Consider the following 57,671-nt stretch of genomic DNA (forward strand, 5'->3'; position numbering starts at 1 on the left):
AACGCGCGCGCTCGGGGTCGAGCCGGTCGAGCGACGCCGCGATCCGGCGCACGGTCTCGGTGTCCCCCGCCGCGGTCGCGGGCGCCTTCGCGCGGATGCCCAGCGTGTCGAGGATTCCCATCGCGACCTCCGGGGTCAGTACCCGCGCCCCGCGTCGACGACCGACAGCAGCGGCTCCCCGGCAACATACCGCCGCAGGTTCTCGCGCGCGATGCGCCACTGGGTTTCCCGGCCGAGGTCGGATTGCGCGGCGACGTGCGGGGTGACGATCACGTTGGGAAGCCGCCAGAGCGGATGGTCCTTCGGGAGCGGCTCGGGCTCGGTAACGTCGAGCCCCGCGCCCGCGAGCTTCCCCTCGCGCAAGGCCGCGACGAGGGCGTCGGTCGCGACGCTTTTCCCCCGCCCCACGTTCACGAAGGTCGCGCCGTGCTTCACCGCGGCGAAGAACTTCGCGTCGAAGAGGTTCGTCGTCGCCGGGGTCAGCGGCAACGCGTTCACGACGACGTCGGCCTCCGCTGCGAGCTTGAGCAGCTCGTCGGGGAGGCCGACGTAGCTCACGAAATCGGGGCCCGTCTTCCCGCTCGCACGGGTGGCCACGACGCGCATGCCCAGCGCGTGCGCGCGGCGCGCGACCTCGGTGCCGATGCCGCCGAGCCCGGCGACGAGCATCGTCTTACCCTTGAGGACGCGCAGCCCCGGCGCGGCGTCGGGGTCCCACGCCCCCGCCGGCTGCCGGGAGAGGTAGGCGGGGAAGCCCCGGTTCAGCGCGAGCGCCATGCCGATCACGTGCTCCGCGATCACGGGCCCCATCACGCGCTGCATGTTCGTGATCACGAGCTTGCGCTCGCGGACCTCGGGGATCGACACGCAATGCTCGACCCCCGCGGACATCACCTGGATCCACTTCAGGTCCTTCGCCGCCGCGACGACCGCGGGGGTGCAGAAACCCAGAACGACCTCGGCGCCCGGGGCGGCGGCCGCCGCCTCCTCCGCGCTCGACGCGCCGACGACCTCGACCCCGGGAAGGGCCTCGCGCAGGAACGCCAGCCGCGCCGGGTCGGAACCCGGCGCGACGACCTTCTTCGGGACGCGCCAGCCGGGGAGATCGCGCGAGGCGACGGGCGACACCTCGAGGCCGAGCTCGGCGACGAGGGCGTCGCTCGCGCGTGGAGCGGCGGCCACGGACGACATCATGAAGGCGAGCAGGAAAGTCCTTGTGCGCATGAAGGGAGAATGCCACGATCGGCCGAAACCTCCGTGATCGTTTTCCTCTTCCCTACGCGAACCCGGAGAGTCGCCCATGCTGGCCCCCGTCCCGCTCCTCGTGGTAGTCGTTGCTCTCGGCGCCCCGCCGGTCGCGGTCCTCCACGAGGACCCGCAGGGGAAGAACCGCCAGGGGTTCGTGACGTTCCTGGACCCCGACACGGCGGCCGCCCTCGGCACCGTGCCGGTCGGTCGGACCCCCGACCGGGCGGAGTTCGACTCCGAGACGGGACGGCTGTTCGTCCTCAACCAGGGGAAGTGGCCCGCGCTGGCCGGCTTGCCGACCGGAGACGCGGCCTCGCTCGCGGTCGTCGACGTCGCCGGTCGCGGGAGTCTCGCGAACCTGCCGCTCCCCGCCTACCCCAACGCGCTCGTCGTCGCGCCCGGAGAAGGGCGGCTGTTCGTCGCCTCGGCAGGGAAGAAGAACACTCAGGCGGTCGTGACCGTGATCGACCGCCGGACCTTGCAGCAGACGGGCCGGATCCCTCTCGGCCCGCCGATGTACGTGATCGGCCTCCCCGAGCGCCAGAGCGCGCTGCTCTCGCCGTCCGGTCGGACGGTGTTCGTCCTCCGAAGCGCTCCCACACTTAACGACGTCGCGAAGAAGTCCCGGAACGTCCCCTCCCGGCTCGTGACCCTGGACGCCGTCTCCGGCGCGCTCCGCAATCAACGCGAGCTCTCACCTCGCGCCGCCCAGATGCGGCTCTCCAAGGATCGAACCGCGCTCTACGTCCTTTGCCTCGGTCACGACGACGACGACAAGGCGCGAAAAGCCGGCGCCTACGGGACGCTGTACGTGCTCGATCCGGAGACCGGGACCACCCTTCGGGAGATCGACGCCGGATTCGACCCACCGTCGCTGGAACAGCACGAGGCGACGGGACGGGTGTTCCTCCTCGTGCGGGCGCCGAAGGAGGGTTCCCCGCACGTCGTCGTCCTGGAAGGCGCGAACGTCGTCGCGAAACTCGAGACGCCCCCGCCCGCGCGTGTCCTCCCGGTTCCCGGATCGAGCGACTTCCTCGTGCTCGGGGGAGGCGAACTGCTCAAGGTGGACGGCGGGTTCGGCTCCATCCACGGGCGCGCGGCGTTGGGGTTCGACGGCGCCGACGTGGTCAGCTCGCCCGACGGTTCCACCGCTTGGGTATCGGCGCGGAGGGGCTCGACCTTCACCGCGGTCGCGCTGGCGTCGATGGAGCACCGGGTGTCTCTTGCGTCCGGACGCACCGGCGTGAAGGCGGGCCAGAGTCTGGCCATTGCGGCGACCGCGCGTCTGGAATTCGGTGCTCTGAGATTCGCGCCCGTGGGAGTTCTCTACGAGGTTGAGCACATGGGAGACGCGATCTACGTTCCCCGCGCCTCGGAACCCTCGCTCGCGATCTCCCCCGACGGAGCGCACCTGTTCGTCCACAACCGACGCACCGAAGACGTGACGGTGGTGGACACCGCGAAGTTGGAGATCCTCGACATCGACGGCGTCGGCGACGGCGTCACGACGACGCTGGTTCCGATGGCCGATGGCGCGGCGACCCTCGCGGTCTGGGCTCGCGGGACCGCGGTCGTCCGGGTGGACGCGGAGCGCAACGTGGCTGTCGAGCGCGTCGGGAGTTCCCTGGGCAAGCTGACCGGTCGCCCGGCGTTCCGAGGAGATGCGCTGTGGATCCCCCGGGAGGACGGCGTGGAGGTGGTCTCGACCGCCACGGGCGCGCTCAAGGCGCTGGTGCCGATGACGACTCCCCGGGCGGTGATCTTCCCTTGAGCGACTCGAGGTAGGCGTCGATCTTCTCCACGTACTCGAGCGTCTCGCGATGGCGCCAGCCCCGGACGGCGGGGGCGACCTGCTCGATGCTCCGCCACGTGCACGGATCCAGGCTTTTCTCGCGCGCGGTCTGCTGCGCGCGCAGGAGCGTTCCCCGCCCCGCGTTGTAGCTGCCGAACATGAAGCTGCGGCGGTCCTCGAGGGTCGCCGGGTCGTCCCACAACCGCCAGAGCTTCCGGTCGTAGCAGATCCCCGCGGCGATGTTCCATTCGGGGTGGTCGATCGCCTGGAACTCGGGGTTCTTCGACTGGACCTCCCGGAACGTCGCCGGCATCAGCTGCATCAGGCCGCGTGCGCCGACCCGGCTCGTCGCGTCGGGGGAGAGGTTGCTCTCCGCGATCGCCTGCGCCTTGAAGACGCGCCAGTCGTAGGCGACGCCGAAGTAGCGCTTCGAGTACTTCCGGAAGAGCGGGTCGTAGCGGTCGTCCTTCCGGCCGGGGCCGTGTTGCGCCGCCGCGGGGAGCACCGACGCCGCGAGCAGCGCGACGGCAAGGAGCGCCCGGGTCAATTGAGCGCGCCGCCGATGATGATCGCGATCGCGATGAAGATCGACGCGATGAAGATCGCGACGGCGACGTTTCCCTTCCTGAGCTCCTCGGGGAAGTGGAGTTCGGGGCTGAGCCGGTCGATCGCGCGGTACGAGAGGTACATCAGCACGACGCCCAGCGCGGCGTAGAGGAAGTTCAACCCGACGATCGACCATTCCATGGGGGAGAGGGTAACCGCGGCGGGTGGGGCGACTCAAGCGGAGGTTCGCCCCCGGGCCCACGACGGGCCCGGGGGTCCCGGCGTACTAGGAGGTCAGCAGCAGCTCGGAAGCGAGCCGCTTCCAGCCGTCGGGAGACACCTCGCGAGCGATTCCGAGAACGGGAACGCCGCCGTCCTGAAGCACCGTCCCCAGCTCGGGGGACGCGGCCCGCAGGAGCCGGTCGGCGGCCTCGTCGGTCCAGGTGCGGGCGAGCGCGGCGGTGAGGAGGTTGTTCACCGCCGTGTCGCCCCTGGGGACCCGGACCTTCATGAGCCAGCCGCGCCCGTAGGGATCGTCGGCGACGAGGCCGGGATTCCCGAGCGCGTCCGGATTGACGTCGAGCACGCGGCCCGTGACCGGCGAGAGCATGCCGAGCAGCGAGCCGTCGATCTCCATCGCCCAGGCCTTCGAGCCGGCCTCGACCGCCTGCCCGGCGACGGGGAGCTTCAGCGCGTCGGGCCGGCCGAGCAGCTTGCCGGCGAAATCGTCGAGACCCACCGCGAAGACGCCGTCCCCCTCGGGGCGGGCCCACGCGTGACCGCGATGGAAGAGGCGGTCCTCGGGAATGTCGAACCAGCGCGCGCGGGCCGTGTCGGCGACGCCCGCGCCTGCGGCGTGGGCCTCGGCCTCGGCCTCGGCGGGACGCCCGCGCTGGAGCAGCATCCAGAACGGGATGAAGAGCAGCAGGTACCCGATGACGAGCAGGTACTCGAGTCCCTTGGTCGCAAGGAATTCCATGGCTACCTCCGCTCCGCCTGCATCATCGCGGGAACCGCCCCCGGGACGACCGGGACCGTCGCCGGCTGCGTCGCATGGGCCCGCGCCCACGCCGGCTCGCCGCCGAGGACGGGCATCCGCCGCACGACCCAGCGGAACACCCACAGCTCGGCGCTCAGGACCGCGGCCGAGACGACGAACTCCTGCCAGCTCGGCACGTAGTGGACCGGTGCGTACCACTTGAACGCGATCACCGAGAGGTTGAGCCGGTTGAGCAGGACGCCGAGGAGCGTCAGGACCGCGGCGACCTTGATGAACCCCATCCTGTTCCGGGTGCTCCCCAGCATGAACAGGACCATCGGGACGGCCGTCAGGCCGAGGATCTCGACGAGCCACCAGGCGGCCCAGCCGCCCTCGAAGTGGTTCCACTTCGCCTCGTGCACGAACTGCACCACCTGCAGGAACAGGTAGACGAACATCGCGCCTCCGGCGAGGCGCGCGAGCCCGATCACGATCCGGTGATGCGAGCGCTTGACGTCGTCGCCGGTGCGGTCCGCGAACACCTTCGCCGAGATCCCTCCCTCGAAGATCACCATCGCCATGCCCGCGAAGATGCTCGACACGAAGAACAGCACGGGAATGAACTCGCTGTACCAGAGGGGGTGGACCTTCGGCTTCGCCATCAGATACAGCGCACCGAGGGCGGACTGATGCAGCGTCGAGAGCGTGATGCCGAAGACCACGGTCCCCACCGTCAGCGCGGTGAGGACCTTGTGCAGCTTGCGGAAGCCGCCCCACTCGGCGATCGCCGGCGAGAACTCGATCAGCTCGGCGCCCATGTACAGCATGAAGTGCCAGGCGACGAGGAAGAGCACCGAGGTCAGGCCGAACGAGTTGCCGATGATGGGGTTGACGACGTTCCACGGGCGCCCGAGGTCCAGGAGCAGCGCGCTCGCGTAGAACACGTACGCGAGGAAGCCGTTCAGGACCGTCACGCGGACGATCGCGTGGTACTTCTCCATCCGCAGGATGTAGACCAGGAAACACAGGACGTAGGCGCCGCCCGCGAAGGCCACGCCGGCCATCACGTCGAAGCCGATCCACAGCCCCCACGCGAAGTCCTGGTTCAGGTTGGTGACGGAACCGAGGCCGTACACGAAGCGCCACGCGAGGATCACGGCGGCCACGAGCATCAGCCCGACGGTGATCACGTTGAAGGGCGTGACGAGCGGACCCGACGGCCGGAACTGGCGGAGCACGAACGGCCAGAACCGTTCGCCCGGCCTGCGGTGATAGGCATCGCTGACGGCGGCGTTCATGTCAGGCCTCCGAGTGCGGAGCGTCCTGCGCTTCCGCGGAACGTCCCGTGGCCTGGCGCAGGCCCATCAGGAACGCGGGGAACGCGGTGAGGATGAGCGGCACCGCGGTGAGGAAATCGCGCGTGGTCTCGGGGTACGAGGTGGTGTCGAGGTCCGTCCGGAAACCGACCTCGGCGAAGTCGACCGGGGAGATGTAGAGAACCGCGGTCCCGCCGGCCTCGTGCTCTCCGTAGATGTGCGAGACGTATTGGCCGGGGTTCTGGTAGATCCGCTGCCGTGCGATCTCGAGGAGCTCGCCGCGCTTGCCGAAGGTGAGCGCTTCGTTGGGGCAGTTCTCCACGCACGCGGGGAGGCCGTTCGCCTTCGCGCGCTCCCAGCACATCTGGCACTTCTGGATCTTCGGGTTCCAGCTGTTGTATTCGAACTTGGGCGCGTCGAACGGGCACGACACCATGCAGAAGCGGCAACCCATGCACTTGTCCGCCCGCCAGACCACCGGCCCTTCCTGCGTCTTGAAGAGGGCCTTGGTCAGGCACCCCGCGGCGCACGCGGGCTCGATGCAGTGCATGCACTGCGACTTGGCGTACACCTCGCCCTTCGAGGTGTCGTGACGGTTGACGACCGTCCACTGCGTGTCGTTGGTGGCGCGGGGCGGCGCTCCCGGCTTGTCGTCGGCCTCGGAGGGCGCCGGAAGGCCGTTGGCCGAAGCACAGGCGACCTCGCACGTCCGGCACCCGACGCAGCGCGTCAGGTCCACCAGAACGCCGTAGGCGTCGTCCGCGCTCCGGCTGGCCGTGGCGGCGGCCTCCGCGTCCCGGGGTGCGGCACCGACCAGCGTGGTCCCGGCCGCCGCACCCACCACCTTGAAGAAGAATCGACGATCCACGACATCACCTCCTAGAAGAGAGCCTTGTGGATCCGCGACCAGGCGGCGTCGTCGATGTGACGGTGCAGCTCGTGGACGATGAGGCCTCCGTCCGGGAGCGCCGGGACGGCGGACGCGGGCTGCAGGGCCTCGAACAGGCGATCGACCTCGCCGCGGAACCACGTCTTCGCACGACCCCCGCGAAGCAGGGAGCGCATCTCGCTGCGGCCGGCGGGAGCCTCCAGGCGCACGACCCACCCGGCGTCGAACGGCGCGCCGTTCACGAGACCGGGGGAGCCGGCCAGGGCGTCGTTGGTGCTCTCGACGGTGCCGGAAACCGGGGAACGGAGCGTGATGCTGCGGCCTCCGCGGCGCAGCGTGAAGAGCGGCTCGCCGCGACGGACCTCGCGGCCCTTCGGGGGAAGGGCGACCTCCTCGATGGGGCCGAGCACGCTCTGCACGAGATCGTCGGCGCCCACGGTCACGCCACCGTCGTCGCGACGCGCCCAGGCGTGGCCGGGGTGGAGCGCGACGTCGGAGGCGAGCCGAAGCCCGCTGAAGCGGAGCTCGTCGCCCTCCACGTCGCCGAACCAGGCGCGCACCTTCGGGCTCACGGCGTACGCCACGATCCCCGCGGGGAGCGCCAGCAGGAGGATCCCGAGGACGACGAAGCGCGCGGTGAACGCGGCGACCGCCAGGATCGGCAGGGCGATCACCACGAGGAGCATGTACGACGTCATCGTGAAGGCGTCCTTGAAGCGGGTTCTCGCGTGTTCCATGGCTGACCTCCTCGGGACCTTTTCGCGTCGGCCCCGGGCCGCTCCTATTGCACGGCCCGGACCACCGCGACGCGGGCGCGAAAGGGGCGCGGGCGACGTGTTTCGACGGAGCGCGATGAAGCGCTCGACGCCGCCGACGTTGAGTTCCTCGACGCGACCGTTGAAGGATTCATCACGCACCCCGCCTCAGCGCACGAGCTCTTGCAGGAGCCGCAGGTACGCGGCCGGGCCGAGGAGGCGGCGCACGTCGGTGATGCGCTCGCCGCCGTCCGCGAGCGTGGGACCGACGTCGTCCGGGTCGGCGAGCAGCTCGAGCGCGATCCGCCGGCGGAAGTGACGGAGATCGAGCGCGGCCTGCTCGCGCGCCGTCTCCGAACGCAGGAGCCCCCCCGCGTCCTCCGGACGCTCCGCCGCGAGCTCGACGAGCCACCCGCGCCCGTAGGGCTCGCGCGACGCCAGCGCGGGATCGTCTGCGAGCACCGGGTTCCCCCGGCGCACGCGCCCGGCGATCGGCGCGGCGAGCGCGAGGGCGCCCGCGTCGACGTCGAGCGTTCCCAGCGTCTCCCCCGCCGCGACGAGCCGGTCGTCGGCGTCGCAGCGGAACCCCGCCGTCCGCCCCACCAAAAGCGCCGCGAGGGCGTCGATGCCGAAACGGAACCGCGTGGATGCCTCTCCCCCCGCGGGACGCAGCCACGTGTGGCCGGGGGCGAAGGCGAGGTCGTCGGGAAACTCGACCGCGCCCGCCCCTTCGTGCTGCTCCGGCTCCCGCCCCGCGCCGCTGAGGGCGAGGTCGAGCGGGCAGCGCTCGCAGTCGAAGGCGCGATCGCACAGCTTGTAGGTGACGAGTCCGGCGCTCATCCAGATGCAAGGGGCCGGAGCAGCCAGGGCCGGAGCGCGCGACATCGTTCGCCCTCCCGGGTCGACGCGTCGTGCTGCAAGGCCGGGACCACGGCCGGGATCGTTGCGGCAGGCGGCTTTCCGGGTATTCGGGCCGCGGCGGGCCGTTGAGATCCTCCACACCACCGTCGAATCTCGCAGCGCCCCGGCCATTGTGGTACCGTCGGGTTCCTGTCCGCGCCGGCCCCCGGGGTCGTGGTCATGCGCCACATCGCCGGAGTTCGATCCCTCAGCGTAAGGCTCCTCCTCGCGCTGCTCGGAACCGTCGGCGTCGCCCTCACCGCCTACGCCGTGATCAGCTTCCGGTCCGCGGAGGCCGGGTTCAACTCGTTCGTGCTCGCCGAGGGGCAGCACACGAGCGCGTTGATCCGGCGCGCCACGCAGGACGCGATGCTTCTCAACCGCAAGAGCGAGGTGCAAAGCGCGCTCGAGCGCCTCGCGCGGGGCTCGACGATCACCGCCGTCCGGATCTTCGGCCCCGACGGCCGGATCGCGATGTCCTCGAGCCGCGAGGAGGTCGGCAGGCGGGTCGCCCGCACGGAAGCGCCGTGCTCGCTGTGCCACGCCTCCGGGGTGCGCCCCCCCGAGAGGACCTCGAACGGGCCGGGACTGCGCCACCTCTCCGTGATCCCGAACGACGCCTCGTGCGTCGCCGCCTCCTGCCACCGGAACGTCGCCGACCAGCCCATCGTCGGCGTGCTCGACGTGGAGATGTCGTCGGGGCCGCTCGAGTCGACCCTCCGGGCGGCGCGGCGCCGGACCATCTGGACGATGGCGAGCCTGATCCTCGTGACCGGCGCGATCTCCGCGGTGTTCATCCACCGGGTCGTGCACCGGCCGGTGCTCCGGCTCCAGGAAGGAACGCGGCGGATCGCGCGCGGCGATCTCGACACGCGCATCGAGGTGTCCGGCAGGCACGAGCTCGCCGAGCTCGCGGCGGCGTTCAACACGATGGCGGAGGATCTGCAGGTCGCGCGGGAGGAGTCGGTGCACTGGTCGCGCCGCCTCGAAGAGAAGGTCGTCGAGAAGACCGAGGAGCTGCAGCGCACGCAGCGACAGGTCCTCCACATGGAGAAGATGGCCTCGCTCGGCAAGCTCGCGGCGACCGTCGCGCACGAGCTGAACAACCCGCTCAGCAGCATCCTCACCTTCGCGAGGCTCGTCGAGCGGGAGCTCCCCTCGCACCCGATCGCGCCCGAGCCCAGGCAGGAGATGTCGGAGTGGCTGCGCCTGATCCAGGACGAATGCGCGCGGTGCGGGAACATCGTGCGCGACCTGCTGCTCTTCTCGCGCCGGAGCGGGACGGAGCGGGCGCCGTTCGACGTCCACCAGGTCGCCGAACGCAGCCTCGCGCTGACCCGCCACCACCTCGAGATGCGCCGCATCGAGCTCCGCCGCGAGCTCGAGGCCGTGGACCCCGTCGTCGTCGGCGACGCGGCGCAGATCGAGCAGGCCCTGGTCGCGCTGATCGTGAACGCCGTCGAGGCGATGAGCGGGCCGGGGGCCGCCGGCGGGGAGCTCGGCGTCCGCGTCGACGACGACCCCGAAGAGGTCCGCGTCGCCGTTGCCGACACGGGCGTGGGGATCCACCCCGAGGTGCTCCCCCACATCTTCGAACCGTTCTTCTCCACCAAGAACAAGGAAAGCGGCGTGGGGCTCGGCCTCGCGGTCGTCTACGGCATCGTGCAGGGGCACGGCGGGACGATCGACGTCGAGTCGAACCCCGGGCGCGGGAGCGTGTTTCGCCTGCGCCTGCCGCGCAAGCCGCGCCCCGGAGCGGCTCAGGAAAGGGGTCTGCGATGAGCTCGATGCTCGGTTCCATCCTCGTCGTCGACGACGAGAACGCCGTCCGCCACTCGATGACGAGCTGGTTCCGCAAGGACGGCTACGACGTCTCCGCCGCGGCGAACGCCGCGGAGGCGCTCCACCTGATGCGCGAGCGGGCGTTCGACGTGATCCTGCTGGACATCCGCATGCCGGGCATGGACGGCATGGAGCTCCAGGAGCACATCCACAACGTCGACCCGAAGATCGCGGTCATCATGATCACCGCGTTCGCGTCGGTGGACACCGCCGTGCGGGCCCTCAAGCAGGGGGCCTTCGACTACGTCACGAAGCCGATCGACCCCGACGAGCTCAGCCATCTCGTCAAGCGCGCGCTCGAGCACCGGCGCCTGACGCAGGAGAACCGGGAGCTCCGTGGCACGATCGCCGCCCTCGCGGGCGCCGAGAGCATCATCGGCTCGAGCCCCGCCGTCGGAAAGGTCCTCGAGCTGATCCATCACGTCGCGAAAACCGACGCGACGGTGCTCATCCGCGGCGAGAGCGGCACCGGCAAGGAGCTCATCGCGCGGGCGATCCACGCGAACAGCCCGAGGATGTACTTCCCGATCGTGCCCGTGAACTGCGGCGCGATGCCCGAGAACCTCCTCGAGAGCGAGCTGTTCGGCCACGAGCGCGGCGCGTTCACCGGAGCGCAGTACCGGCGCAAGGGGAAGATCGAGATGGCCGACGGAGGAACGCTGTTCCTCGACGAGGTCGGCGCCATCCCGCCGAAGATGCAGGTGGACCTGCTCCGCGTCCTGGAGTCCAAGGAGTTCACGCGCATCGGCGGGACCCGTCCGGTCAAGGTGGACTTCCGCGTCATCTGCGCCACGAACGAGGATCTCGACAAGGCGATCGCGGACGGCCGGTTCCGCGAGGATTTCTATTACCGCATCAACGTCTTCACGATCGAGGCCCCGCCGCTGCGGGCGAGGCGCTCGGACATCCCGATCCTCGCCGAGCACTTCCTCCACCGTTTCTCGCAGCAGATGGACAAGCCCTTCACGGCGATCGGGTCCGCGGCGATGAAGCTTCTCGCCGCGCACGACTGGCCCGGCAACGTGCGCGAGCTGCAGAACGCGATCGAGCGCGCCGTCGTCGTCGGCACGCCGCCGACGATCGAGGCCGACGACCTGCCGTTGCGTCCACGCGCCGCCGCGCCCGCCCCCGGCGCGGCGCTCACCGACGTCGAGCGCCACCACATCGCCTCCGTCCTCGAGCAGACGAGCTGGAACATCACCCGCGCGGCCGAGATCCTCGACGTCGACCGCGTGACCGTCTACAACAAGATCAAGAAGTACGGCCTCGCCCGCGGCGGGTCGTCGTCCGCGGAGGCCGAGAGCTAGTCCCGGTGGAAGCGCTGCATCTCGTCCCGATCTTCCTGGGGGAGAAGGCCGAGCTCCTGCGTCCGCTGGGCCTTGCGCTGCGACGGACGTTCGGCCTGGTGTGCGAGGAACACCCCCCCGCGTTCGATCCCGAGGTCGCCTTCGACGCGGGTCGCGGGCAATACAACTCGCGCGTGCTCCTCGCCCACCTGCTGCACGCGGCGCCGCACACGCGCGTGCTGGGGGTCGCCGGCGTCGACCTGTTCGTGCCGGTGCTGACCTTCGTCCTCGGCGAGGCGCAGCTGGGCGGACGCGCGGCCATCGTGTCGATCCACCGGCTGCGCAACGAGCCTTACGGGCTCCCCGAGGATCCGACCCTGCTGCTCGACCGGCTCGTGAAGGAAGCCGTGCACGAGATCGGACACAACTTCGGCCTGCTGCACTGCCCGATGACCCGCTGCGTCATGTCGAGCTCCGCGGGGGTGGAGGAGGTCGACCTCAAGTCGGAGCGCTTCTGCGACCGCTGCCTCGCCCAGATACGCGCGGCGGAGGTGGATCCCGTCGGCTGGCGCCGATTCCTCACCGTCCGGCGGAGGGCCTGAGCGCCCCCCCTCGGCGTTCCCGTATCATGCGGCGGCATGCTCGGCACGACGCTGCGCGCGAACGCCTCCCGACTGCTCGTCGCGGGCTCCGCGGCGCTGTTCGTCGCCGTGTTCCTCCGCAACACCTGGATCGTCGACGACGCGTTCATCACCTTCCGCGTGATCGACAACTTCGTGCACGGTCTCGGCCTGACCTGGAACCCCGGAGAGCGGGTCCAGGTCTTCACGCACCCGCTCTGGATGTTCGTGATGACCGGCGTGCACGCCGTCACCCGGGAGTTCCTCGTGTCGACCCTGGCGACGTCGCTCGCGGCATGCCTCGCGGCGCTCGAGGTCGCGCGCCGCTCGTTCGGACGCGCCGAAGCCGCCTGGCGGCTCGCGCTCGTCGTCGGCATCGTCGTGTCCTCGAAGACCGTCGCCGACTACACGTCGTCGGGGCTCGAGAACGCCCTGGCCTACCTGATCGTGGCGGCGTTCGTGCTCCAGGCGGGCCGGGTCGACGAGGCCCCGACGCCGCGCGGCGTCGCGATCCTGTGGACGCTCGCCTCGCTCGCGTTCCTGAACCGGCACGACGCGGTGTTGTTGTGCCTTCCCGCGGCGGGCTGGCTGACCTGGCGGAGCGCCGTGACGCTGGGACGCACCGCGCTCCTCGCGGCCGCGCTGGGTTGCCTCCCCGGACTCCTGTGGGTGGCGTTCGCGACCTTCTACTTCGGGTTTCCGCTTCCGAACACCTACTACGCGAAGGCGGCGGTGGAGCTGCCGCTCGACCTGCGACTCCGACGCGGCTACGCGTATTTCGGCAACAGCCTCGCCTGGGACACCTTGTCCCACCTGGGCGCGCTGGGCGCGGCCTGGCTCGCCTACCTGCGGCGGGACCGCGTCGCGGCGGGAGTCCTCGCCGGCTGCGCGGTCTACGCCGTCTTCATCCTCCTGAACGCCTCCGCCACGCACATGGCGGGCCGGTTGTTCTCCGTTCCGTTCTTCCTCGCGTTCCTGGTTCTCGCCCGCCTGTGGCCGTCCCGGCGGAGCGCCGTCGCGCTCGGAGCGGCCCTCGCGGTGTTCAACCTCGCGGCGCCGATGGCGCCGTGGAAGATGGGCGGCGCGTTCTACCGGCTTCCGGCGCAGCACGAGAACCACATCGACACGAACGCCCTGGTCCATCGCGAGGGTCCGCACGTGAGTCTGGGCCGGAGCGAGGCGGAGACGCTCGCCGAGCACCCGTGGTTTGCCTCCGGTCTCCAATTCCGGCTGCAACCGGAGCGAATTCACGTCGGCGGTCCGCGGGGGGGCGAGCCGATCGGGTTCTTCGGTTTCGCCGCGGGGCCCGCCAAACACGTCGTGGACTACTGCGCCCTCACCGATCCCCTGCTGTCCCATCTGCCGACGTGTGTTCCCGCACCGCGACGGGGCTGGAAGTCCGGCCATTTCTATCGGACGCCCCCCGAGGGGTACCTCGAGAGTCTCGCGACGGGGGAGAACCGCATCGCGGACCCGACCCTGCATGCGTTCTACGAGGATCTCCGCCTCGCCACCCGCTCGCCCGAGTTGTGGAGCGGCGCCCGGCTTCGGGCGATCTGGCGGCTCCAGACCGAGGGAGTGAGGGCCGCGCGCGCCGCTCCGCCGGGAAGTTGCCGTGCGTTGGGGTCGATGCGCGGGCCGGTGAGGGCGGATTGAAGGGACGGGACGCACCGCGGTCGGACCGCGGCGCGTCCCGGGTCGCGATCGACTACTTGCCGCCCCCGGAGGCGACGATCGGCATGCCGACGAGCCGGACGGAGTCCTTCGTCCCCGGCGCCTTCTCGTAGAGGCAGGTCTCACCCTGCTGGCAGGAGGGTTTCTCCACGACCGTGGGCCGACGGTACTGGGGATCGGTCTCGTTCGGGAGCTGCGCCTGCGGCCCGCGGGATCCCGGCAGCTTGAGGGTCGCGAACATCGGGTCGAATTCGGGGCCGCCGAGCGTCGCGGCGACCGGGATTCCGTCGGTCGCGGCCTCGGCGGCGGCGGAGGCGGCGGAACCGAGATGGATCTGCATCGTCTTCACGGTATCGACCGCCATCCCGCGCCACGTGCCGGGCTCGAAGCGCCACTCGCGGATCGTCGCAGCCGCCGCGGCCTCGAGCCCCGCGCCCTTCACCGAGCAGTCGAGCACGCGGACCTCGGCCACGCTTCCGTCCTTGCGGACGACGGTCGACACGGTGAGCACCGCGCCGTTCCCCGCGCTCCCGTCTTCCGGAAGCGCGACCGGCCGGGCCGATTCGGCGATGACCTTGGGCGCGGTCACACCGTTCACGCCGGGGGTGTAAGGGTTGAGCTTGCGTTCCCCGGCCTGCGCGAGGGATGCGGCAAGCACGAGGACCGTCGACACCGTCAACACTCGGGACGTCGTTCGCATGGTTGGCCTCCTCCTGGACGGGCCCTGCTTACCCGGATCCGGCGACGGAATCAAGCCTGACCGCGGGAATCGAGGGCGGGTTGCAGCGAACCGGAACCTCGTCGTGTCCGAGGGGGTCCGCGTGCCCGACACGAACCCGCATGAGGTGCCTCGAATTCATGGCGGTTTGCGGGCGCGAGTTCCGCTGGCGGCAGGGCGACTCCCGACGTATAGGCCTTGGGTCTGCGGGCGCCCTGAGGGGGGGACTTGCACGGCAGGTTGGGGGACGGACCTGTGGGTCACGGGCCCGCACGTGCGCGACGTCTCGTGACGTTGGTCGCCATTGCCGCCGCGGCATCGCTTGCCGCCTCGGCGCAGTCGACCGTCTGGGTCGACGACGCGTCGTGCCCGGCGCAGGGAACCGGCACCCAGGCCGACCCCTACTGCAGGATCCAGGATGCGATCTGCCGTCACCGCAACGATCCCGGAGGAGTCCTCGTCCGCGTCCTGCCCGGCAGTTACAACGAGGCCGTGCGGTTGTTCGCGGCGGTCGACCTCGAGTCCACGGACGGCCCCGCCGTCACGACGATCAACGGCACGGGGAAGGCCTGCATCGACGTGAACTGCGCGGTGAGCAGCGTGAGCCCGTGCTCGACCGTTTATCTCCCCTCCGGAGCGAACGGCCGGGTCGAGGGGTTCCGCATCGTCGGCGGCGCGGGACTCCGCCAGACCTGCGACGGGGGATGCGACATCCAGATCGGAGGCGGGATCACGATCCTGGGCTCATCGCCCACGATCACCCGCAACGAGATCGTCGGGAACGTCCTCGCGCCTTCGAGCAACCAGACGATCTCCTTCTATGGGGCCGGCATCTACATCCAAGGGGTCGGCACCACCGCCGCCCCCACGATCACGAAGAACCTGATCGAGGGGAACGTCGCCAACCCCCCCGCCGGAACCAACCCGCGACCGTCGCTCGCCTTCGGCGGCGGGATCTACGCGGGATTCCAGACCTCCCCGGTCATCACCGAAAACACGATCACGGGAAATCTCGTCGGGGACGGTTCGGACAAGCAGGTCGCCGGAGGGGCCGGGATCGCCGTGTACAGCGGCTGGTCGAACACCTTCGCGACCATTCGACGCAACGTGATCCGCGGGAACATCGCCGCGGACTACGCGGGGGGCCTCCTGTTCGGCGAATCGAATCCCGACGCGCAGTCGCACCCGCCGGTCGACCCGTCGCGGGGCATCGCGGAGAGCAACCTCCTCGTCGAGAACGAGGCGTACGAGGGGGGAGCCCTCGCCCTCTCGACTTCCGAGGCGACGATCCGCAACAACACGATCGCGGACAACATCGCCTTCGAGACGGGAGGGAACGGGGGCCGAGGCGGCGGCGTGATGGCCTACCCGCCGGGAACCGGAGCAACCGCGCAGGCGAGCCTCGTCAACAACCTCCTCACGTTCAACGACGCTCAGCCGGGCACCACCCCGTCCACCGGAGGCGCCCTCTTCGTCGAGACGGGGGCCGATCCGACGATCGTCTTCACGGATATCCACGGGAACACGCCGAACAACGTCGGGGGGAGCAAGACCGACGGCGACTACATCGGCGTCGCCTCCAACGTCGACCTGGACCCCGTGTACTCGAGCCGAACCCCCGGGGCACGGGACTATCACCTGCTCGTCTCGAGCCCGGTCATCGACGTGGGCTCGAGCGTCGACGCCCCCACCGAGGATCTCGACGGCGTCCCCGTCCCGCAGGACGGGAACGAGACGGGACCGGTCGGCCCCGACCTCGGGAGCTACGAGCTCCCCTCCGACATCGACGACGACGGCAGCCCCGACTGGATCGACCTCGACGACGACGCGGACGGCGTGGCCGATCTCGGCGACTGCGCGCCGACGCGACGCGGGGTGACGACGCTCCCGCAACGGGTCGGTGACGACCTGCACCTCGACAAGACCGGCGGGGGACGGCTGACGTGGACCCGCACGGCGCAGGGGCACGCGTACAACGTCTATCGCGGCACGCTGCAGTCGCCCTGGGTGTACGACGAGTCCTGCTTCGAGACCGAGTCGCCCGACGCGACGGCGGACGACGCGACCATCCCCGCGCCCGGGCAGGGTTTCTTCTACCTGGTCTCGGCGAAGAACCTCTGCGGCGAGTCGTCCCATGGGCGGACGAGCCAGGGGGTCGACCGGTTCCCCCCCGTCACGTGCCCGCCGGCAAGCCGGGACTCCGACGTCGACGCCGTCCCCGACCTCGCGGACAACTGCCCGCTCGCCGCGAATCCGACGCAGACCGATCTCGACGGCGACTTCGTCGGGGACGCGTGCGACAACTGCCTGAGCGCCGCGAACGCCGACCAGGCCGACCCGGACGGCGACGCCCGCGGGAACGCCTGCGACAACTGCGACCTCGACGCGAACCCCCTCCAGGAGGACTTCGACCTCGACGGCTTCGGCGACTTCTGCGACGGCGACGACGACGGCGACGGCGCACCCGACGCCGCGGACTGCGCGCCCCTCGACCCGAGTCTCGCCGGGCCTCCGTCCGAGGTCGCGGGGGTCCTCGTGGACGACCTCGCGGGAACCACCGTGGCGTGGGGCTCGCTCGGCGCCTCCGCGCGGTACGACGTCGCCGGCTCCGACCTCGCCGCGCTGCGCGCGGACGGCAACGCGGGCGCCGCGACGTGCCTCGCGGACGACGTCACCGCGACCAGCTGGGCGGATCCGAGGCCGGAGCCCGCGCCGGGAGACGGGTTCTACTACCTGGTCCGAGCGCAGAACGCCTGCGGGAACGGCGGATACGGGAACGGAAGCGGCGGCGCGCCGAGGAGCCCCCTCACGGGCTGCCCGTAACCTCGACCTCGCGGCCTTCGACCACATCCCGTTCGGCGAGTGTCACGGAGGCGGCGATCCCGATCCATCGGCCGGAGCCTGGTCCACCCGCGCGAGGATTCCGATTGACTCCTCTCCCGCTTCACGGTAATCGGAACGGCGGAGTCCGGATCACCTTCCCGGGGGGAATCATGCGATCGATCCTCGTCGGCGCCTTCGTGTTCTCGAGCCTTCCCGTCCTCGCCGGCACGCTTCGCGAGCCGCTTCCCGAGGTCCTCGCGGCGGCGGCGGCCGACGAGAAGGTCCCGGTCTCGATCGTCTTCAAGGCCCAGGCGACCCCCGCCGAGCTCGGCGCGATCGCCGACCGCCACGACGCCGAGCGCGACAGGCGCGCCGCGCTCGTCACCCGGTTGAAGTCGGTTGCGATCGACGGGCAGCGCGCGGTGCTCCAGCTCGTGCGGAGCGCCGAGGCCTCCGGCCGGGCGGCGCGCGTGCGCCCGCTCTGGCTCACGAGCGTCGTCGGAGCGGACCTCCCCCCCGACCTCATCCGGGCGATCGCGGCGCGTCCCGAGGTCGACCACGTCAACTGGAACCCGAAGCGCGACGTCTTCCTCGGCGGCCGCGCCCCGGCGTCGAAGCTCGACCGGGCTTCGCCCACCACCACGATCGGCACCGACGAGATCGAGTGCGGCACCGACAAGATCCGCGCCCCCGAGGTCTGGAGCTCGCTCGGGATCACCGGGGCGGGCGCGGTCGTCGCCGTGATCGACACCGGCGTCTGCTACGGCCACCCGGACATCGCGAACCAGATCTGGGTGAACCCCGGCGAGGACCTCGACCACAACGGGCTCGTCATGGATCCTGCCGACGTCAACGGGTTGGACGACGACGGCAACGGCTTCGTCGACGATTTCATCGGCTGGGATTTCGATCTCAACGACAACAACCCCAACGACGACTCCAACGGCCACGGCTCCCACTGCGCGGGGACCGTCGGCGGCGACGGCACCTCCGGCACGCAGGCCGGCGTCGCGCCCGGCGTCAAGATCATGCCGGTGCGCGTGGGCGTGACCTTCGCCGACGAGGTCGACGTCTGGAGCGCGATGCAGTACGCGGCCGAGAACGGCGCCGACGCGATCTCGATGAGCCTCGGCTGGCCGCACAACCAGAACCCCGACCGGGCCACGTGGCGGAACAACGCCGAGAACACGATCAACCTCGGCACCGCGATGGTCATCGCGGCCGGCAACGAAGGCGCAGGCGCGGAGCCCGACAACGTCCGCACCCCCGGCGACGTCCCGCGCGTGATCACGGTGGGCGCGACCGACTGCGCCGACGCGATCGCGGGTTTCTCGTCGCGCGGGCCGGTGACCTGGCAGGGCGTCGCCCCGTTCAACGACCATCCGTTCCCGCCGGGGCTCGTGAAGCCCGACGTCTCGGCGCCGGGGGTGGACACGAAGAGCCACAATTTCTGCTCCGGGTACACCTTCATGTCCGGGACCTCGATGGCGACGCCCCACACCGCCGGAGCCGTCGCGCTCATGGTCTCGGCGAACCCGAGCCTGACCCACGACGAGATCAAGTCGACCCTCGAGTCGACCGCGATCGAGCTCGGCGCCCCGGGGAAGGACAACGAGTTCGGCTCCGGGCGCATCGACGCCTACGAGGCGGTCGCCGCAGTCGCGGGTCCCCTCGGGTACGAGAGCCACTCGGTCTCCGACGCGAACCCCGGGCACGGGAACAACGACGGCAACGCCGATGCGGGGGAGATCCTCACCGCGACGATCGTCCTGCGGAACAAGAACGCGACCCCCGCCACGGGGGTCTGGGGGATCGTGAGCACGACCTCGCCGGACGTCGACGTCGTCGACGACGTCGTGTTCTGGCCGGACATCGCGGGGAGCTCCACGGCCGCGTCGACCGCGCCGCATTTCACCTTCAAGGTGAAGCAGGGATGCGGCCAGAACGTCCGGTTCAAGCTGCGGCTGTTCAGCGGCGGCGGGGACAAGTCGTACGCCGGCTTCTCCGTGCGCGTGGGCCTGCGCCAGGACTCGGTGTTCTTCGAGGACGACATGGAATCCGATCGCGGCTGGGTCGCGAGCGGCACCGAGACGGCGAACCGCTTCGTCCGCCAGGATCCCAAGCAGGTCTCGCTCGACGGTGGGGCGATCGCCCAACCGGCCGACGACCACGGCGCGACCCCCGACGTGCTCGCGTGGGTGACGGGCAATCCCAACACCAACGGCAACTTCGATCCGGGCGACGGGGACGTCGACCTGGAGGCGCTGCTCGAATCGCCCACGATCAACGCGACGGCCGGCGACAACCTCACGCTCGAGTACGCGCGCTGGTTCTTCCTGGGAACGCCGACCGCGTTCGACGCCAGTTTCTTCGAGATCCAGCTCTCCAACAACGACGGCGCGAGCTACACGACGGTCGAGCGCCTGGAGGCCGGCGCCGGAGGCTGGGTCGCCGCGAGCGTCCCGGTCAGCGTCGCCGCGTCGCCGCAGATGAAGATCCGCGTGCGCGTGAAGGAAGAGAAGCTCCTCGGCGCACCCGGAGACACCCTCGTCGAGGGACTCATCGACGACGTGCGCCTCTACGGCTTCACCTACCTGTGCGACACCTTCACCCCCCCCGCGGCCCAGCGCCCGAACCCGGTCGGGAACACGCTCACCGCGTCGCGCCACGCGGAAGGGGTGCGTCTCGACTGGACGCCTCCGCCGGTGGACGGAACGCACGCGGCGGCGACGAGTTACCGGATCTATCGCTCCGCGAGCCCGTCGGGCGGGTTCTCGGTAGGCGCGACGTCGACCGCCGCGTTCCACGTCGCGGCGGAGGAGAACGCGAACGGCCTCGACCGCTACTGGCTCGTCGTCGCCGTCAACGGCGGCGGCGACTCGGGGGACGTCCCGACGCCCTGAGCCTCAGCGGTCGAGCCACTCGCGGAAGAGCCGCACCGATTCCGGGTTCTCGAGGATGCCGACGTGGCTCTCGGGGAAGCCGTGCATCCGCCAGGCCTCTTCCTGCGCGCGCGGCTCGAGCTGGCTCTTCAGCGCGATGACGCCGTCCCCCGCGCCGTCCGGGCCTTCCTTGCCGGGGAGCCCCCATCCGAAGAAGAGGAGGAACGGCAGGTCCTTCGGCAGCGGCTTCGCGAGGACGTTCGTCAGGAACTCGCTCCCCGTGGCGAGGTCGCGCCAGGACGGCACGACGACCGGCGCGCGCTTGACGCCGGTCGCGGCGGCGTCGTTCCCGCCGTACGCCGCCGCGAACGAAACGTAGGAGCGAAGCCACGCCGGCCGGCCGTTCTCACAGAGTCTGCCGAGCGCCGAACGCGCGACGAGCCCGCCCATGCTGTGGGCGACGAGAACGACGCGCAGCTTGGAACCGTGTTTCGCGGCGGCCGTCGCGAGCGAGGTGGCGAGCCCGGCCCCGAGCTTGTCCAGCGGCATCCCCGACGGGTAGTAGAAGAACCACGGCTGGAACCGCGTCCGGTCGAGCGCGGCGGCGAGGGACTTGAAGTCGCGCGGAGTCCCCGAGGCGCCGTGCACGAAGACCACGATCGTCTTCGACGGGTCGATCGGCTCGAGGCCGAAGAAGCTCGTCTGGATCTCCGCGAGGAATCCCGCCGGGTCGTAGAGGCCGCGCTCTCCGCGCTCGGGATCGAAGATCGGGTCGTCGAGCGACGACGCGAGGGCGCCGGTGTTCACCGCAGCCGCGCGCAGGGGAACCGGGAGGGTTCGCGGGACCGACGGCCGGGCGGCGAGACTCCCGCCGTCGATCACGAAGCCGTCGACGGTCGCGGAGGCCGCGACGGAGACCGGGGCGCTCTCCGCGACGACCTCTCCCTCGGTCCAGAAGCCGTCGCCGTCGCGATCTTCGAGCAGGTAGACGCGGTACGCACCCTCGGGGAGCAGCAGGCTCACCCAGGGAAGGCTCGGAACGACGGCCCGCGTCGCCACCAGGTGCGGTCGCCCCTCGACGTCCGCGACCGCCACCGCGGCTCGGGGCCGCGTCCCCGCGTCCCCTTCCGCGAGCCGGTAGGTCAACGCGAAGCACCCCTCGGGAGCGAGCTCGCGCACGAGGTCCGGTCGCGGCGTCTGTGCGACCTCGCGCTTGAGGTCCGCCTTGCGCCGGGCCATCTCGAGGTAGGCGCACCCCGTCGAGGAGGCGAGCATCGCCGCCAGCGTCGCGCACAGGAAGGCCTGCGCACGACCGCCGGGGCCGCGGCCGGCACCCGTCAGAATTTCACCATGTACTTCTTCGCTTCGAGGCAAACGCTGAACGCCTTCTTGAAGTTCGCCGTCCCCTCGGCGGTGGCGGTGGACGCCTGCGCGACCTGCTGGCTGGCCTGCGCCTCGGCCTGTTTCTGGGCGCCGCGCGCCCGGCTCCGCCCGGCGATGAGCCCTGCGGCGGCCCCGTAAGCCGCCCCCTTCCCCGCGTCGTCGCTGGCGATCTCTCCGATGAGCGCCCCTGCGGCGGCGCCCTTGACCGCGGTCTTCGCGCCGGCGCCCTGCGTCGCCTGGGCGGTCTGCTGCGTCGTCGCGGCCGCGCTCTGCTTGGCGGCGTCGGCTTGCTTGGCCAGCTCGAACGGATCGGTCCCGGTGCTCTGGACCGCGTAGTTGTAACACTCGCCCTCGTCCTTGGACTGCTGCGAGGCGTCCTGCCCGGCCGTCGGGAAGACGTAGACGTTGATGGTGGCCGCGAGCGTCTTCTGGCCGGTGGGGGCCGCCGGGGCCTGCGCCGACACCGAGGTCGCCGCCACCAGCGCGACCGCCGCGATTCCGATCGTCCCGAGGTTCATCGCCCTCTCTCCTTACGGACGGGTCTGCGGCGTGCACGCGCCGAAGACGGAAACGGTGAGGTCCTCGCGCGCGACCGCACCCGTGAAGGTGCCGTCGTCCTCGCGGATCTGGAAGCTGAACGCGCGGCCGCCTTCGATCCCCTGCAGCGTGATCACCCCGTCGCGACGATCGAGCACGCTCGCGACGGTCGAGCGGTTCTCGCCGCTCGCCGCCGTCGTGCTCAGCTTCTTCGTGGCGAGGTCGATCTCCAGGAACTGCGGGACCTTCCAGGACGTCGCCGGACCGGACTCGCATCCGTCCATCGCGACGCACACCGACGCCTCGACCGCGGAGCACAGCAGCGCCTTCGCGCCGGCCAGGTTGTCCGCGGAGGCCGACGAGGTCGCCAGCGCCGCCGACACGATCAGGAGCACCGCACGCCGTTTCATCTCGGACCTCCCTCGGCCGACACGGCCGCCGGGGGATTATCCCCCTCGCGTCGACGGCGGTCGACATCCGAAAAACTACTGGTTTTGATTCCCCGCCCTCGCCCGCGTACTAGGATCTCCGCGTTCACTCCAAGAGCCCCACAGGAGAAGACCATGAAGCTCACCGTGAAATCCGCGCTCGTCACCGCTGCGGCGATCCTCTTCGTGTCCGCCGTGATCGCCCAGGAGCCGCCGGCTCCGCCGCCCACGCCTGCGCCCGCCCCCGCGCCCGCGCCGACTCCCGCGCCCCCGCCCGCCGCCGTCCCGCCGGTGGCGATGGCCGAGGAAGCGAAGATCACGATCGACGGCAAGGCGGACGGCGACGGCAAGATGGAGGTCGTCTTCACCCCCGCGCAGGGCACGCCGGTGACCATCACCGTACTCGTCGCCAAGAAGATGAAGCCGAAGGAGGTGGCCGAGGATCTCGCCAAGAACCTCAAGGTCTCCCTCGGCGAGGGTTACAAGGTCGAGCAGAACGACGAGAAGGTGGAGATCAAGGCCAAGGACGACAAGAAGTTCAGCATCGCCGTGGGCGGGGTCACCGTGCCGGGCATGTCGGTCTCGTTGAAACTCAAGTGAGAGCCGCCGCGGTTCTGGTCGCCGCGTGCCTGACGGCGTCGCCGTCCTTCGCCGCGAAGGAGCCGCCGCCGATCGAGGTCTACCAGGGGCTCGTGCAGGTCATCAACGCTCCGGCCGGCGGCGGGATGGCGCGGTTCACGGTCCGCATCCTGCGGTGGTCCACCGACGAGGAGAAGATCCCCCTTCGGGACGCCCTCGCGAAGGGCGGGTCCGAAGCGCTGGCGGATGCGATGGAGAAGGTGGAACCGGCCGCGTACCTTCAGATCGACTCGAACCTCCGCCACGCGATCCGCGTCGCGTCGACGTGGGAGACGGAGAAGGGGCGCATGGTGCGCCTCGCCACGGACCGTCCCATCCTCATCGGCGAAGCGATGCGGAACACGCGATCCATGGACTACCCGATCGGAATCCTCGAATTCCTCGTGCCGGCCGAGGGTCCCGGCGAGGGAATCCTGCTGGCGGCGTGCGAGGCCGGTTTCGACGCCCAGGGGCGGCTCGAGGTGAAGTCGCTTCCGCAGTCGACGGGCCCGCAGCGCCTCACGATGGTCGAGAAGCAGAAGCAGAAACAAAAGAAGCAGAAAAAGCAGGAATCGGAATAAACCGTCGCGGGTCGCGACGACGCATCGGAGGAGAAGATGACACCGAAGTCCCTCAGAATTGCCCTCGGACCGGCGGCGCTCGCGCTGTGCTGCGCGGTGAACGCCCAGGCCGCGATCGACAAGCCGGTCGTCGGGCACGTCGGGTTCGGCCCCGCCTTCCCGCAGGGTGACGCCGGCGACACCGTGGAGAGCGGATGGGCGTTGCACGGCGGCGCGACCTGGATGTCGCCGAGCGGTCCGCTCGGACTCCGCCTCGACTTCGGCGTCGACTGGTTCGACATCAAGCGCGACGTGCTCAACCTGATCGACACGGAACCGGGCTCGCCGCTCACCATCGAAGCGCCGGACAACGGCGACGTCCGCTCGTGGTCGGGAACGGTCGACCTCATGTGGAACCCCTCGAACAAGGGGAAGGTCGGCTTCTACCTCGTCGGCGGGGTGGGGATCTACTACAACCAGTACGGCCTCTCCGAGAACGGGTACGGCACCGGGTACTGGTGCGACTGGTACTGGGGCTACTGCTACCCGACGCTCGTGGAGGGCCAGTACGTCATCGAGTCCGGCAACTCCTGGGACTGGGGCCTGAACGCCGGCGGGGGCGTGACCTTCGAGCTGAGCAGCGGAGCCGAGCTGTACCTCGAAGCCACCTACCACTGGGTCGACACCGAGAACAGTGCGTCGTGGGTCCCGGTGACCTTCGGGATCCGCTGGTAAGCCGAGGTTCGGCGGACCGGGCCGCGCGCCCGGTCCGCCGTTCCGCCTCACTTCAGAACGCGGGCTTTCTTCAGATTCTTCACCGTCAGGTCCGCGACCTCCACCACCGCCGTCCCGACACCGCGCTCGAGGTCGGTCGTGTAGCTGCCGATCCATCGCGGCCCTTCCACTCCCAGCGAGTGGAACTCGGACCGGATCTCGAGGATCAGGAACGTGGAGTTCTTGGAATCGCCGATCGGAACGCTCCCCCCCAGGAACACTCCGTAAGGACCCGAGCTCGCGCCGATGCCCACGCTGAGCGTCGCGGAGGACTCGTTCTCCTTGCCCTGCCCGCTGACGCGGAACACCAGCGCGGCGTCCGCCCCGATCTCGCGCACTTTCGCCTCGACCGCCTCGCGGCTCGCGAGGTCCTCCGGAGTCAGGACCTTGTGCGCGGCCACGGCGTCCGTTCCCTGCGCCTTCAGGCCGAGGACCGCGTAGTCCTCCATCTGGCCCCTCACGGTCTCGTCGGCCAGCTTCGCGTACACCACGACCTTGCGGTACGCCGCCGGCTTCAGCTCCGGCGCCGTCCAGGCCGTCTTGCCCTTCGTCTTGGCCGCTGCGTCTAGGCCGACGGCGAGGCCGAGGAGTGGAACCAGCACCCAGGCCAATCTCTTCATGGGAATCTCCGCGACGCATCGTACAGCGTCGGGCTATCCTGACGGCATGCTGGAGAAGATCATGAATCGATGGATCGTCGCCGCCTGCGTCGTCGTCCTCCTGGCGGCCGCACCCGCCCATGCCGGCAAGATCAAGACGGACTTCAACCCGAAGGCCGACTTCGATGCGTATCGGACCTGGGACTGGGTGGAGGGCCACGACGTCGGCCACCGCGGGGTCCTCGCCGGGAAGGCCGCACGGGAGCTCGTCGAGAGCGCCCTCACGAGCGACCTCGAGCGGGTGGGCCTCCGCCGCGTCGCCGCGGGGGAGAAGCCCGACCTCGTCGTCCGCTACGTGGGGGAGGTCTCCGACGCGGCGAAGGGCACGACCTCCGGCTACCTGGGGGGGTACGAGCCGTACATCATGGGGGAGTGGAGCCAGGGGTTCCAGACGGCCCTGAACGTCTCGGAGAAGTCCGCGACGATGATGGTCGACCTCATCGATCCCGACACCAAGATGCTCGTTTGGCGCGCGTTCATCGAGCAGAAGTACGGATCGACCGCGAGCCAGATCGGAAGCCCCGTGGCCGAGGCGGTGCGCAAGGCGTTCGAGGATTACCCGCCGAGCGAATCGGCCCGCGCGCGCAAGCTCAAGGAGTGGGAGAAACGCGAAAAGGCTAAATGAGCCCCGCCTTGCGCAGGGCCTGCGTGATCTTGGTGATCACGTCGAGCCCGGCCTCGGGCTTGATCCCGGGGTCGATCGAATCGCTGGTCCCGGACCACACGATCCTCCCCTTCCCCTCGTCGAGCCGCCAGTAGTCGCACTTGAACCGCGCGCGGCTCTTGTTCTCCATGTACCCGGGCACTTCCACCTGCTGGTAGGTGTACCAGTACGACCCGTACCAGTCCTGGCCGACGTATTGGGGCTGGAGGGAAGTCTCGGACTCCTTCCACTTCACCTTGGTCTCGATGCCGACGAGGTTCGTGATCAGGACGCTGTCGAACCCCTCGGCCGCGACCTTCGCCGTCGCGGTCTCCCGGTCCTTGGGAAGCTCGGGGAACAGCCGGTACGACGGGATCACGACCACGCCCTGAAGGGCGAGCTCCCCCGCGAAGATCTCCTCCCAGTTCTTCCGGCGATCGAGATCGGGGCTCACGAGCACGAGGAGGAGCTTCTTCGCGGGGCCGACCCCCGCGGTCTTTCCGCTCGCCTCGAGTTTGGTCCCGGCCGGCGCCTGGAGGGCGGCCAGGGCGAAGATGAGGGCGAGGCCCGCCGCCAGGGTGGGTCTCGTCGCCATCAGAACGCCAGCGTCAGGTAGGCGCTCAGGCCGCTGATCTGGTAGTTGAACTTCGCCTTGTACTTCTCCGTCTCGTATTCCTTGAGACGCACCGTCGTCGTGTCGAGCCCGAGCGCGACCCCCACGTTCCGGGTGAAGTGCCACTTCATGCGCAACGCGCTCTCGCGCATGCCGCCGTTGATCTTCCCGTAGTCGAGGTTGAACAGGCGCACGTACATCAGGACGGTCAGCCGGTCCCGGACCGCCCAGTCGACCTGCAGGCCGACGAGGGGGACGGGGAACTTCACGTCGGCCTCCTTGTTCACTCCCCCCGCCACCGGCCCGTCGGGTCCGATCACGGAGCCGGCGGCTTCGAGTCCCGCCGTCAGGGTGAGGTAACTCAGGCCGGCCGAGCCGGAGATGCGCACCTGGTCGAGGTTGAGGAAGTCGTACCGGTACGCGGCGTACACGAAGCGGGAGTCGAAGGTCGCCGTGACGTACGCGCCCTCCTGGAAGGTGTACTCCCCCCACTCCACGTCCCGATCGGAGACGACGGAGTGCGAGCGATTGAACTGGACGAGCCCGAAGTCCAGCAGACTCCTCCCGGTGATGCGCCACGTCCCCTCGCCGCGCAACGACTGCTTGGAACCGGGAAGATCGAAGATGTCCTCGAAATTGATGCTCACGCCGGTGCCGGCGTCCGCGAGGGACAGCCCCCCCTCGGTGGTGAAGCTCGCGGCCTGGCCGCCGATCCAGAGCTGGATCTTGTCCGGAACGCCGGCGAACTCCGCTCGCGCCGGAGCAACCGCTCCGAGCGCGAGACACAACGTGGCGACCACGTACCAGCGACGGGTGTGCATCGTCTCCTCCCTTTCCGCGGGGCCTCGAGTCGTCTCCCGCCGCAAAGTACCATCGGCCGCGTGCGATCCGATAGGGCAAACTCCCCGAAGATGACCGGCCTCAAGCGTCCCCCCGGCCCGGCGCGATAGGATCGGCGCTTCCACCCGAAGGAGGGAGCCCATGAGGATCGTCGTCGCCCCCGTGTTCTGCGCCGTGATGCTGGGCGCCGTCGGCAACGCGCCGGCCCAGACGGAGTCCGAGATCGCCCTGACCCGCAAGATGATCGAAACCGAGCGGCAGGCGATCGTCGCCGAGAACCTCGGCCTTACCGAAGCCCAGGGGAACGCCTTCTGGCCGCTCTACCGGGACTACATGAACGAGCGGTCGCAGCTCGCGGACCGATCGACGAGCCTGCTTCGGAAGTTCGCCGCGTCGTACGACATCGTGGACGACGCCTCCGCCTCGTCGTTTCTCGACGATTTCCTGAACATCCAGAGGGACGAGGTCGCCCTGAAGCGGTCCTGGGCGGGCAAGATGCGCAAGGCCCTACCCGCCGGGCTCGTCGCGCGGTTCTTCCAGATCGAAAACAAGCTCGACGCCTACACGCGGGCTCTGCTCGCCGACGAGGTGCCGCTCATCAAGGGCGGGAAGCCGGTCCACCTCGCGCCGAAACCCTGACCCCTCCCGATTCTCCGGAATCTCGAGGCGGATCGGGTCGATAATGCGTCCACGCCATGGCCTACACACCCGCCGACTTGCGTTCCGAGCTCGAATCGCACGTCCGCTTCGAGACGATGCTCGTCGAGTTGTCCCTGCAGTTCCTTCGGATTCCGGCCGACGAGGTTGACGGGGCGATCACGCAGGCGCAGCAACGCGTCTGCGAGGCCCTCGGCGTGGACGTATCCGCACTGTGGCAGTGGTCCGGGGACGGCGAGTCGGACGTCACCTTGACCCATCTCCATCGCCCCATGGGGGGTCCCCCCTTCCCGCAGGGGATGAACGCCGCGGAGGACTTCCCGTGGTTCTTGGAGCGCATCTCGGCCGGAAGGCCGGTCGTCGCCCCCTCGCCCGAGGACTTCCCCCCGGAGGGGGCCCGCGACCGGGAGACCCTGCGCCGCCTCGGGATCATCTCCTCGGTGGCATTGCCGCTGGCCGTCGGCGGAGCGCCCCCCTTCGGCGCGATCTCGTTCAATACCATGCGGGAGCGGCGGGACTGGCCGGGCGAGGTCCTCCGTCGGCTGGACCTCGTCGCGCAGATCTTCGCCAATGCGCTCTCCCGCAAGCGATCGGACCGGGCGTTGAAGGAGAGCGAGGAACGACTGTCCCTGGCGGCCGAGTCGGGAGAGCTGGGCCTCTGGAGCCTCGACCTGGCCGGCGGTCGCCTCTGGGCCACGCCGAAGTCGCGGGAGCTGTTCGGCCTGCCGGCGGACACCTCGCTGACCCTCGACGGCGTGCTGGAGTTGATTCACCGCGACGACCGGGATTCCGTCCTCCGCACGATCGACGAGGTCGTGCGTTCGCGGCAGGTCGGACGACTGGAGTACCGGGTGAGGAGGCCCGACGGGCACGAGGCATGGATCGTCTCGCGAGGCCGCGTCCGTTGCGACCCCGCCGGCAAGCCCGCGATCCTGATGGGCGTCTCCGTGGATGTCTCCGAGCGCCACCGGGCGGAGGAGATCTCCCGCAACCTGGGAGGTCGGATCCTCGCCGCGCACGAGGAGGAGCGCTCCCGGCTGGCACGCGAGCTCCACGACGACGTGTCGCAGCGCCTGGCGTGTTTTGCGATCGACGTCGCGAGGATCGAATCGCAGGTCACGACCGCATCCACCGGGAAGGCCCTGCGCGACCTGCGCACCGCGCTCGCCCGCCTGGGCGAGGACATCCACGCGTTGTCCCATCAGCTCCATCCCTCGATCCTCGTGGACCTCGGCCTCGTCGCCGCGCTGACCGCCGAGTGCGAACGCTTCGCGTTGCAGCAGTCGATTCCCGTCGAGACGGAGCTCGGCGAGGTTCCGGACTCCCTCTCGCGCGCGACCGGTCTCTGCCTTTTCCGCGTGACGCAGGAAGCCCTGCGGAACGTCGCTCGCCACGCCCGGGCCGGCGGGGTCCGGGTGTCCCTGCGCGAACGGGACGGCGGGCTCGAGGTGCGCGTCGGTGACGACGGCGTGGGATTCGACGCATCGGCGCCGCCCCGGACGGCCCGGCTCGGCCTCGTCGGGATGCGGGAACGTGTCCTTCTGCTTCACGGCCGTGTGGAGGTGGCGAGCGCGCCGGGTCGCGGGACCTCGGTCGCGGCCTGGATTCCGATCCCGGGGGAGCGGCCGTGAGCGAGGGGACGCGCCCCCGCGTGCTCCTGGCCGACGACCACCGTCTGGTCGCCGAGGGGATCAAGACGCTCCTCGAGCGCGAGTTCGAGATCGTCGGCATGGCCGAGGACGGGCTCGCGCTGCTGGACGCGGCGGAGCGGCTCCATCCCGACGTCGTCGTGGCGGACATCACGATGCCCCGCCTCAACGGGATCGACGCCATCGCACGGCTGCGGCAGATCGACGACCGCATTCGGATCGTCCTCCTCACGATGCACCCGGAGCCGATGTACGTGCGCCGCGCCCTCGACGCGGGAGCGTCGGGGTACGTCCTCAAGCACTCCTCCCCGGAAGAGCTCGTCGCCGCGATCCGCGCCGCGCTCGCCGGAAGGACCTACATCGAGCCGACGCTCGTCGGGGAGTTGTTGCACGATTCGGCGCGCCGTCCCGGAGACCACGTGGACCCGGTCGCCTCGCTGACCCCCCGTCAGCGGGAGATCCTGCAGATGGTCGCGGAGGGGCGCACGGCGAAGGAGATCGGCGCGGCCCTCGCGATCTCGGCCCGGACCGTCGAGTTCCACAAGTACCAGCTCATGGAATCGCTGGGCCTGCACACGACCGCCGACCTCGTCCACTTCGCGATCAAGCACGGCATCGTCTCCGTCTGACGCCTCCCTTGCGTAGAAATTGCCCCTCGACCCCCGTAGTTCTACGAGGTCACGCCGCGGTCCCACTTCGGTAGCGTGGGCGGGGTTCCACCGGAGGAAGCACCCATGGGTTCTCGAATCGCGATCCGCCTCGCGGCCTGCGCCGCCCTCGCCGTGCCCGCGCTCGCCGAGGAAGGGACGCCGGACAAGTACCTCGAGCTGCTCCGGAGCGACCTGCGGGCCGGCAAGGTCGAGATCCTCACCGAGGCCCTCGAGCTCACCGACCCGCAGGCGGCCGCGTTCTGGCCGATCTACCGGCAATACGACGCGGAGCTCGCCGCGCTGGGCGATCGTCGCGTCGCCCTCGTCAAGCGTTTCGCCGAGAAGTACGGAACGATGAGCAACGAGGACGCGGGCCTGTTCGCCAAGGACTGGTTCGCGTTCCAGAAGGACCGTCTGAAGCTCCGCGAGAAGTACTTCGGGAAGATCGCGAAGGCGACGAACAACCTCGTCGCCGCGCGGTTCGGGCAGGTGGAGAACGTCCTCGGGATGCTGATCGATCTCCAGATCGCGGTCGAACTGCCGCTCATGGAGTAACGGGGGTGCGTGGCATGTGGTCACGAATCTGGCGAGGCGCCGTGGCGACCGTCCTGACGGCCGTTCTCCTCCCCGGCGAGGCCGGCCTCGTCCTCGCGCAGGAGAAGCCCCCGGCGCCGGCCGCGACACCCGCCAAGGCGGAACCCGCCGAGCCGAAGCTCACGGCCGACCAGCTCGATTCGCTGGTGGCGCCGGTCGCCCTCTACCCCGACCCGCTCCTGGCGCAGACGCTCGTCGCCGCCACCTACCCGCTGGAGGTCATCCAGCTCCAGCAGTGGCTCGTGAAGAACCCGAGCCTGAAGGACAAGGCCCTCGCCGACGCGGTCGCGAAGCAGCCGTGGGATCCCGCGATCCAGTCGATGGCGGCGGTGCCGGACGTCGTGAAACGGCTCGCCGACGACATCCAGTGGACCACCGACCTCGGGAACGCCTTCCTCTCGCAGCAGTCCGACGTGATGGACGCCGTCCAGCGGATGCGCAAGAAGGCCAAGGACAAGGGCGCTCTCGAGTCCAACGAGCAGCAGAAGGTCGAGACGAAGGTGATCGAGGAGAAGACGGTCATCGTCGTGGAGTCCGCGAACCCCGAGGTGATCTACGTCCCGTCCTACAGCCCCACCGTCGTCTACGGGCCGCCGGTCTACCCGTACCCTCCGATCTACTACCCGCCGTACCCGCCGGGAGCCGCGTTCGTGTCGTTCAGCTTCGGCGTGATGTGGGGCGCGGCGATCTGGGGCGGTTCCTGCTGCGGCTGCGGTTGGGGCGGAAGCAACGTCAACATCAACGTGAACAACAACTTCAACCGCGTGAACCACAACCAGGGCGGCGGCCGGGGCGGGGCCGGCGGCGGGAACTGGCAACACAACCCCAAGCATCGCGGCGCGGCGCCCTACTCCAACAAGGCGACGGCGAACAAGTACGGCGGCCAGTCCGGGGCGGGAAATCGCGGGACGAGCGCGCGGCAGCAGCCCAGCACGAGGCAGCAGCCCGGCGCCGGCGGTTCCAGGGGGCCGAGCGCATCCCAGCAGCCCCGAGGCGGCGGCGGCGGAGACAAGATCGGCGGCCGGGACATTCCGAAGAGCAGCGGCTCGTCGAAGGCCGGCGGTTTCAGCGGCGGCTCCCGCGGGTACAGCGGGAGCAGCGCGCGGGCCAGCAGCTCGCGGGGCGCGTCGAGCATGGGCGGGCGCGGCGGAGGAGGGATGCGAGGCGGCGGCGGAGGGCGACGGAGATGAGAGCCTGGATTCCCTTGGCCGCCTTGTTGTTCTCGGCGTCGCACGCGGCGGAACCCGCCCTCGAGCAGAAGACCTTCCCGACCCCCGAGGCGGCCGCCGAGGCGCTGGTCTCGGCGGCCGAGCGATTCGACGTGACCGCGCTGAAGGAGATCTTCGGTCCCGAAGGGCTCGATCTCGTGGTGTCGGACGATCCGGTGATGGACAGGAACGACAGCGCCGCCTTCGCCGCGCAGGCCCGCGAGAAGATGCAGGTCGTCCGCGATCCGAAGAAGAAGAAGCGCGCGACGATCCTCGCCGGCGTGGACGAGTGGCCGCTGCCGATTCCCCTCGTCCAGAAGCGCGGCCAATGGCGGTTCGACTCGAAGGCCGGCGCCCAGGAAGTCATCCAGCGGCGCATCGGGCGTAACGAGCTCGACGCGATCGAGGTCTGCGAGGGTTACGTCGAAGCCCAGCACGAATACGCTTCGGAGAAACGCGACGGCGCGGCCGTGAACCAGTACGCGCAGCGCGTGGTCAGCACCCCCGGAAGGCAGGACGGCCTGGCGTGGCAGGACCCCGACGGAACGTGGCGGGGCCCGGTTGGCGAGGGGATCGCGCGGGTCATCGCGGAGGGGTACTCCAGCCGGTACGAGCCGTACCACGGGTACTACTTCAAGGTCCTGAAGGGTCAGGGCCCGGCCGCCCCGATGGGCGAGATGGACTTCGTCGTGGACGGCGTGATGATCGGCGGGTTCGCCCTCGTCGCCGCGCCGGCGACCTACGGGGTCACCGGTGTGAAGACCTTCATCGTGAGCCACACCGGCATCGTCTACGAGAAGGACCTCGGCCCCGACTCGGTGGAGCGGTTCCGCGCGATGGAGCGATACGACCCCGACGCGACCTGGACGCCGGTCCCGTGAGGCTCCTGCTGCGGGAGATCCGCCACAATCCCCTCCTGTGGCTGCTGGCCTTCGTTCCGGTCCTCTTCGCGATCGAGCACTTCGCGCCCGAGTCCCACACCGCCCTCTTCCTGGTCTCCGTCCTCGCGATCGTCCCGCTGGCCACCCTGCTCAGCCACGCCACCGAGTCGGTCGCGGCGAAGACCGGGGACGCGGTCGGCGGCCTGCTCAACGCCACCCTGGGGAACCTCACCGAGCTCGTCATCGCCCTCGCCGCCCTTCGCGCCGGGCAGTACATGCTGGTGAAGGCGTCGATCGCCGGCGCGATCGTTACGAACACGTTGTTCATGCTCGGCGCGTCGTTCCTGCTGGGCGGACTCAAGCACCACACCCAGGAGTTCAACCGCGTCGGCGCCCGGCTCCAGTCCGGGCTGCTGTTCCTCGCCGTCGTGGCGCTGCTGATCCCCTCCGCGATCTCGGTCGCCGATGCCTCGGAGGGGGCGGCGTTCAAGCAGACGCTGAGCGTGAGCCTCGCGGTCCTGCTCATCGTCGCGTACGGGCTGGGGATGCTGTTCTCCCTCAAGACCCACCGCGAGCAGTTCGCCAGCGCCGGGCACGGCGAGGAGGGCGAGGCGCCCTGGCCGCTGGGCCTCGCCCTTGCGACGCTCGCCGGCGTCACCGTGCTCGTGGCGCTCGTCAGCGAGGTTTTCGTCGCTTCGGTGCAGAAGGCCGCCGAGACGTTCGGGATGACGCCCGCGTTCGTGGGGTTCATCGTCGTGGCGCTCGTGGGCGGCGCGGCGGAGATGGCCTCCGCGTTCTCCGGCGCGCGCAAGAACCGCCTCGATCTGAGCGTGGGGATCGCGCTCGGCAGCGCCTCCCAGATCGCGCTGTTCGTCGCTCCGGTGCTGGTCCTGCTCAGCTACGTCCTGGGCCCGACGCCGATGGACCTGCAGTTCTGGCCCGGAGCCGTCGTGATGATGCTCATCGCGACGCTCACCGCGACGATGGTGACCAACAGCGGGCGTTCGGCGTGGTTCGTCGGCGTGCTGCTGCTGATGGTCTACGCGATCTTCGCCATGACCCTCTACCTGCTGCCTCCCCAGGCCGCGCGACCGTGAGCGCGGGGACGGGCGCCTCCCGGCGCGTGCTGGACCCGATCGAACGCGTGTCGGAGGTCCTGTTCGGTCTGATCATGGTCCTCACGTTCACCGGCTCGCTCAGCGTCGCCGACGCCGGACGGACGGAAGTGCGCACGATGCTTCTCGGCGCGCTCGGATGCAATCTGGCGTGGGGGATCATCGACGGGGTCTTCTACCTGATGGGGTCCCTGGCCGAGACCGGGCGCCGCCTGCTCGCGCTGCGCGGCGTGCGGGCGGCATCCGATCCGAAGGAGGGGGCCCGGCTCGTCGCCGAGTCGCTTCCCCCGGTCGTCGCCTCCCTGCTGAAGCCGGAGGAGCTCGAGGCGCTCCACGGCCGCGCGAAGGCTCTCCCCGAGCCCCCCGCACGCGCCGGCCTGCGCAAGGACGAGTGGCTGGGCGCCGTCGGCGTGTTCCTGCTGGTGTTCCTCACCACCTTCCCGGTGGTGATCCCCTTCCTGTTCATGAAGGACCTCCTGGTCGCGCTGCGCATCTCGAACGCGATCGCGATCGTCATGTTGTTCGGGGCGGGATACGCCTTCGGAAAGATGACGGGCCGTCGCCCCGTGGGGGCGGGCCTCGCGATGGTCGTCGTCGGCGGCGTCCTCGTGAGCGTCACGATCGCGCTCGGAGGATGAGGTCCCTGCGCGCACCCGCGCTCCTCGCCGCCGCCGTGCTCCTCGCGGCGGGAGACGCACGCGCCGAGGAGGAGAAGGCGTGGGCGTTCTCGGCCTACGCCTACACCTTCTTCGTCCCCGGCGACGGGGACTACGTGCAGCCCGCCGTCACCGCGGATCGGGGCCGCCTTCACCTCGAGGCGCGTTACCAGTACGAGGATTCCGACACGACGTCGGTGTGGGCCGGATACAACTTCAGCGTGGGCGACACCGTGACCTTCGAGGGCACGGCGATGCTGGGCGGCGTGTTCGGGAGGACCGACGGGATCGCGCCGGGTTACAAGGCCTCCCTCGGCTGGTCGAAGCTCGAGTGGTACAGCGAAGGCGAAGTCCTGTTCGACACGAACGCGTCCTCGGACAGCTTCTTCTACGCGTGGTCGGAGCTCACGTGGGCCCCCGCGGAGTGGGTCCGCTTCGGGCTCGTCGGCCAGCGCACGCGGGTCTACGAGACCGATCGCGAGATCCAGCGCGGATTGCTCCTCGGCTTCTCCGGGGAGCACGTGGACGTCACCACGTACGTCTTCAATCCGGACGACGATTCGCCGACGGTGGTCCTGGCGCTGGGTCTGAGCTTCTAGCCGATCCGTCCCGCGTCGCGTGCACGACGTACCGCTGCGGGGCGGCCCCGACGTAATAGAACGGGTAGCAGGTGACGAGGGTGAGCGAGGGCGCCCCCCTCGGCAGGAGCACCTCGACGCGTTCGGGCTCGACGATGTCGATCCCGTCCACGAGGTAGGTCCCCCTCCCGTCCCGCGTCTCGAGCTCGATCGTGTCTCCCACGCGGACGTCCTTCAGAGCGCGGAAGAAGCCGTCCCGGTGCCCGGCGATGCCGACGTTTCCGTCCTCGCCGGGACGGGCGGTGCCGGCGATCCACCCGGCGCCGCGATTGAGCGCGAGCTCGTCGGTGGAATCGAACACGGGAACACGGATCCCCAGTCGCCGGATCTCCAGCACCGCCGACGGGGACCGCGTGTCCGTCCGCAGGCTCTCGCGATATCTCCGGACGCGCTCGTCCGACCAGAGGCGGACGTCCACCTCGTCGTCGAAGGCCGCGAGCGCGAGGCGGGAGGAGACCGTGCGGTCCATCCACGCGAGGGCCGACACCGCCAGCAGGGCGATGCCGGCCGCGAACAACACGCGTCGAAGCGACCGCACGGCTCTCCCGCTCACGTCAGGACCGTCCGAACCGGCGCAGGAGCAGCGAGCCGCCCAGGCAGGCGAGACCGATCAGGCCGAGGAGCGGCACCGGACTCGCCGTCTTCGGAAGCGTCGTCGCCGGCTCCGCCGCCGGGGGAGGAGGAGGCGCGGCCTGCGCCACCGCCACGGGGGCGGGAGGCGGGGGGGGAGGAGGGGGCGCCTGCCCGACGACCACGGTGTTCGTCGTGATCTCGACGGAGGGCTCCTCGACGATCTTCTCCGCCGAGACGACCATCCCCTTCTTCAGCTGGCTCGCGGTCGCCGGCTGGCCGTTGACCGTGAACTTGTAGCTCGGGTCGACGGTGTATTGCCGGTTCTTCCCGTCCGGAAGCGTCAGGACGACGGTGTTCCCCATCACGTACCAGACCTTCCCGCTCCCCACGGTCGTCGTACGGACCGTGATCGGCGTCGTGGTCGTCGTGATGGTGGCCTGGAGCTTCGTCCCCGGCTTGAGATCGCGGATGCCCACCTCCTTGCCGTCGACGAGCGCCTTCCGCGAGTCCGGCACGTTGCTGAAGGTGCGGATCTCGCCGGTGGACATCTTCACGACCAGGTTGTTCCCCTCGACGTAGAGGACCTCGCCGCTGATCTGTCCGGTGGTGACGCTCGCGGCCCCCTTGGTCTCCTCCGTCGTGGTCTGGGGCATCTGCGCCTGTGCCTGCGCCGCCGTCGCGACGATCAGGCCGGCGAGTCCGATCAGAATCCTCTTGGCTGTGGTCATCGAATTCCCTCCTCGGGTTGGATCACGTTGCGCTGGCGTAGAGCACGACCACCGACCTCGGGCCCGCCGGGTAGGTCGCGCCGTTCACGGGTGGCGCCTCGCGCCACTCGACGATGTCCTGGGGTGAAGGCCGGAACGTGTCGATCCACCGGCGCCACGGCGCCGCGGCCGGCGGCAGCTCGAACTCGAGGGGCTCCGACCATGCGTTCAGGATCAGGTGGACGGTCAGCCGTTCGTTCGGGATCTCGGCGCTGAAGGCGACGGCGTGGGAGTGTTCGCCCCAGTCCGGCCTCGAGACCTTCACGCCGTGCCACGACTGCCTCGCACCGGCGATCAGTTGCGCCAGGCAGACGCGCCGCTGCTCGTGCTCGACGTCGCGCAGGAGCCGGCGCGCGCAGAGCAGCGACACGAACCTCAGCACGTCCGCGTGGCGCGCCGCGAGCGACCAGTCGAGCCACGCCGACGGGTCGTCGTGGCAATACAGGTTGTTGTTGCCCCCCTGCGTGCGACGCACCTCGTCGCCCATCAGGATCATCGGGACCCCGAGCGCGAGCAGGGTCGCCGTGAGGGCGTTTTTCACCTGCCGGTTCCGGAGCGTTTCGATCTCCGGATCGTCGGTCGGCCCCTCGACCCCGCAGTTCCAGCTCCGGTTGTCGTCGGACCCGTCGCGGTTCTCCTCGCCGTTCGCCTCGTTGTGCTTGCGGTCGTAGGAGAAGACGTCGTTGAGCGTGAAGCCGTCGTGGCACGTCACGAAGTTCACGCTCTGCTCGACCTCCCGGTTCTCGTGCCCGTACACCTCGGGACTTCCGAGCAGCCGGTCGGCGAAGCGGCCGAGCGAACCCGGGGCGCCGCGGAAGAAGTCGCGACAGTCGTCCCGGAATCGTCCGTTCCACTCCTTCCACGCGTCGCCGACGAAGCTGCCGACCTGGTAGAGCCCCGCGGCGTCCCAGGCCTCCGCGATCAGCTTCGTCCCGGCGAGCGCCGGCTCGGTCTCGATGTCCCAGAGGACCGGCGGGTTCGGAAGCGGCCGCCCGTCCGGGTCGCGCGAGAGGATCGAGGCCAGATCGAAGCGGAACCCGTCGACGTGCATCTCGCCCACCCAGTACCGCAGGCTGTCGACGATCATGCGCCGCACGACCGGGTGGTTGGCGTTGAGGGTGTTGCCGCAGCCGGAGTAGTCCGCGTAGCGCGCGCCGCCTTCCTCGAGGATGTAGTAGGTCGCGTCGTCGATCCCGCGGAATCCCAGCACCGGCCCGTCGGCCCCGCCCTCGGCGGTGTGGTTGAAGACGACGTCGAGGATCACCTCGATCCCCGCGCGGTGCAGTGCCTTCACCATGTCCCGGAACTCGTGCGTGGGCCCGAGCGGCTCGCGGCGCGAGCTGAACGCGCGGTGCGGCGCGAAGAACGACACGGGCTGGTAACCCCAGTAGTTGACGAGGCCCGCGGGGCACGCCTGCGCGTCGAACTGGAAGACCGGCAACAACTCGACCGCGGTGATCCCGAGGGACTGCAGGTACGGGATCTTCTCGACGAGGCCGGCGTACGTCCCGCGCTGCGCCTCCGCGACGCCCGAGCTCGGGTGACGGGTGAAGCCGCGGACGTGCATCTCGTAGACGATCGTCCGCGACGACGGGAGGTTCAGCGGCGCGTCCCCCTCCCAGTCGTACGTCGACGGGTCGACGACGACGCTTTTCATCGCGGTCGCGGCGTTGTCGCCGGCGCGACGCGCCGCCTCGCGGTTGTATCCGGCGGGGACCACCACCTCGCGGCCGTAGGGGTCGAGGAGGACCTTCGCAGGATCGGATCGGCCGTGCACGCGGTAGGCGTAGATCTGTCCGGCCCGCACTTTCGGCACGAAGACGTGCCAGTAGTGATAGGTCCGGTTCGCGACGGGGTCGAGCGCGACGGCGCGGGACGGCTTCGCGTCGTCGGCGCGATCGAAGAGGAGCAGTTCGACTCCGGTGGCGGTGCGCGAGAACAGGCGGAACGCCACGCCGCCTTCGACGACCTCGGCACCGATCGCGGCGTGACGCCCCACCGGGACTACCCTCCGACCACCTGCTCGCGGACGATGCGTGCTTCGAGCCGCTCCTTCGGAGTCTCCAGCGCGTCCTCGGCCGTCACGCGTCCGAACAGGTCGAGAAGGCGGGCGACGAGACCCGTCCAGCCCGTCTGGTGGCTCGCGCCGAGTCCGGCGCCGATGTCGCCGTGGAAGTACTCGTAGAAGAGGATCAGGTCGCGCCAGTGCGGGTCGTCCTGGAACTTGGCGCACCCGCCGTAGACCGGCCGCCGGCCGCTCGCGTCGCGCAGGAAGATCGCCGCGAGCCGCCGCGAGATCTCCTTCGCGACCCCGAAGAGCGTCGTCCGGTTCCCGGAGCCGGTCGGGCACTCGACCGTGAAGTCGTCGCCGTAGAACGCGTAGAGGTTCAGCAGGCCGCGGACGATCAGGGCGTTGACCGGCATCCACACCGGCCCCCGCCAGTTCGAGTTCCCGCCGAACATCCCGTTGTCCGACTCCGCGGGGAGGTACCGGACGCGATGCTCCCGGTCTTGCGTGTGGAAGACGAACGGGTGATCGAGGTGATGACGGGACAGGGAGCGGATGCCGTAGGGGCCGAGGAACTCGTTCTCGTCGAGCAGGTGGCCGAGGATCCGCTCGAGCTTGACCCGCGTGAGGGGCGAGAGGAGTCGGCGCTGCGCGTACCCGACGAACCCCTCCAGGGTCGGCGCCACGTGGGCGACGACCTGGGGGTGACGTTTCCGGAACAGGGCGATCAGCTCCGTGAGCTTCGGGTGGCGCGCCAGGGAGTCCGCCTCGAACATCGTGCTCGCGCACAGCGGCAGGAGGCCGACCATCGAGCGGACCTTGAGCCGGAGCGCCTCGCCGTTCGGCAACCGGAGGACGTCGTAGTAGAACCCGTCCTCCTCGTCCCACATGTCGTCCTGGCGCTCGCCGACCTTGTCCATCGCGTAGGAGATCCAGATGAAGTTCTCGAGGAACTTGAACGCGGTCTCCTCGTAGGCCGGGTCGTGGTCGGCGAGAATGAGCGCGATGTCCAGCATGTTCTGGCAGTAGAAGGCCATCCAGGCGGTGCCGTCGGCCTGCTCCAGCGAGCCGCCGGTGGGGAGCTTGGCGCTCCGGTCGAACACGCCGATGTTGTCGAGGCCCAGGAATCCGCCGGCGAAGACGTTGCGTCCCTGCGGGTCCTTCCGGTTGATCCACCAGTTGAAGTTGAGCATCAGTCCCTGGAACGATCGCGCCAGGAACGGGAGGTCCTCCCGGCCCAGGTTCTTCTCGAACCTGTACAGGAACAGCGTCGCCCACGCGTGCACCGGAGGGTTCACGTCGCTGAAGTTCCACTCGTACGCGGGGATCTGGCCGTTGGGGTGGCAGTAGAGATTGCGGAGCATCAGGAGCAGCTGCTCCTTGGCGAAGTCGAAATCCACGAGCGAGAGCGAGATCGTGTGGAATGCCAGGTCCCAGGCCGCGTACCACGGGTATTCCCACTTGTCGGGCATCGAGATGACGTCGCCGTTGAGCATGTGGAACCACTCGGCGTTCCGCGTGCCGTCGGGGGCCGTGCCCAGCAGCGGATGCGTGCCCCGTTCCTTCAGCCAGAGGTCGACGTCGAAGTAGTAGTACTGCTTCGTCCAGAGCATCCCCGCGAGCGCCTGCCGGTGGACGCGTCTCTCGTCCTCGCCGAGCGAGCGCGGCGTGATCCGATCGTAGAACTCGTCGGCCTCGAAGATCCGCCTCCGGAACTCGCTCTCGAAGGTCGCGCCGAACGGCTCGGCCACCGCGCCGGCGGACAGGCGCAGCCGGACGATTTCGCAGCCGCCCGCCGGAACGTCGAGGACGTAGCGCGCCGCCGCCTTCGTTCCCGTCTTCGCGGGGTTGACGGCGTCGGGCTCCCCGGAGACCACGTGGCGGTGAAAGGCGTCCTTCACGTACGGCGTCCGGTTGGGCCGCCCCCACAGACGCTCGGCATTGCTCTCGTTTTCCGTGAACAGCAGCTCGGGAGCACCGTCCCCTTCGAGGGTGTAGTCGCCGAGGTCGGGGTGGGAGGCGCGGATGGCCCGGCCCGCCTGGCGGAGCACGGGCTTCGCGTCGCCGTCCCCCCAGGACCACGTGTTCCGGAACCAGAGCGTCGGAAGGAGATGCAGCCGCGCCGGCTCGGGGCCGCGGTTGTGGACCGACACGCGGATCAGCAGATCGTCCGGTCCCGCCTTGGCGTATTCGAGAACGACGTCGAAGTACCGGTCGTCGTCGAAGATGCCCGTGTCGATGAGCTCGTACTCGAGCTCGTCCCGCGTTCGACGCCCGTTCGTCTCGACGAGATCCCGGTACGGGAACTCCCGCTGAGGGTACTTGTAGAGCTCCTTCATGTACGAGTGGGTCGGCGTGGAGTCGAGGTAGAAGTAGTACTCCTTGACGTCCTCGCCGTGGTTCCCCTCGCCGTTCGTGAGGCCGAAGAGCCGCTCCTTGAGGATGGGATCGCGCCCGTTCCACAGGGCCAGCGCGAAACACAGGCGCTGGCGATCGTCGGAGATGCCGCCGATGCCGTCCTCGCCCCAGCGGTAGGCGCGCGACCGGGACTGGTCGTGCGAGAAATACGCCCAGGCGTTTCCGTCCCGGCTGTAATCCTCGCGGACCGTCCCCCACTGCCGCTCGCTGAGGTACGGGCCCCATCGCTTCCAGGGAATCCCCTTCTCGCGGGCTTCGTTGAGGCGCTTCTGCTCGGTGCAGTCCTCGAAGTGGTTCTCGGGCATGGCGGACCTCACTCGGGAACCACGATCTCCACGCGGCGGTTCTTGGCGCGACCGTCGGGGGTGTCGTTGGGCGCCACGGGCTGCGCGGCGGCGACGCCCTTCGCGCTCATCCGCGCCTTCTCCACGCCCTGCGCCTCGAGGAACTCCATCACGGAGGTCGCCCTGGCGAGCGAGAGCTTCGCGTTCGTCTCCTCGGAGCCGGTCGCGTCGGTGTGCCCTTCGACCTGGATGTTCGCGTTCGGGATCATCAGCAGGATCCCTGCGAGCTTCGCGAGCGAGACCTTGGCTTCGGTCTTGAGCGCGGATTTCCCGGTCTCGAAGAGGATCCCTCCCGAGAGGCTCACGACGAGCCCGCGGCCGGTGCGCTCGGTCGCCGAGACCTTGCCCAAGGCGCCCGAGAGCCGCGCCGCGAGTGCGTCCCGGTCCTTCTGGATCTGCTCGCGTTCCGCCTTCACGCGGGCGACCTCCACCTCGAGGGCCTTGCGCTGGCGCTGCACGTCGGCGAGGTCGGCCTCGGTCTTCAGCCGCGCCGCCTTCTCCGCCTCGGTTTCGGCCTGCTTCTGCGCGAGCTCGGCCACGCGCGCCGCTTCCGTGTCCTGCGCCTTCTGCGCTTCGATCTGCTTCACGGCCGCGCGCACCGCCTCGGCGGCGAGGGAGAGGGTCCTGCGCGAGAGCTCGGGGACATCCCCCTTCTTTCCGACGCGCCCTTCGTACGCGTCGTCGGCCTGCCCCAGGGCGACGCGGGCGTCGCGGGCGGGGGCCTGCGCGTATTTCTCGGCCTCGTAGCGGTCCATCAGCTGGATCGCCTTCCGGGCCTGCTGCAGGTCCACGGGAGTCTTGTCGTCGTACTTGAGATCCGCGATCGACTCGGCGTCCCGCTTCATGCCCTCGCGGAACCCTCCGAAGGAGAAGGTGCTGTTCTTCGCCTTCTTGGAGGTCGTGGGCCCGGAGACGAACGCGACGAGGTCCGAGGGGCGACGCACGACCGGGAACGGCTCGGCCGTCACCATCATCGCGAACTGCTTGAACGGCGACGAGAAGGTGGCGGATCCGCTCCGGCTCTCCCGTACGGGGATCTCGCCGAGGCTCTGGGCGGTCCCGTCGGGGGTGATCGTCCAGAGGACCCAGCAGTTCGCGTCGCCGCCGAACAGCAGCGCCGGCTCGAGCTTGCTCCAGTCCAACTCGATCATCGATTGCCCCTGCTGGGCCCGCACCGTTCCGGACAGCTTGGCTTTCGGAGCCCGGTCGGTCGTCGTGAACGCGACGTCGGTTTTCTCCTCTTCGGGGTAGAGCACGGCGTTGCATGTCAGGTCCGCCGCGCCCGCGGCCGGGGCGGCGAGCAGCAGGGTGGCCAGAGCGAAGAGAACCATCCCCGAAAACGCGGTCTTGTTCATTGCGGACTCCTCCTGGTTCGGTGCCCAACCCTCAACTTCGAACCGAGGTTAGCGGGGCTTGGCGGGGGGGGAACCTCGTGGAATTACGGTGTTGGGGGTACGGAAAGTACGAGGTCGGCGGGCGGCTCCATCCAGCGACGGAACAACCGGTGGCCGGTGGAGAAGACGACCGCCCCGACGAACAGCCCGATCAGTCCGTGCAGGATCAGCCCCCCGATCGCGCCGATCAGGATCACCACCACCGGAGTGTCCGAGCCGCGCCCCAGGAGCAGGGGCTTCAGCAATCCGTCGGAGACCGTCACCACCAGGCTCCACGCGGCGAAGAGCACGATCGACACCATGCTGGCGTCGGTGGCGACGAGATAGAGGATCGCCGGCCCGAGCACCAGCAGCGGCGGCAGCTGCGCCACCGCGAGGATCAGGATCAGCAGCGACCACAGGCCGGCGCCGGGAATCCCGGCCACGACGAGCCCCAGCGCCGCGAGCGCCGCCTGGATCGCCGCCACGCCGACGACCCCCTTGGCGACGGTCCCGATCGTCCGTCCCGCCAGGCGGACGACCTCGACCCCCGCCTCGCCGTCGATCCGGGCGCCGATGTCGAGCGCGACCTTCACCACCGTGTCGCGTCGCGATTGCAGCACGACGGCGATCACCAGCGCGACGAGCGTCATCAGGCCGGCGAGGACCGCCTGCTTCGCGAGCGCCACCACCCACAGTCCGAGCGCTTTCACCTGGGGACGGAACCTCTCCAGCAATCCGTCGAGGTTCGACGAGGCGAGGTTCCACGTGTCGTGGATCGTCGGACCGACGATCGGCCAATGCGCGACCCGCTCCGGGGCGGGCGGGATCCTGAGCTCGCCCCGGTCGAGTGTCGACGAGACGAACCGCGCGCCGTCGACGAGCGACTCGGACAGGGCGACGGCGGGAACGAGCACGACGGTGAGGCTCAGGACGGCCATCAGCGTTGCCGCGAGTTTCCGTCGCCCTCCGGTGGCCCGCTCGATCGCCGCGTAGACCGGGTAGAGCGCGACGCCGAGCACCACCCCCCAGACGAACGGCATCAGGAACGGGCGGAAGATCGCGAAGCACCAGTAGGCGAGCAGGCCGGCGATCACGAGGCGCACGATCCGTTCGGTCCCAAAGCGGTCGGAATCCGCGTCGCGCATCGCCACCTCGCTGCCGGGGAGACTAGCCGGAGCGCGGCGGGGGCGGACCTCGGGGAATTACTCAGTCCGGCGGCGTGAAACTACGCGCCTCCATCTGCTCCCGGGCCTTCTCGAGCGCCCTCACGCAGACTTTCTTCTCCGCCGTGATCCGGTCGTAGATCCCCCGCACCAGGATCGTGATCCCCGCGGTTGCGACCGCGGCCCCGGTGGACGCGGCCGCCTCGATCGGCTTTGCGTCGAGGCTTGGCGCGGCGAGGGTCCCGCCGAGCTTGATGTAGGGATTGGTGATCGACGTCGCCGAGACCCCGACGCCCCGACGCGGCTTGATCGTCCAGGTGAAGTCGATCTTCTCGGTCTCGAAGTCGACCTTGCCGCGGCCGACCACCGTCATCTTGTCGGTGCGTGCGGCGATCGGCTCGACGGCCGCCTTGCCTTCCGTCACGAACGCCGCCGCGACGCCGCACTCCACGTCGGTGTGTTCTGAAGACTTCCGGAACGGGTTGAGGGCGTCGAGCAGGCTCCGCAGCACGCCGGAGGTCAGGCTGCTGCTGAGCGTGTTGGGGAGCCGCCCGGAGCCGAGGACCGCCAGGACGTGGCCGTTCGCGGTCGCGGCGATGTCGTGGAGCGACCTCCCCTCGCCCCGCAGGTCGAATTCCACGTCGAGGGGGAGGGTGTCTTCCTCGGTCTTCTTCGAGCCCGGCGGGGCGAGCCGTCCCCCGTCGAGGCGACCCGTCGTCGACATGCGGTAGCGATCGCCCACGGGCTCCATCGCGAGATTCGCGGTGAAACGGCCTCCGAGCACACCCACGCCGCGGATGCCGTCGACCCGGAGCGCCCCGTCGCGCAGCGTGCCGCCCACGACGACGTCGCGAAGCTCGAGCCCTTCGGTCGCCAGCTCCGCCACCTCGAGTCGGAGGGTCGCGTCGAGCTTGCGAAGGGCATCCAGCGTCAACGGCGCCTCCGAGAACACCTGCCGGCGCGGCTCCGCCGCGGGCGCCGACTCCTCGTTCGGAGGCTCGACACCGAACCCGGAGCGGAGGGCGGAGACGTCGATGTGCCCCGAGCGCAGGTCCGCCTCGACGAACGGCCGCCCGTCGAGTCGCATGGAGACCCGCCCTTCGAGATCGCTCCCGCCCAGTCGCGCGGAGAAACGATTCGACGCGAACCGCTCGGCGTTGCCGGCGACTTCCAGAGAGATCTCGAACGCGTCCGTCGGCAGCATCGGGAGCCCCGTGACCGGACCGAGCGCCGCCGACAGGTCCGGTCCCGAGGCGTGGACGTGAAGATCCGTGCCTTCGAAATCGGGAGGCGCGCCGACGGTCCCCGACACCCGCGCCCGCGCCTCACCGAGGGCGACCGTCACCTCGTCGCAGAGCAGCCCCGCCCGGCGACGCGCGACCCGTCCGTGGGCCTCGAACGCGCCGTCGGGGAGGGGGGTTCCGGCGAGGGAGGCGAGCAGGGAGGTGTCCGGCCCCGTGGCGTCGAAGCGGAGGTCGGCCTCTCCGGCGCCGAGGGTCCCGTCCAGCCGGATCGCCGTCTCCCCCGCCTTGCCGAATACCCCTTCCAGCGCGTACCCCGAGGAGGTGCGGCGCACCCGGCCCGCGACCGCGTAGGCTTCGACGGGAAGCCGTTCCGCGGCGGCGAAGAAACGCGCGAGGCCGGCGAGACTCGGTCCCGAGACCTTCACCTCGCCGTCGAGTCCGACGAGCCCGGGGAAGGATCCGAGCACCCCATCGAACGCCGCGTGGTCCTGTCCCACGTTCGCGACGACCCCTTCGGCGCGATAGACGCCCCCGTCGACGCGCAGCCCCCCCTCGACGGAGAACGGGTCGGCGGGAAGGTCCCCGGGCACGCCCCACGCCGCGAGGTCGGAGAGCGAGGGACCGTGGGCGCTCCCCCGGAGCGAGGACGACGCGCCGACGCGCCCGTCCAGCCGCGCGGTGACCCGGCCCACCGAACCTTCGACCCCCTCGAGGTCCCAGCCGTCCGTCGCGACGCGCACGCGCCCTCGCACGTCGAACGCCTCCGCGGGCGCGCGCTCGATCCCCGCGAGCGCGGCGAGCTCCGCGAGGTCGGGGCCGGTGGCGCGCAAGGTCACGTCGCTCCCCGTCAGCCGCGCCACGGGCACGAGCCGGCCGTTCAGGCTCAGCGCGTCCTCGCCCAGCCGCCCTTCGACGGCGTCGAGCGCGAGCGCGTCGCCGTCGCGGGCGACACGCCCGCGCACACGGAACGGCCGCGCGGGCAGGTCGACGCCCGCGAGCCCGGAGAACCACGAGAGGTCGGGGCCCTCGGCCTCTCCCGTCAGGTCGAGGCTCGAGAGCCCCGGCGGCTCGCCGAGGACCCCGGAAGCCCGCGCCCGCGCTTCGCGGAAACGCAACGCCGCGCTCTCGATCGCGAGGCCGTTCTCGCGGCGCGAAAGTCGCCCGTCCGCCCCGAACGGCCCCGGAGGGAGCCGGAGGCGCGTCGCGCCGGACAGCTCCGAGAGGTCCCGCCCCTCGGCGTGGACCTCGAGCTCGGTGCCGATCCAGCGCGGCGGCGGTCCGAACACTCCCGAAACCGCGACGGAAGTCGGACCCGCGCGCAGCCTCGCGTCGTCGACGGAGAACCGCCCGTCCTCGCGTCGCAGGCGACCGTCGAGCGCGAAGGGCCGCGACGGGAGGCTCTCCACGCCGATCCACGCACCGGCTTCGGCGAGGTTCGGTCCCGCGGCATCGACGCGCAGGTCGAGTTTCTCGAACGTCGTCAGCTTGTTCACGACCCCGCGCGCGCCCGCCGTGACGCCCGCGACGGAACCCGTCGCCTCGACGTGAACGCCGTCGTCCACCGGAGTGAGCCGGCCCCGGAGCTCGAACGCCCCGGTCAGCGGCGATCGAAGACCGAGGTGCCCGAGGGCCGCCACGATGTCCGGTCCGGCCACGCCCACCTCGAGGTCGGGGGCCCCGAGGTCGAGCGGATCCCGGATCCGTCCCCGGACCTCGAGCGTCGAATTCCCGAGGCGCCCCGTGAGCGCCTGTTCGACGTCGCGGATCTCGAACAGCCTCTCGTAGGTGCCGAGCCGCCCGGCGAGCTCCCACGGGAGGTCGTCGAAGCGCCCCTTCCCCTCGACGTCGATCATCCGGCTCGAGGGGTCGAGCCGGGCTTCCAGCGCCTCGACCCCCAGTTCCACCGGCGCCGCGTCGGGGCGCGGTCGGACGACGACCGCGACACCGCGAACGACGACGTGATCGAAGAGGACCGGCGGCCCCGGTCGTGGTGCGCTCGGAGGAGGAGGCATCGGGAAGACCCAGTTCCCGCGCCCATCGCCGTCGGCCTCCAGGAGCAGCCGGACGTCGTCGACCTCGAGGTCCAGGATCCTGACGGGGCCCGACCCGAGCGACGCGAGGTCGACGACGACCCGGATACGCCCCACGCGGATCATCGACGGCTCGCTGCCCCACGGGAGGTTGGCCAGCGTGATGCCGCCCGCGGTGAGCGTCGGCGTCCCCGAATACGACACGTCGAACGGACCGCCGATTCGCAGCTCGCGCCCGAGCGCGCGGCTCGCGACCTCCTCGACTTTCCCCTGCAGCCACGAGGGAACGACGGCGCGCGCGGCGAGAACGATCGCCGCGACCGCCGATGCGGCGATGGCGAGCGCGATCAGGATCCGCTTGCGGCGCACGGTCATCGACGGCGAACCTCGGGCCCATCATGCCTCATCCTCCTTGATACGATGGGCTCGGCATGCCGAGCCTGGGCAGTCTCCTCCTCGCGGGCCTCGTCGCCGAGGGCGCCATCCCGCCGACCGCCGCGATGCCGGTCCGCGACGTCGTCGTCCTGTATTCGAACGGCCGGCTTCTCCCCGCGAACATCGAGGTCGATCGGGGCCTGCGCGACGCCCTCCCCGAGTCGGCGAGCCCGCGGACCGAGATCTACGACGAGTTCCTCGACCGGCCGCGATTCGCCGGGGAGGCGCACGACGAAACGATCGCGGCCTACCTGCGAGGCAAGTACGCCTCGCATCCTCCCGATGCGATCGTGGCGGCGGGAAACGAGGCGCTCGAATTCGTCCTGAGCCGTCGCGCGTCGGTGTTTCCCGGCGTTCCGGTCGTTCACGTCGGGGTCGGTGTGACGTATCTGCGGTCGATCCCGGCTCCCCCCGACGATGTCGTCGGCGTGTCGGTCGATTACGACCCCGTCGCCACCCTCGAGGCGGCATTGCGATGGCACCCGACGGCCCGGCGGATCGTGCTGGTGACGGGTTCGTCGGCGGCGGACCTCGAGTGGGAGCAGCGGCTGCGCGGGGCCGCGCCGCGCTTCGAGGGCCGGGCGACGTTCGAGTTCCTCTCCGGATTACCCCCCGAGGATCTTCGCCGTCGGCTCGCCGCCCTGGGAACCGACGCGGTCGTGTTCACGCCGGGGTTCTTCCAGGACGGAGCCGGGCGCCATTACCTGCCGCGTGACGCCGCCAGGGTGGTCGCCGCCGCGTCGGGCGCTCCGGTCTACGCGCCCTACAACACCTTCCTCGGGACCGGGATCGTCGGTGGATCCATGCCGAGCTTCGAGGCGATGGGAAGGCAGGCCGGTCGCACGGTGAACGAGGTGCTCGACGGCACCCCACCCGCCTCGTTCGCGTCGTCGGGGGTGATGCCGCAGGCCTTGAACGTCGACTGGCGCCAGGTCCGGCGTTGGGGCATCGACGAACGGCGGATCCCGGCGGACGCCGTCGTCCATTTCAGGACACCGACGTTCCTGGAAGAGCACCGCTGGCAGGTTGTCGTCGCGGCGGCGGTGTTCGCGATCCAGGCCGGGCTGATCGCCCTGCTGCTCGCCGAGCGCCGCCGGCGGCGGTCGTCCGAGGCGGCCAGGCAGAAACAGCGCTTCGAGCTCGCGCACGCGTCGCGGCTCGCGGTCGCCGGGGAGCTGACCGCTTCGATCGCGCACGAGATCAACCAGCCGCTCGGCGCGATCCTGAGCAACGCCGACACCGCCGAGCTCCTCCTCGATTCCGGCGGAGACCGCCGCGACGACCTCCGCCAGATCCTGGCCGACATCCGGCGCGACGACCTGCGCGCCAGCGAGGTGATCCGGAGGCTGCGGACCTTCCTGGCGAAACACGACGTCGAACGGCGGCCGTTCGCGCTCGACGAAGCCGTGCGCGACGTGGCCTCGCTGCTCCAGCCGGAGGCGAGGCGGCGACGCGTCGCCCTCGACGTCCATCCCGTGCCCGACGGCCTCGCCCTGACCGGGGACCGCGTGCAGTTTCAGCAGGTCCTCATGAACCTGGCGCTCAACGCGATGGACGCGGCGGCCGACGCCGCGGAGGACCGGCGCACGGTCGTCATCACCGTCGAGGCCGACGCCGGCGAGGTCGAGGTCCAGGTGAGCGACCGGGGCCAGGGCATCGCCCCGGAGCACCTGCCCAGGCTCTTCGATTCGTTCTTCACGACCAAGCGCCAGGGGATGGGACTCGGGCTTGCGATCGCCCGCACGCTGGTCGAGGCCCACGGGGGCCGGATCTGGGCCGAGCACGCCCCCGAAGGCGGGGCGGTTTTTCACGTCCGACTCCCCGCGGTCACGGTTCGAACGTGAATCCCACCCCGCTGATCCATGTCGTGGACGACGACGAGGGCCTTCGCACGGCGTTGCTGCGCCTGCTGGCGGCCGCCGGCTTCGAGGCGCGCGGATACGCCTCGCCGGGCGACTTCCTCCTGCATCCGCTGCCGGACCGCCCCGGCTGCCTCCTGCTCGACCTGCGCCTGCCGGGTCCTTCCGGGCTCGAGTTGCAGGACGCCCTGAAGCAGCGGGGTGTTCACCTTCCCGTCGTCTTCCTCACGGGCCATGCCGATGTGGCGTCCGGCGTCCGGGCGATGAAAGCCGGCGCGGTCGATTTCCTCGAGAAACCGGTCGAACGGCAGACCCTGCTCGAGGCGCTCCGGCGCGCGCTCGACCGTGAGGCGAGCGCGCGCGAAGCACGGACGCTTCGGGAGCGTTTCGCGTCGCTCACCCCCCGCGAGAAGGACGTGCTGGACCTCGTCGTCGCCGGCATGCTCAACAAGCAGATCGCCGCCGAACTGGGCATCGCCGAGCGGACCGTCAAGGCGGTGCGTGCGGAGGTGATGGCGAAACTCGAGGCCGGCTCCGCGGCCGAGCTCGGCAGCCTCGCCGAACGCCTCCGGCGGCGCCCCGAGGATTAGGTCCCGGCGCGCCTCTGCCCTTTCGGGCAGGAGGTCCTGCCCCTTCTGCCGATGAGTCCCACGCCCGGTCTGCGCGAAGCTGCCGGGATGGCGGTGCCGTCCGGTCTGAGGGTACTCGTCGTCGATGACGACGACAGCGTGCGGGAGGCCGTCGAGCGCCTGCTCGCCGCCGCCGGCTTCGAGTCCGCCGCGTTCTTATCCGCGGAGGCCTTGCTCGCCACCGACTTCGCCGTGGAAGCCACCTGCGTGGTCAGCGACCTGAGGCTCCCCGGGATGTCGGGACTCGAGCTGCTCGCCGCGCTTCGCTCGCGCGGCATCGAGTCCCCGCTGATCCTGATCACCGCCCACGACGCACCCGGGTTGCGCGAGACGGCGTTGCGTTGCGGGGCGTCCGCCTACCTTGCCAAACCGTTCCGCGGCACCGCGCTGCTGGACGCCATCCGTTCGAACACCGCGGGCTCACGTCGGCCCTGAAGGAGGAGTCGGAGCATGGGGTACCGGAAGAGGATCATGACCGGGTTGCTTGCGGCATTCGCGCTGGCGGCGTCCGGCGTCGTGCCGGCGCAGGCGCAGGCGAAGGCCAAGAAACCGAACATTCTGATCATCTGGGGGGACGACGTCGGCGGCTTCAACATCAGCGCCTACAACCAGGGCGTGATGGGGTACAAGACGCCGAACATCGACAGCATCGGAAGGCAGGGAGCGCTGTTCACGGACTGGTACGGCCAGCAGAGCTGCACCGCCGGGCGCGCCGCGTTCATCACCGGGCAGTCGCCGATCCGGACCGGCCTCACCAAGGTCGGCCTTCCCGGCGCCCCCGAAGGGATGAAGAAGGAAGACCCCACGATCGCCACGCTGCTCAAGGCGCAGGGGTACATGACCGGTCAGTTCGGCAAGAACCACCTCGGCGACCGCGACGAGATGCTGCCGACCGCGCACGGGTTCGACGAGTTCTTCGGCAATCTCTACCACCTCAACGCGGAGCAGGAGCCGGAGCATCCGGACTACCCGAAGAATCCCGAGTTCAAGAAGAAGTTCGGCCCGCGCGGCGTCATCCACAGCTTCGCCGACGGCCGCATCACCGACACCGGCCCGCTCACGATCAAGCGCATGGAGACGATCGACGAGGAGGTCAACGCCAAGGCGATCGACTTCATGGAGCGCGCCAAGAAGGCGGACAAGCCGTTCTTCCTCTGGTGGAACTCCACCCGGATGCACATCTTCACGCACCTGAAGAAGGAGTCCGAGGGGAAGACCGGCCTCGGCGTCTACCCGGACGGCATGGTCGAGCACGACGGCCACGTCGGGTTGATCCTCGCCAAGCTCAAAGAGCTGGGGCTCGACGAGAACACCATCGTCATGTATTCGACCGACAACGGCGCGGAAGCGATGAGCTGGCCCGACGGCGGCACGACGATGTTCCGCGGCGAGAAGAACACCAACTGGGAGGGCGGCTATCGCGTCCCGACGCTGATCCGCTGGCCCGGCGTCATCAAGCCGGGCACGATCGTCAACGACATCGGCTCGCACGAGGACATGCTCCCGACGCTGCTCGCCGCCGCGGGCGACACCACCGCGAAGGAGGACCTCCTCAAGGGCCGCAAGGTCGGAGAGACCACCTACAAGGTCCACATCGACGGGTACAACCTCATGCCCGCGCTCGCGGGGCAGGGCGCGTGGCCGCGCCGCGAGTTCCTCTACTGGACCGACGACGGCAGCGTCGCGGCGCTGCGCTACGACCAGTGGAAGATCACCTTCCTCAAGCAGGAGGCGCATGGACTTCACGTCTGGATGGAGCCGTTCGTGAAGCTGCGCGCACCGATGATCTGCAACCTCCGCTCCGACCCCTTCGAACGCGCGGAGTACGAAGGGTTCGGCTACAACCAGTGGTTCACCGACCACATGTTCGTGATCGCTCCCGCGGGGGCGTACGTGGGGCAGTGGCTGCAGAGCTTCCGCGAGTTCCCGCCGAGGCAAAAGCCCGGGAGCTTCAACCTCGACAACGTCATGGAGGCGGTGACGGCCGGCGCCAGGCAGTAATATCCTCGGGCCGCATCGGCACGAGGCCGATGCGGCCCGACTTCGGAGGGCGGAAGCCATGACGATCGCTCGCGGCCGGACGACCCTCATCGCCGCGCTCGCCGGCGCGACGCTGACCGGCTGTACCCACCTCGGCCCCCGGACCGTGACGGCGGATCGCTTCGACTACAGCACGGCGATCGCCGACTCCTGGAAGCAGCAGACCCTCCTCAACATCGTCAAGCTCCGCTACATGGACCTTCCCGTCTTCGTGGACGTGTCGTCCATCGTCGCGGGTTATTCGCTGGAAACCTCGGTGAGCGTCGGGGGCCAGGTGTCGTCCGCCGGCTCGATCCAGGGATACGGCGGGTCGGTGGGAGCCGCCGGTCGGTTTACCGACCGTCCCACCATCACCTACGTCCCCATGACCGGCGAGCGGTTCCTGCGCGGACTGCTCACGCCCATCGATCCCAAGAACATCTTCTCCATGCTCCAGTCGGGGTACGCGGCGGACTTCATCCTGGGGCTCACCGTCGAATCGCTCAACGGCGTGCGCAATCGCTCGGCCGCAGGGGGTCTCGTGCGGGACGCGGATCCGGAGTTCGTGCGGGCGCTGGAGTTGATGCGCGAGGTACAGGCCGCCGGCGCCATCGGGATGCGGGTGGACGAGGACGAGGCCCGTCGTCAGCTGGCCGTCCTTTTCTTCCGGCGCGACGACGTGGGCCCCGAGATCGCGGAGAAAGCGGCGGAGATCCGGCGATTGCTCGGGTTGCCGCCCGATCAGCAGAGGTTCATCCTCAAGTACTCCCCGGTACGCGGGGGGAAAGACGAGCTGGCGGTGAACAGTCGCTCGATGCTGCAGGTCATGGGCGCGTTCGCGAGCTACGTCGATCTCCCGGACGCGCACGCCGCGGATCGCAGCGCCGTGCCCGCGCCTCAGGACGCCGCGGGGGACCACCCGGGTCGCGTGCGGATTCACAGCGGAAAGGACAGACCCGACTCCGCCTTCGCCGCCGTCTCGTACCGGGACCACTGGTTCTGGGTCGAGGAAGGAGACTGGCAGACCAAGCGCGCGCTCACGGCGGTCATGTTCTTCTTCACGCTGACGGACACGGGCGGCGCGGACAACCTGCCCCTGATCACGATCCCGGCGCAGTAGCCGGACGCACCCGTGTCCACCGACAAGGACCGGACCCGGCCCCTCGCTCGGTGGAAGCCCGCGGCGCTGACCGCCGCCGGGGCCGTCGTCGCTTGGTGCGCGATCGACCTCGTTCGCGAGGCGCTGCGCCCCCCGGCGCCGGTGAGCCCCACCGTCGCCGAGGCGACCTTCACCGGACTGAAGGCCTGCGCGAAATGCCACGAGAAGGAGACCAAGGCCTGGACCGGATCGCACCACGACCTCGCGATGACCGAAGCGACCGAGGGGACCGTGCGCGGCGACTTCTCCGGCGTCCGCTTCGATGGCGACGGGATGAAGGCGCGGTTCTTCCGGGAGGGGGCGAAGTTCCTCATCGAGACCGACGGGACCGACGGGAAGCCCGCCGTGTTCGAGGTCGCCTACACCTTCGGGTGGGAACCGCTGCAGCAGTACCTGATTCGTTTCCCCGGAGGCCGGTTGCAGGCGTTCTCGGTCGCGTGGGACGTGAACGCCGGGCGCTGGTTCTTCCTCTACCCCGGAAGGAAAATCGAGCGCGACGACTGGCTCCACTGGACGCGCAACGGCCAGAACTGGAACGGCATGTGCGCGGAGTGCCATTCGACCAACCTCGTGAAGGGGTTCGACCCGCAGGCCGGCAGCTACACCACGCGCTGGTCGGAGATCGACGTGAGCTGCGAGGCCTGCCACGGCCCCGGGTCGCGACACGTGGCGTGGGCCGAGATCCCGCCGATGGGTCGCCTCCCGATCGTGGACACCGGGCTCGTGATGAAGACGTCGTCGATCACGAACCGCGCGCTCGTCGAGTTGTGCGCCCCCTGCCATGCGCGCCGCACCGAGCTCGGCGACTACGACCACCGGCGCTCGGAGCTGCTCGACAACCACCTGCCCGCCCTGCTGGACGAGGGGCTCTACCACGCCGACGGGCAGATCCTCGAGGAGGACTTCGAATACGGCTCGTTCCTGCAGAGCAAGATGTTCCGCATGGGGGTCCGCTGCACCGACTGCCACGACGCGCACTCGCTGAAGCTCCGCGGGGAAGGAAACGGCGTCTGCCTTCCGTGCCACGCGGCGGCGACCTACGACGACGCGCGCCACCACTTCCACCGGGAGGCGCGTTGCGTCTCGTGTCACATGCCGACGTCGAAGTTCATGGTCGTGCATCCGCGCCACGACCACAGCATCCGGATTCCCCGCCCCGACCTGACCCGCGAGCTCGGCGTGCCGAACGCCTGCAGCGCCGCGGGGTGTCACGCGGACAAGCCGCTGTCGTGGGTCACGGCGGCGTACGACAAGTGGTACGGAACCGCGCGCAAGCCCCACTACGGGACGACGATCGAGGCGGGACGCCGCGGGGATCCCGCCGCTCAGCGGGACCTGATCGCCCTCGCGGACGATCGGCTCCAGCCGACGATCGTGCGGGCCACCGCGTTGTCGCTTCTGGGCCGATACCGCGGACCCGAGGTGACCGCCGCGTTCCGGAGCGCGCTCGTCGACGAGGAACCGCTGATCCGTCGCACCGCCGTGGCGCAGGCCCCGATCGCCGACGAGGCGGAGCGCGTCTCCCGGCTCGCGCCCCTTCTTTCCGATCCCCTTCGCGCCGTCCGCCTCGAGACGGCGCTCGCCCTCGCCGGGACTCCCTCCGCCTCGCTGAAACCCCACCAGCGGGACGCGTTGGCGACCGCGGTCGCCGACTACGTGAAGGCGATGGAGTACGGGCTCGACTTCTCGCACGCGGGACACAACCTCGGCCTTCTCTTCGAGCGGCTCGGCGACCCGGTGAGGGCGGAGGCCTACTACCGCAGTGCGATCGCCGTCGACGACCGTTGGCCGCCGCCCGCGGGAAACCTCGCGATCCTGCTCGCCCGCCGGGGGAGATCCGCCGAGGCGGAGACGCTCCTGCGCGGGATCCTCGCCACGCACCCGGACCTGGCCGAGGTGACCTACTCCCTCGGCCTGCTCGTGGCCGAGACGGGGACGATCGAGGAGGCGGCGACGCTTCTGGCCCGGGCCGCGAACGGGATGCCGGGGAACGCCCGCGCGGCCTACAACGCGGGGCTCGCGCTCGCGCAGGCGGGGCGCGACGCGCAGGCCGAGGGAATGCTGCGACGGGCGGTCGAGCTCGAGCCCGCCGACCCCGACGCCCGCGCCGCGCTCGCGGACTTCCTCGTGAAGCGAGGACGCACGCCGTGAGAATTCGGGTGCGTTTCGCCTCACTGCGGTGCGAGAATCGCGGAATCCAAGGAGGATCGCAGTGAGGAGAATGCCAGCCGGTCTTGCGAGCGTTGTGTTCGCTTCCGTGGTTTTCGCGGGGCCGGCGGCGCGGGCCGAGGAGGGCGTGACCTCCGACGTCGGCACCCTCGACAAGGCGACCGCGGAGCGCGCCTCCAGGAAGCCGCCCTACTCTCCGTACGCGGGGCGCAACTACCCCACGCGACCGTTCTTCGGCGACACGCACCTCCATACGGGTTACTCGATGGACGCCGGCGCCTTCGGAGCCCGACTCGGTCCGCGCGATGCCTACCGACTGGCGCGGGGCGAGGAGATCCAGGCGTCGAGCGGGCAGCCGGTCAGGCTGTCGCGCCCTCTCGACTTCCTCGTGGTCGCGGACCACTCGGACAACATGGGGTTCTTCCCGGACCTCTTCGCCGGGAATCCCCAGATCCTCGCCCACCCGACCGGCCGAAAGTGGTACGAGATGATCCAGGCGGGGAAGGGCGCGGACGCCGCGATCGAGATCATCATCGCCTTCTCCCAGGGGACCTTCCCGAAGGAGATCATGTATTTCCCCGGTACGAAGGCCTTCCGGTCGGCGTGGCGCGAGACGATCAAGGCCGCGGAGGAAGCGAACGAGCCCGGCCGGTTCACCGCGTTCATCGGGTTCGAGTGGACGTCGAACACGGGCGGGAACAACCTGCACCGGAACGTGATCTTCCGCGACGACGCCACCAAGGCCTCGCTCGTCGAGCCGTACACCGTGTATCCCCCCTTCGGAAGCGACAACCCGCGCGAGCTCTGGAAGTACATGGCGGCGTACGAGGACAAGACCGGCGGCGAGCTGCTGGCGATCGCCCACAACGGGAATCTCAGCAACGGACGGATGTTCCCGATCATCGAGCCCGGGACCGGGAAGAAGATCGACGTCGAGTACGCGAAGACGCGCGCGAAGTGGGAGCGCCTCTACGAGGCCACCCAGATCAAGGGCGACGGCGAGGCGCATCCGTTCCTGTCCCCCAACGACGAGTTCGCCGACTACGAGACCTGGGACAAGGGGAACCTCGACCTCAGCGAGCTCAAGAAGCCGGAGATGCTCGAGTTCGAGTACGCGCGCGCGGCGCTGAAGAACGGCCTGAAGCTCGAGAAGGAGCTCGGGACCAATCCCTTCAAGTTCGGGATGATCGGCTCGACGGACGCCCACACGGGACTTTCCGCCGTGGAGGAAGACAACTTCTTCGGGAAGACCTCCTCTTCCGAGCCGAGCCCGGAGCGGGCGGCCCATCCGTTCGTGAAGACGGCCAACGCCACCATCATGACCTGGGAGACGACCGCATCGGGTTACGCGGCCGTCTGGGCGACGGAGAACACGCGCGAGGCGATCTTCGACGCGATGTACCGGCGGGAAACGTACGCGACGACCGGCCCGCGCATGATCGTGCGCCTGTTCGGCGGCTTCGACTTCGAGGCGAAGGACGCAGCGAACCGCATGCCGGCGCAGGTCGGCTACACCAAGGGTGTCCCGATGGGAGGCGATCTCAAGGCCGCGCCGGCCGGCAAGGCCCCGACCTTCCTCGTCGCCGCCCTGAAGGACCCGATCGGCGCGAATCTCGACCGGTACCAGATCGTCAAGGGCTGGATGGACGCCAAGGGTTCGCTGCACGAGAAGGTCTACGACGTCGCCTGGTCGGGAGGCCGGAAGCCCGGCGCCGACGGAAAGCTCCCGCCGGTCGGGACGACCGTCGACGTGGCCAACGCGTCCTGGACGAACACCATCGGCGCCCCCGAGTTGGCCGCCGTCTGGAAGGACCCCGACTTCGACCCGAAGGTCCCGGCGTTCTACTACGGACGCGTGATCGAGATTCCGACGCCGCGCTGGACGGCGTACGACGCGAAGAAGTACGGGCTCACGCTTCCCAAGGAAGTGCCGATGACGACGACGGAGCGCGCGTACACCTCGCCGATTTGGTACACGCCCTGACGGAGGCCCACGAGATGCTCGAGTTCCGATCCGGATTCGCAATCGTTCTTCTGGCCGTGGCCACGGGAGCCGGCGCTCCGCTGGCCCAGGAAGAGGCGCCGACACGAGAGCAGCTGGACGC

Annotated in this window: 50 protein-coding genes (1 of these 50 running past the window's edge); 28 read left to right on the forward strand and 22 right to left on the reverse strand. The window is 69.9% G+C overall.

Going from position 1 to position 57,671, the window contains the following annotated elements:
- Positions 1-135: 135 nt before the first annotated feature.
- Positions 136-1,224, reverse strand: a complete 1,089-nt coding sequence (locus VF139_08075; GenBank protein HEX6851353.1) for a D-2-hydroxyacid dehydrogenase — start codon at positions 1,222-1,224, stop codon at positions 136-138.
- Positions 1,225-1,300: 76 nt separating this feature from the next.
- On the opposite strand from VF139_08075, the gene VF139_08080 reads away from it, so the two are divergent.
- Entirely contained in the window at positions 1,301-3,019 is a 1,719-nt protein-coding gene (locus VF139_08080) for a hypothetical protein (protein HEX6851354.1), read from the forward strand.
- On the opposite strand, the gene VF139_08085 is transcribed toward VF139_08080, so the two are convergent.
- The 7 genes from VF139_08085 to VF139_08115 all read right to left on the reverse strand — a co-directional run bounded on the left by VF139_08085 (position 2,970) and on the right by VF139_08115 (position 8,410).
- Complete coding sequence (locus VF139_08085) at positions 2,970-3,587, reverse strand: transglycosylase SLT domain-containing protein (protein ID HEX6851355.1); 618 nt, start codon at positions 3,585-3,587, stop codon at positions 2,970-2,972. The genes VF139_08080 and VF139_08085 overlap by 50 nt on opposite strands.
- Positions 3,584-3,787, reverse strand: a complete 204-nt coding sequence (locus VF139_08090; protein HEX6851356.1) for a DUF350 domain-containing protein — start codon at positions 3,785-3,787, stop codon at positions 3,584-3,586. Before VF139_08090 ends, VF139_08085 begins: the two co-directional genes overlap by 4 nt.
- An 85-nt stretch (positions 3,788-3,872) precedes the next feature.
- Entirely contained in the window at positions 3,873-4,565 is a 693-nt protein-coding gene (locus tag VF139_08095; GenBank protein HEX6851357.1) for a hypothetical protein, read from the reverse strand.
- 2 nt (positions 4,566-4,567) lie between these two features.
- The gene (hybB, locus tag VF139_08100) at positions 4,568-5,863 is read right to left on the reverse strand and encodes a Ni/Fe-hydrogenase cytochrome b subunit (GenBank protein HEX6851358.1); all 1,296 of its coding nucleotides are present in this window, start codon (positions 5,861-5,863) and stop codon (positions 4,568-4,570) included.
- Between the two features lies 1 nt (position 5,864).
- Entirely contained in the window at positions 5,865-6,749 is an 885-nt protein-coding gene (locus VF139_08105) for a 4Fe-4S dicluster domain-containing protein (GenBank protein HEX6851359.1), read from the reverse strand.
- Positions 6,750-6,760: 11 nt separating this feature from the next.
- Positions 6,761-7,507 (reverse strand): glycine cleavage system protein H, encoded by a 747-nt coding sequence (locus VF139_08110; GenBank protein HEX6851360.1) that lies wholly within the window; start codon positions 7,505-7,507, stop codon positions 6,761-6,763.
- Positions 7,508-7,693: 186 nt separating this feature from the next.
- Positions 7,694-8,410 carry a hypothetical protein gene (locus VF139_08115; GenBank protein ID HEX6851361.1) on the reverse strand — a complete coding sequence of 239 codons (717 nt, stop codon included), beginning with the start codon at positions 8,408-8,410 and terminating at the stop codon, positions 7,694-7,696.
- Between the two features lie 195 nt (positions 8,411-8,605).
- Here VF139_08115 and VF139_08120 point away from each other — a divergent pair, with 195 nt between their 5' ends.
- Genes VF139_08120 through VF139_08135 form a run of 4 tightly spaced genes read left to right on the forward strand, consistent with a single transcriptional unit; the run spans position 8,606 to position 13,829 of the window.
- Positions 8,606-10,207: an ATP-binding protein gene (locus VF139_08120; protein ID HEX6851362.1), complete on the forward strand. Its 1,602-nt coding sequence runs from the start codon at positions 8,606-8,608 to the stop codon at positions 10,205-10,207.
- Positions 10,204-11,574: a sigma-54 dependent transcriptional regulator gene (locus VF139_08125; GenBank protein HEX6851363.1), complete on the forward strand. Its 1,371-nt coding sequence runs from the start codon at positions 10,204-10,206 to the stop codon at positions 11,572-11,574. Before VF139_08120 ends, VF139_08125 begins: the two co-directional genes overlap by 4 nt.
- Before the next feature lie 5 nt (positions 11,575-11,579).
- Positions 11,580-12,155, forward strand: coding sequence for an archaemetzincin family Zn-dependent metalloprotease (locus VF139_08130; protein ID HEX6851364.1), 576 nt, complete (start codon positions 11,580-11,582; stop codon positions 12,153-12,155).
- 36 nt (positions 12,156-12,191) lie between these two features.
- Positions 12,192-13,829: a hypothetical protein gene (locus tag VF139_08135; protein ID HEX6851365.1), complete on the forward strand. Its 1,638-nt coding sequence runs from the start codon at positions 12,192-12,194 to the stop codon at positions 13,827-13,829.
- A gap of 52 nt (positions 13,830-13,881) precedes the next feature.
- On the opposite strand, the gene VF139_08140 is transcribed toward VF139_08135, so the two are convergent.
- Positions 13,882-14,547: a TonB family protein gene (locus tag VF139_08140; GenBank protein HEX6851366.1), complete on the reverse strand. Its 666-nt coding sequence runs from the start codon at positions 14,545-14,547 to the stop codon at positions 13,882-13,884.
- A gap of 306 nt (positions 14,548-14,853) precedes the next feature.
- Here VF139_08140 and VF139_08145 point away from each other — a divergent pair, with 306 nt between their 5' ends.
- Together VF139_08145 and VF139_08150 are read left to right on the forward strand one after the other, a co-directional pair.
- Positions 14,854-17,388, forward strand: a complete 2,535-nt coding sequence (locus VF139_08145; GenBank protein HEX6851367.1) for a thrombospondin type 3 repeat-containing protein — start codon at positions 14,854-14,856, stop codon at positions 17,386-17,388.
- Between the two features lie 170 nt (positions 17,389-17,558).
- Entirely contained in the window at positions 17,559-20,291 is a 2,733-nt protein-coding gene (locus VF139_08150) for a S8 family serine peptidase (protein ID HEX6851368.1), read from the forward strand.
- Between the two features lie 3 nt (positions 20,292-20,294).
- On the opposite strand, the gene VF139_08155 is transcribed toward VF139_08150, so the two are convergent.
- The 3 genes from VF139_08155 to VF139_08165 form a co-directional block, all read right to left on the reverse strand.
- On the reverse strand, positions 20,295-21,545 hold the full coding sequence (locus VF139_08155) for a hypothetical protein (GenBank protein HEX6851369.1): 1,251 nt from the start codon (positions 21,543-21,545) through the stop codon (positions 20,295-20,297).
- Positions 21,546-21,607: 62 nt separating this feature from the next.
- Entirely contained in the window at positions 21,608-22,171 is a 564-nt protein-coding gene (locus VF139_08160) for a hypothetical protein (protein ID HEX6851370.1), read from the reverse strand.
- 12 nt (positions 22,172-22,183) lie between these two features.
- On the reverse strand, positions 22,184-22,600 hold the full coding sequence (locus tag VF139_08165; GenBank protein ID HEX6851371.1) for a hypothetical protein: 417 nt from the start codon (positions 22,598-22,600) through the stop codon (positions 22,184-22,186).
- Between the two features lie 153 nt (positions 22,601-22,753).
- Here VF139_08165 and VF139_08170 point away from each other — a divergent pair, with 153 nt between their 5' ends.
- From VF139_08170 to VF139_08180, 3 genes are read left to right on the forward strand one after another with little or no spacing between them, the layout of a single operon-like run.
- A complete protein-coding gene (locus tag VF139_08170) occupies positions 22,754-23,218 on the forward strand; it encodes a hypothetical protein (protein HEX6851372.1) in 465 nt (154 codons plus the stop codon).
- Positions 23,215-23,817, forward strand: a complete 603-nt coding sequence (locus VF139_08175; GenBank protein ID HEX6851373.1) for a hypothetical protein — start codon at positions 23,215-23,217, stop codon at positions 23,815-23,817. The genes VF139_08170 and VF139_08175 overlap by 4 nt, the downstream gene beginning before the upstream one ends.
- 36 nt (positions 23,818-23,853) lie before the next feature.
- Positions 23,854-24,531: a hypothetical protein gene (locus tag VF139_08180; GenBank protein HEX6851374.1), complete on the forward strand. Its 678-nt coding sequence runs from the start codon at positions 23,854-23,856 to the stop codon at positions 24,529-24,531.
- A gap of 47 nt (positions 24,532-24,578) precedes the next feature.
- Here VF139_08180 and VF139_08185 read toward each other — a convergent pair whose 3' ends face one another.
- Positions 24,579-25,190 carry a hypothetical protein gene (locus VF139_08185; GenBank protein ID HEX6851375.1) on the reverse strand — a complete coding sequence of 204 codons (612 nt, stop codon included), beginning with the start codon at positions 25,188-25,190 and terminating at the stop codon, positions 24,579-24,581.
- 46 nt (positions 25,191-25,236) lie between these two features.
- Here VF139_08185 and VF139_08190 point away from each other — a divergent pair, with 46 nt between their 5' ends.
- Positions 25,237-25,854, forward strand: a complete 618-nt coding sequence (locus VF139_08190; GenBank protein ID HEX6851376.1) for a DUF4136 domain-containing protein — start codon at positions 25,237-25,239, stop codon at positions 25,852-25,854.
- Here VF139_08190 and VF139_08195 read toward each other — a convergent pair.
- Both VF139_08195 and VF139_08200 read right to left on the reverse strand, forming a co-directional pair.
- A complete protein-coding gene (locus VF139_08195; protein HEX6851377.1) occupies positions 25,847-26,467 on the reverse strand; it encodes a hypothetical protein in 621 nt (206 codons plus the stop codon). The genes VF139_08190 and VF139_08195 overlap by 8 nt on opposite strands.
- Positions 26,467-27,306, reverse strand: a complete 840-nt coding sequence (locus tag VF139_08200) for a hypothetical protein (GenBank protein HEX6851378.1) — start codon at positions 27,304-27,306, stop codon at positions 26,467-26,469. Before VF139_08200 ends, VF139_08195 begins: the two co-directional genes overlap by 1 nt.
- 160 nt (positions 27,307-27,466) lie before the next feature.
- Between VF139_08200 and VF139_08205 the strand changes: the two genes are divergently transcribed.
- The 9 genes from VF139_08205 to VF139_08245 all read left to right on the forward strand — a co-directional run bounded on the left by VF139_08205 (position 27,467) and on the right by VF139_08245 (position 35,334).
- On the forward strand, positions 27,467-27,964 hold the full coding sequence (locus VF139_08205; GenBank protein ID HEX6851379.1) for a hypothetical protein: 498 nt from the start codon (positions 27,467-27,469) through the stop codon (positions 27,962-27,964).
- A 56-nt stretch (positions 27,965-28,020) separates the two neighbouring features.
- Positions 28,021-29,613: a PAS domain-containing protein gene (locus VF139_08210; protein HEX6851380.1), complete on the forward strand. Its 1,593-nt coding sequence runs from the start codon at positions 28,021-28,023 to the stop codon at positions 29,611-29,613.
- Complete coding sequence (locus VF139_08215) at positions 29,610-30,260, forward strand: response regulator transcription factor (protein ID HEX6851381.1); 651 nt, start codon at positions 29,610-29,612, stop codon at positions 30,258-30,260. Before VF139_08210 ends, VF139_08215 begins: the two co-directional genes overlap by 4 nt.
- Before the next feature lie 105 nt (positions 30,261-30,365).
- Positions 30,366-30,836 carry a hypothetical protein gene (locus VF139_08220; GenBank protein HEX6851382.1) on the forward strand — a complete coding sequence of 157 codons (471 nt, stop codon included), beginning with the start codon at positions 30,366-30,368 and terminating at the stop codon, positions 30,834-30,836.
- A 41-nt stretch (positions 30,837-30,877) separates the two neighbouring features.
- Positions 30,878-32,065 carry a DUF3300 domain-containing protein gene (locus VF139_08225; protein ID HEX6851383.1) on the forward strand — a complete coding sequence of 396 codons (1,188 nt, stop codon included), beginning with the start codon at positions 30,878-30,880 and terminating at the stop codon, positions 32,063-32,065.
- Positions 32,062-32,964, forward strand: coding sequence for a DUF2950 domain-containing protein (locus VF139_08230; protein HEX6851384.1), 903 nt, complete (start codon positions 32,062-32,064; stop codon positions 32,962-32,964). Before VF139_08225 ends, VF139_08230 begins: the two co-directional genes overlap by 4 nt.
- Complete coding sequence (gene cax, locus VF139_08235) at positions 32,961-34,061, forward strand: calcium/proton exchanger (protein HEX6851385.1); 1,101 nt, start codon at positions 32,961-32,963, stop codon at positions 34,059-34,061. The genes VF139_08230 and cax overlap by 4 nt, the downstream gene beginning before the upstream one ends.
- Positions 34,058-34,717: a VIT1/CCC1 transporter family protein gene (locus VF139_08240; protein HEX6851386.1), complete on the forward strand. Its 660-nt coding sequence runs from the start codon at positions 34,058-34,060 to the stop codon at positions 34,715-34,717. The genes cax and VF139_08240 overlap by 4 nt, the downstream gene beginning before the upstream one ends.
- On the forward strand, positions 34,714-35,334 hold the full coding sequence (locus tag VF139_08245) for a hypothetical protein (GenBank protein ID HEX6851387.1): 621 nt from the start codon (positions 34,714-34,716) through the stop codon (positions 35,332-35,334). The genes VF139_08240 and VF139_08245 overlap by 4 nt, the downstream gene beginning before the upstream one ends.
- Here VF139_08245 and VF139_08250 read toward each other — a convergent pair.
- From VF139_08250 to VF139_08280, 7 genes are all read right to left on the reverse strand, one after another.
- Complete coding sequence (locus VF139_08250) at positions 35,279-35,926, reverse strand: class D sortase (protein HEX6851388.1); 648 nt, start codon at positions 35,924-35,926, stop codon at positions 35,279-35,281. The genes VF139_08245 and VF139_08250 overlap by 56 nt on opposite strands.
- A gap of 1 nt (position 35,927) precedes the next feature.
- Positions 35,928-36,674: a hypothetical protein gene (locus VF139_08255; protein HEX6851389.1), complete on the reverse strand. Its 747-nt coding sequence runs from the start codon at positions 36,672-36,674 to the stop codon at positions 35,928-35,930.
- A 22-nt stretch (positions 36,675-36,696) separates the two neighbouring features.
- Positions 36,697-38,712 carry a glycogen debranching protein GlgX gene (glgX, locus tag VF139_08260; GenBank protein HEX6851390.1) on the reverse strand — a complete coding sequence of 672 codons (2,016 nt, stop codon included), beginning with the start codon at positions 38,710-38,712 and terminating at the stop codon, positions 36,697-36,699.
- A gap of 5 nt (positions 38,713-38,717) precedes the next feature.
- Entirely contained in the window at positions 38,718-41,444 is a 2,727-nt protein-coding gene (locus tag VF139_08265) for a hypothetical protein (GenBank protein ID HEX6851391.1), read from the reverse strand.
- Positions 41,445-41,452: 8 nt separating this feature from the next.
- Positions 41,453-42,838: an OmpA family protein gene (locus tag VF139_08270; GenBank protein ID HEX6851392.1), complete on the reverse strand. Its 1,386-nt coding sequence runs from the start codon at positions 42,836-42,838 to the stop codon at positions 41,453-41,455.
- 83 nt (positions 42,839-42,921) lie between these two features.
- Complete coding sequence (locus VF139_08275) at positions 42,922-44,004, reverse strand: AI-2E family transporter (GenBank protein HEX6851393.1); 1,083 nt, start codon at positions 44,002-44,004, stop codon at positions 42,922-42,924.
- A gap of 61 nt (positions 44,005-44,065) precedes the next feature.
- Positions 44,066-47,671 carry an AsmA-like C-terminal region-containing protein gene (locus VF139_08280; GenBank protein HEX6851394.1) on the reverse strand — a complete coding sequence of 1,202 codons (3,606 nt, stop codon included), beginning with the start codon at positions 47,669-47,671 and terminating at the stop codon, positions 44,066-44,068.
- Between the two features lie 56 nt (positions 47,672-47,727).
- Here VF139_08280 and VF139_08285 point away from each other — a divergent pair, with 56 nt between their 5' ends.
- From VF139_08285 to VF139_08320, 8 genes are all read left to right on the forward strand, one after another.
- Positions 47,728-49,575, forward strand: coding sequence for an ATP-binding protein (locus tag VF139_08285; protein HEX6851395.1), 1,848 nt, complete (start codon positions 47,728-47,730; stop codon positions 49,573-49,575).
- Entirely contained in the window at positions 49,572-50,180 is a 609-nt protein-coding gene (locus tag VF139_08290; GenBank protein ID HEX6851396.1) for a response regulator, read from the forward strand. Before VF139_08285 ends, VF139_08290 begins: the two co-directional genes overlap by 4 nt.
- Before the next feature lie 51 nt (positions 50,181-50,231).
- Complete coding sequence (locus VF139_08295) at positions 50,232-50,654, forward strand: response regulator (GenBank protein HEX6851397.1); 423 nt, start codon at positions 50,232-50,234, stop codon at positions 50,652-50,654.
- Positions 50,655-50,669: 15 nt separating this feature from the next.
- Entirely contained in the window at positions 50,670-52,220 is a 1,551-nt protein-coding gene (locus VF139_08300; GenBank protein ID HEX6851398.1) for an arylsulfatase, read from the forward strand.
- Between the two features lie 58 nt (positions 52,221-52,278).
- Positions 52,279-53,358, forward strand: a complete 1,080-nt coding sequence (locus VF139_08305; protein HEX6851399.1) for a hypothetical protein — start codon at positions 52,279-52,281, stop codon at positions 53,356-53,358.
- Positions 53,359-53,370: 12 nt separating this feature from the next.
- Positions 53,371-55,548: a tetratricopeptide repeat protein gene (locus tag VF139_08310; protein HEX6851400.1), complete on the forward strand. Its 2,178-nt coding sequence runs from the start codon at positions 53,371-53,373 to the stop codon at positions 55,546-55,548.
- A 145-nt stretch (positions 55,549-55,693) separates the two neighbouring features.
- The gene (locus tag VF139_08315; protein ID HEX6851401.1) at positions 55,694-57,550 is read left to right on the forward strand and encodes a DUF3604 domain-containing protein; all 1,857 of its coding nucleotides are present in this window, start codon (positions 55,694-55,696) and stop codon (positions 57,548-57,550) included.
- 14 nt (positions 57,551-57,564) lie between these two features.
- Positions 57,565-57,671, forward strand: partial view of a DUF3604 domain-containing protein gene (locus VF139_08320; protein ID HEX6851402.1) — the 5' end (the start) only. Its footprint extends 1,804 nt past the window's final position; the window shows 107 of its 1,911 coding nt (coding positions 1-107); the start codon lies at positions 57,565-57,567; its stop codon lies beyond the right edge, outside the window.

It is taken from the genome of Candidatus Polarisedimenticolaceae bacterium, assembly GCA_036376135.1.
In the GTDB taxonomy this organism is placed as follows: domain Bacteria; phylum Acidobacteriota; class Polarisedimenticolia; order Polarisedimenticolales; family DASRJG01; genus DASVAW01.

Bases quoted from the DNA above. Each gene is read 5' to 3' on its own strand.
- VF139_08205 (HEX6851379.1), top strand. From the start codon at position 27,467: ATGAGGATCGTCGTCGCCCCCGTGTTCTGCGCCGTGATGCTGGGCGCC.
- VF139_08270 (HEX6851392.1), bottom strand. From the start codon at position 42,838: ATGAACAAGACCGCGTTTTCGGGGATGGTTCTCTTCGCTCTGGCCACC.
- VF139_08170 (HEX6851372.1), top strand. From the start codon at position 22,754: ATGAAGCTCACCGTGAAATCCGCGCTCGTCACCGCTGCGGCGATCCTC.
- VF139_08140 (HEX6851366.1), bottom strand. From the start codon at position 14,547: ATGCGAACGACGTCCCGAGTGTTGACGGTGTCGACGGTCCTCGTGCTT.
- VF139_08075 (HEX6851353.1), bottom strand. From the start codon at position 1,224: ATGCGCACAAGGACTTTCCTGCTCGCCTTCATGATGTCGTCCGTGGCC.
- VF139_08305 (HEX6851399.1), top strand. From the start codon at position 52,279: ATGACGATCGCTCGCGGCCGGACGACCCTCATCGCCGCGCTCGCCGGC.
- VF139_08155 (HEX6851369.1), bottom strand. From the start codon at position 21,545: ATGCTCGCCTCCTCGACGGGGTGCGCCTACCTCGAGATGGCCCGGCGC.
- VF139_08210 (HEX6851380.1), top strand. From the start codon at position 28,021: ATGGCCTACACACCCGCCGACTTGCGTTCCGAGCTCGAATCGCACGTC.
- VF139_08160 (HEX6851370.1), bottom strand. From the start codon at position 22,171: ATGAACCTCGGGACGATCGGAATCGCGGCGGTCGCGCTGGTGGCGGCG.
- hybB (HEX6851358.1), bottom strand. From the start codon at position 5,863: ATGAACGCCGCCGTCAGCGATGCCTATCACCGCAGGCCGGGCGAACGG.
- VF139_08090 (HEX6851356.1), bottom strand. From the start codon at position 3,787: ATGGAATGGTCGATCGTCGGGTTGAACTTCCTCTACGCCGCGCTGGGC.
- VF139_08295 (HEX6851397.1), top strand. From the start codon at position 50,232: ATGAGTCCCACGCCCGGTCTGCGCGAAGCTGCCGGGATGGCGGTGCCG.
- VF139_08200 (HEX6851378.1), bottom strand. From the start codon at position 27,306: ATGCACACCCGTCGCTGGTACGTGGTCGCCACGTTGTGTCTCGCGCTC.
- VF139_08180 (HEX6851374.1), top strand. From the start codon at position 23,854: ATGACACCGAAGTCCCTCAGAATTGCCCTCGGACCGGCGGCGCTCGCG.
- VF139_08245 (HEX6851387.1), top strand. From the start codon at position 34,714: ATGAGGTCCCTGCGCGCACCCGCGCTCCTCGCCGCCGCCGTGCTCCTC.
- VF139_08190 (HEX6851376.1), top strand. From the start codon at position 25,237: ATGCTGGAGAAGATCATGAATCGATGGATCGTCGCCGCCTGCGTCGTC.
- VF139_08195 (HEX6851377.1), bottom strand. From the start codon at position 26,467: ATGGCGACGAGACCCACCCTGGCGGCGGGCCTCGCCCTCATCTTCGCC.
- VF139_08110 (HEX6851360.1), bottom strand. From the start codon at position 7,507: ATGGAACACGCGAGAACCCGCTTCAAGGACGCCTTCACGATGACGTCG.
- VF139_08185 (HEX6851375.1), bottom strand. From the start codon at position 25,190: ATGAAGAGATTGGCCTGGGTGCTGGTTCCACTCCTCGGCCTCGCCGTC.
- VF139_08115 (HEX6851361.1), bottom strand. From the start codon at position 8,410: ATGTCGCGCGCTCCGGCCCTGGCTGCTCCGGCCCCTTGCATCTGGATG.
- VF139_08285 (HEX6851395.1), top strand. From the start codon at position 47,728: ATGCCGAGCCTGGGCAGTCTCCTCCTCGCGGGCCTCGTCGCCGAGGGC.
- VF139_08080 (HEX6851354.1), top strand. From the start codon at position 1,301: ATGCTGGCCCCCGTCCCGCTCCTCGTGGTAGTCGTTGCTCTCGGCGCC.
- VF139_08095 (HEX6851357.1), bottom strand. From the start codon at position 4,565: ATGGAATTCCTTGCGACCAAGGGACTCGAGTACCTGCTCGTCATCGGG.
- VF139_08230 (HEX6851384.1), top strand. From the start codon at position 32,062: ATGAGAGCCTGGATTCCCTTGGCCGCCTTGTTGTTCTCGGCGTCGCAC.
- VF139_08125 (HEX6851363.1), top strand. From the start codon at position 10,204: ATGAGCTCGATGCTCGGTTCCATCCTCGTCGTCGACGACGAGAACGCC.
- VF139_08300 (HEX6851398.1), top strand. From the start codon at position 50,670: ATGGGGTACCGGAAGAGGATCATGACCGGGTTGCTTGCGGCATTCGCG.
- VF139_08265 (HEX6851391.1), bottom strand. From the start codon at position 41,444: ATGCCCGAGAACCACTTCGAGGACTGCACCGAGCAGAAGCGCCTCAAC.
- VF139_08165 (HEX6851371.1), bottom strand. From the start codon at position 22,600: ATGAAACGGCGTGCGGTGCTCCTGATCGTGTCGGCGGCGCTGGCGACC.
- VF139_08275 (HEX6851393.1), bottom strand. From the start codon at position 44,004: ATGCGCGACGCGGATTCCGACCGCTTTGGGACCGAACGGATCGTGCGC.
- VF139_08135 (HEX6851365.1), top strand. From the start codon at position 12,192: ATGCTCGGCACGACGCTGCGCGCGAACGCCTCCCGACTGCTCGTCGCG.
- VF139_08280 (HEX6851394.1), bottom strand. From the start codon at position 47,671: ATGACCGTGCGCCGCAAGCGGATCCTGATCGCGCTCGCCATCGCCGCA.
- VF139_08220 (HEX6851382.1), top strand. From the start codon at position 30,366: ATGGGTTCTCGAATCGCGATCCGCCTCGCGGCCTGCGCCGCCCTCGCC.
- VF139_08255 (HEX6851389.1), bottom strand. From the start codon at position 36,674: ATGACCACAGCCAAGAGGATTCTGATCGGACTCGCCGGCCTGATCGTC.
- VF139_08120 (HEX6851362.1), top strand. From the start codon at position 8,606: ATGCGCCACATCGCCGGAGTTCGATCCCTCAGCGTAAGGCTCCTCCTC.
- VF139_08150 (HEX6851368.1), top strand. From the start codon at position 17,559: ATGCGATCGATCCTCGTCGGCGCCTTCGTGTTCTCGAGCCTTCCCGTC.